The 43070-nt window shown below is 69.2% G+C and carries 36 protein-coding genes and 1 pseudogene; 23 read left to right on the top strand and 14 right to left on the bottom strand.

The window, feature by feature from the left end; all coding sequences use genetic code 11:
- The first annotated feature begins 1794 nt into the window (after window positions 1–1794).
- Complete coding sequence (locus ACFV6E_RS37685; protein WP_385467910.1) at window positions 1795–2340, top strand: hypothetical protein; 546 nt, start codon at window positions 1795–1797, stop codon at window positions 2338–2340.
- A 74-nt stretch (window positions 2341–2414) separates the two neighbouring features.
- Here ACFV6E_RS37685 and ACFV6E_RS37690 read toward each other — a convergent pair whose 3' ends face one another.
- Both ACFV6E_RS37690 and ACFV6E_RS37695 read right to left on the bottom strand, forming a co-directional pair.
- A complete protein-coding gene (locus tag ACFV6E_RS37690; protein ID WP_385467913.1) occupies window positions 2415–5201 on the bottom strand; it encodes a helix-turn-helix domain-containing protein in 2787 nt (928 codons plus the stop codon).
- A 549-nt stretch (window positions 5202–5750) separates the two neighbouring features.
- Window positions 5751–6371 (bottom strand): chitinase, encoded by a 621-nt coding sequence (locus ACFV6E_RS37695; RefSeq protein ID WP_385168820.1) that lies wholly within the window; start codon window positions 6369–6371, stop codon window positions 5751–5753.
- A gap of 882 nt (window positions 6372–7253) precedes the next feature.
- Between ACFV6E_RS37695 and ACFV6E_RS37700 the strand changes: the two genes are divergently transcribed.
- The 3 genes from ACFV6E_RS37700 (at window position 7254) to ACFV6E_RS37710 (ending at window position 9681) form a co-directional block, all read left to right on the top strand.
- Window positions 7254–7724 (top strand): hypothetical protein, encoded by a 471-nt coding sequence (locus tag ACFV6E_RS37700; RefSeq protein ID WP_385467915.1) that lies wholly within the window; start codon window positions 7254–7256, stop codon window positions 7722–7724.
- A 95-nt stretch (window positions 7725–7819) separates the two neighbouring features.
- Window positions 7820–8962 (top strand): sensor histidine kinase, encoded by a 1143-nt coding sequence (locus ACFV6E_RS37705; protein WP_385467918.1) that lies wholly within the window; start codon window positions 7820–7822, stop codon window positions 8960–8962.
- Window positions 8959–9681, top strand: coding sequence for a response regulator (locus ACFV6E_RS37710; protein WP_385168829.1), 723 nt, complete (start codon window positions 8959–8961; stop codon window positions 9679–9681). Before ACFV6E_RS37705 ends, ACFV6E_RS37710 begins: the two co-directional genes overlap by 4 nt.
- Before the next feature lie 38 nt (window positions 9682–9719).
- Here the strand turns inward: ACFV6E_RS37710 and ACFV6E_RS37715 are convergent.
- A pseudogene (locus ACFV6E_RS37715) lies at window positions 9720–10295 on the bottom strand (IS481 family transposase); the annotation flags it as partial.
- Between the two features lie 287 nt (window positions 10296–10582).
- Here ACFV6E_RS37715 and ACFV6E_RS37720 point away from each other — a divergent pair.
- Window positions 10583–10756: a hypothetical protein gene (locus ACFV6E_RS37720; RefSeq protein ID WP_385467920.1), complete on the top strand. Its 174-nt coding sequence runs from the start codon at window positions 10583–10585 to the stop codon at window positions 10754–10756.
- 223 nt (window positions 10757–10979) lie between these two features.
- Here the strand turns inward: ACFV6E_RS37720 and ACFV6E_RS37725 are convergent, their stop codons facing one another.
- The 3 genes from ACFV6E_RS37725 to ACFV6E_RS37735 form a co-directional block, all read right to left on the bottom strand.
- A complete protein-coding gene (locus tag ACFV6E_RS37725; RefSeq protein WP_385467923.1) occupies window positions 10980–12137 on the bottom strand; it encodes a sensor histidine kinase in 1158 nt (385 codons plus the stop codon).
- A gap of 26 nt (window positions 12138–12163) precedes the next feature.
- A complete protein-coding gene (locus ACFV6E_RS37730) occupies window positions 12164–12775 on the bottom strand; it encodes a hypothetical protein (protein WP_385467925.1) in 612 nt (203 codons plus the stop codon).
- A gap of 167 nt (window positions 12776–12942) precedes the next feature.
- The gene (locus tag ACFV6E_RS37735) at window positions 12943–13542 is read right to left on the bottom strand and encodes a hypothetical protein (protein WP_385467927.1); all 600 of its coding nucleotides are present in this window, start codon (window positions 13540–13542) and stop codon (window positions 12943–12945) included.
- Between the two features lie 726 nt (window positions 13543–14268).
- On the opposite strand from ACFV6E_RS37735, the gene ACFV6E_RS37740 reads away from it, so the two are divergent.
- Both ACFV6E_RS37740 and ACFV6E_RS37745 read left to right on the top strand, forming a co-directional pair.
- Window positions 14269–14625, top strand: coding sequence for a hypothetical protein (locus ACFV6E_RS37740; RefSeq protein WP_385467929.1), 357 nt, complete (start codon window positions 14269–14271; stop codon window positions 14623–14625).
- Window positions 14622–15347: an HAD family hydrolase gene (locus tag ACFV6E_RS37745; protein ID WP_385168845.1), complete on the top strand. Its 726-nt coding sequence runs from the start codon at window positions 14622–14624 to the stop codon at window positions 15345–15347. The genes ACFV6E_RS37740 and ACFV6E_RS37745 overlap by 4 nt, the downstream gene beginning before the upstream one ends.
- Before the next feature lie 51 nt (window positions 15348–15398).
- Here ACFV6E_RS37745 and ACFV6E_RS37750 read toward each other — a convergent pair whose 3' ends face one another.
- From ACFV6E_RS37750 to ACFV6E_RS37765, 4 genes are read right to left on the bottom strand one after another with little or no spacing between them, the layout of a single operon-like run.
- A complete protein-coding gene (locus tag ACFV6E_RS37750; RefSeq protein WP_385467932.1) occupies window positions 15399–17129 on the bottom strand; it encodes an FAD-binding protein in 1731 nt (576 codons plus the stop codon).
- Between the two features lie 33 nt (window positions 17130–17162).
- Window positions 17163–17831: a response regulator gene (locus ACFV6E_RS37755; protein WP_385168850.1), complete on the bottom strand. Its 669-nt coding sequence runs from the start codon at window positions 17829–17831 to the stop codon at window positions 17163–17165.
- Window positions 17831–20053, bottom strand: a complete 2223-nt coding sequence (locus ACFV6E_RS37760; protein ID WP_385467935.1) for a histidine kinase — start codon at window positions 20051–20053, stop codon at window positions 17831–17833. The genes ACFV6E_RS37755 and ACFV6E_RS37760 overlap by 1 nt, the downstream gene beginning before the upstream one ends.
- Window positions 20050–21582 carry a membrane dipeptidase gene (locus tag ACFV6E_RS37765; RefSeq protein ID WP_385467938.1) on the bottom strand — a complete coding sequence of 511 codons (1533 nt, stop codon included), beginning with the start codon at window positions 21580–21582 and terminating at the stop codon, window positions 20050–20052. The genes ACFV6E_RS37760 and ACFV6E_RS37765 overlap by 4 nt, the downstream gene beginning before the upstream one ends.
- Window positions 21583–21981: 399 nt before the next feature.
- On the opposite strand from ACFV6E_RS37765, the gene ACFV6E_RS37770 reads away from it, so the two are divergent.
- The 6 genes from ACFV6E_RS37770 to ACFV6E_RS37795 all read left to right on the top strand — a co-directional run bounded on the left by ACFV6E_RS37770 (window position 21982) and on the right by ACFV6E_RS37795 (window position 28211).
- Window positions 21982–22806, top strand: coding sequence for a sensor histidine kinase (locus ACFV6E_RS37770; protein ID WP_385168858.1), 825 nt, complete (start codon window positions 21982–21984; stop codon window positions 22804–22806).
- A 186-nt stretch (window positions 22807–22992) separates the two neighbouring features.
- Window positions 22993–23832 (top strand): esterase/lipase family protein, encoded by an 840-nt coding sequence (locus ACFV6E_RS37775; protein WP_385467941.1) that lies wholly within the window; start codon window positions 22993–22995, stop codon window positions 23830–23832.
- Between the two features lie 443 nt (window positions 23833–24275).
- Window positions 24276–25160 (top strand): ketoacyl-ACP synthase III family protein, encoded by an 885-nt coding sequence (locus ACFV6E_RS37780; protein ID WP_385467943.1) that lies wholly within the window; start codon window positions 24276–24278, stop codon window positions 25158–25160.
- A 75-nt stretch (window positions 25161–25235) separates the two neighbouring features.
- A complete protein-coding gene (locus tag ACFV6E_RS37785; RefSeq protein WP_385467945.1) occupies window positions 25236–26327 on the top strand; it encodes a ScbA/BarX family gamma-butyrolactone biosynthesis protein in 1092 nt (363 codons plus the stop codon).
- Between the two features lie 39 nt (window positions 26328–26366).
- Window positions 26367–27083 carry an HAD family hydrolase gene (locus ACFV6E_RS37790; RefSeq protein WP_385467948.1) on the top strand — a complete coding sequence of 239 codons (717 nt, stop codon included), beginning with the start codon at window positions 26367–26369 and terminating at the stop codon, window positions 27081–27083.
- Window positions 27084–27098: 15 nt separating this feature from the next.
- Window positions 27099–28211: a 3-oxoacyl-ACP synthase III family protein gene (locus ACFV6E_RS37795; protein WP_385168871.1), complete on the top strand. Its 1113-nt coding sequence runs from the start codon at window positions 27099–27101 to the stop codon at window positions 28209–28211.
- Window positions 28212–28277: 66 nt separating this feature from the next.
- Here ACFV6E_RS37795 and ACFV6E_RS37800 read toward each other — a convergent pair whose 3' ends face one another.
- Together ACFV6E_RS37800 and ACFV6E_RS37805 are read right to left on the bottom strand one after the other, a co-directional pair.
- The gene (locus ACFV6E_RS37800) at window positions 28278–29975 is read right to left on the bottom strand and encodes a heme peroxidase family protein (RefSeq protein WP_385467951.1); all 1698 of its coding nucleotides are present in this window, start codon (window positions 29973–29975) and stop codon (window positions 28278–28280) included.
- A 496-nt stretch (window positions 29976–30471) separates the two neighbouring features.
- On the bottom strand, window positions 30472–30684 hold the full coding sequence (locus ACFV6E_RS37805; protein ID WP_385168876.1) for a hypothetical protein: 213 nt from the start codon (window positions 30682–30684) through the stop codon (window positions 30472–30474).
- 591 nt (window positions 30685–31275) lie between these two features.
- On the opposite strand from ACFV6E_RS37805, the gene ACFV6E_RS37810 reads away from it, so the two are divergent.
- Genes ACFV6E_RS37810 through ACFV6E_RS37825 form a run of 4 tightly spaced genes read left to right on the top strand, consistent with a single transcriptional unit; the run spans window position 31276 to window position 34405 of the window.
- Entirely contained in the window at window positions 31276–32523 is a 1248-nt protein-coding gene (locus tag ACFV6E_RS37810; protein WP_385467953.1) for an alpha-hydroxy-acid oxidizing protein, read from the top strand.
- A gap of 9 nt (window positions 32524–32532) precedes the next feature.
- Window positions 32533–33204 (top strand): FadR/GntR family transcriptional regulator, encoded by a 672-nt coding sequence (locus ACFV6E_RS37815; RefSeq protein ID WP_385168882.1) that lies wholly within the window; start codon window positions 32533–32535, stop codon window positions 33202–33204.
- On the top strand, window positions 33204–33539 hold the full coding sequence (locus ACFV6E_RS37820) for an L-rhamnose mutarotase (protein ID WP_385467956.1): 336 nt from the start codon (window positions 33204–33206) through the stop codon (window positions 33537–33539). Before ACFV6E_RS37815 ends, ACFV6E_RS37820 begins: the two co-directional genes overlap by 1 nt.
- Window positions 33536–34405: an amidohydrolase family protein gene (locus ACFV6E_RS37825; protein WP_385467959.1), complete on the top strand. Its 870-nt coding sequence runs from the start codon at window positions 33536–33538 to the stop codon at window positions 34403–34405. Before ACFV6E_RS37820 ends, ACFV6E_RS37825 begins: the two co-directional genes overlap by 4 nt.
- Before the next feature lie 132 nt (window positions 34406–34537).
- Here the strand turns inward: ACFV6E_RS37825 and ACFV6E_RS37830 are convergent, their stop codons facing one another.
- Window positions 34538–35485: an aldo/keto reductase gene (locus ACFV6E_RS37830; RefSeq protein ID WP_385467961.1), complete on the bottom strand. Its 948-nt coding sequence runs from the start codon at window positions 35483–35485 to the stop codon at window positions 34538–34540.
- Complete coding sequence (locus tag ACFV6E_RS37835) at window positions 35482–36780, bottom strand: L-fuconate dehydratase (RefSeq protein ID WP_385467964.1); 1299 nt, start codon at window positions 36778–36780, stop codon at window positions 35482–35484. The genes ACFV6E_RS37830 and ACFV6E_RS37835 overlap by 4 nt, the downstream gene beginning before the upstream one ends.
- 113 nt (window positions 36781–36893) lie before the next feature.
- On the opposite strand from ACFV6E_RS37835, the gene ACFV6E_RS37840 reads away from it, so the two are divergent.
- The 6 genes from ACFV6E_RS37840 (at window position 36894) to ACFV6E_RS37865 (ending at window position 43040) form a co-directional block, all read left to right on the top strand.
- Complete coding sequence (locus tag ACFV6E_RS37840) at window positions 36894–37730, top strand: fumarylacetoacetate hydrolase family protein (RefSeq protein WP_385467968.1); 837 nt, start codon at window positions 36894–36896, stop codon at window positions 37728–37730.
- Window positions 37727–38467 carry an SDR family NAD(P)-dependent oxidoreductase gene (locus ACFV6E_RS37845; RefSeq protein ID WP_385171378.1) on the top strand — a complete coding sequence of 247 codons (741 nt, stop codon included), beginning with the start codon at window positions 37727–37729 and terminating at the stop codon, window positions 38465–38467. The genes ACFV6E_RS37840 and ACFV6E_RS37845 overlap by 4 nt, the downstream gene beginning before the upstream one ends.
- 161 nt (window positions 38468–38628) lie before the next feature.
- Window positions 38629–39849, top strand: coding sequence for an ABC transporter substrate-binding protein (locus ACFV6E_RS37850; protein ID WP_385171375.1), 1221 nt, complete (start codon window positions 38629–38631; stop codon window positions 39847–39849).
- Between the two features lie 6 nt (window positions 39850–39855).
- The gene (locus ACFV6E_RS37855) at window positions 39856–40794 is read left to right on the top strand and encodes a carbohydrate ABC transporter permease (protein WP_385171373.1); all 939 of its coding nucleotides are present in this window, start codon (window positions 39856–39858) and stop codon (window positions 40792–40794) included.
- On the top strand, window positions 40787–41641 hold the full coding sequence (locus ACFV6E_RS37860; RefSeq protein WP_385171370.1) for a carbohydrate ABC transporter permease: 855 nt from the start codon (window positions 40787–40789) through the stop codon (window positions 41639–41641). The genes ACFV6E_RS37855 and ACFV6E_RS37860 overlap by 8 nt, the downstream gene beginning before the upstream one ends.
- A gap of 55 nt (window positions 41642–41696) precedes the next feature.
- The gene (locus ACFV6E_RS37865) at window positions 41697–43040 is read left to right on the top strand and encodes an alpha-L-fucosidase (RefSeq protein ID WP_385171368.1); all 1344 of its coding nucleotides are present in this window, start codon (window positions 41697–41699) and stop codon (window positions 43038–43040) included.
- The last annotated feature ends 30 nt before the right edge of the window (window positions 43041–43070 follow it).

The following is a 43070-nucleotide window of genomic DNA, read 5'->3' on the forward strand; positions in this document are numbered from 1 at the left end:
CCGCTACGACAAACTCGCCGTCCGCTACGAGGCAACCGTGCTGGTCGCGGCCATCAACGAGTGGCTATGAGCGGCACATTGAAAACACTCCCTAGGTGACGCTCCGGCCCGGCAGGTGCGCACCGGCCTCGCCCGGAGACGGCGGACAGTGCTCCGATGTGTCATGGACGCCGCCGGGCCCGGCGCCTCAACACCGTCCTGTTGGACGCCGGACTGGTCCAGACCCTCGTGAGCGGGCGCGGGCAGTCAGGGAGGCGGGCCGACCGGCACGTGCGCCACGGCGCTCAACGGAGCCGCACGGTCCGTATGGCTGCACCACCCGGCAGGGCACCACCGCAGTGGGCCGACGGTCCGCCCCGCCGCAGGTGCCGCATCACGCGACGGCCTCCCTACCGCACTCGCTCACATATGCCCGGTACCACCGGAAGGCACGGCCGTCGGCAGGGTTTCGATCACGCCGCCGCCTGCGACCGGGGCACGATCATGAACCTGTCTCCGCGTGAGCTGTAGACGACCTGCACGTCCTCCCCCGCCGCATTGCGGCCCGCTGCCTCGGCGTCCAGCCTCGGCAACGACCGCGAGTCCCCCGCCGGCAGCCACCGTCGTCCGGTGCCCCACGTGGAAGCGGTACCGTTCGGCGGCTCTCCCCCGGCCGCGGCCCGGGACATCGTTGTGTCGCTCATGAAGTACCCCCGTGTGTTGCGATCGACGAACCCTGCGCCCGAGGCCCGGTGGGCCGTCGCCTCCTGCCGCAACCGGTGAGACGACCCCGGCTCCCCCGGCAGAGGGGTACGGACCGCCACCCCGGCTCTCAGGAGCAGGCGCTGCAGTCAAGTACAGCGTCCAGGACATTGATTGGCAGCCCCGGACCACACCACCGGTCAAGGACGGCGGCAGCGGCGGCAGGACACCCTCCCGGCTCCCGGCGATTTCGGATTGACCGGCAACCCCTTTCCGCCGTACCGACCAACAGTGCGCTGCCCGGGCCGGACGGATTACCGGGCCGTCTCGCGCTTCGTGGGAGCTGTGATGCTCCGCGGCCGCCCTCGTCCACCTCGCGGGGCCCCGGATGGCGGACCCTCGCTCTCGCCCGCGACCTGCACGCGCTGCCCCGTTTCAGCACCCACGTGCCCACTGCCGTGAGCCGCCATCACGGCGGGACGACCGCGACCCCGACGGCCCGGACAAGTCGAGGACGGAGGAGTCCACCGCCGTCGGCGGCCGCGGCACGAACCTGCCCGTCCTGCCGGCCCGGTCAGGTGGTGCCGTGGACGCCGTTCGGGTGCAGCGGGTGCAGCGGGTGCAGCGGGTGCAGCGGGTGCAGCGGGTGCAGCAGTGATGATCAGCACTGTTCGGTGTTCGGGTACCCGTGGCCACCTCATCGGCTACAGCCTCGGCGGCCTCGCCGTCCGCTACGCCGTCCAGCAGCTCGGCCGGCACATCCGACACCAGGACCGCCACCACCGCGGTGGCTGTTCCTCTACAGCGACTGCGACCCCTTCGTCCCGCCCGCCAGCGCCACCGCCGGTCACCTCGCCCACGCGGTCCGCGTCCCCGGACACACAGACACACGGACACCTCAGCCTGCTCACCTCTCCTCGAACAGCACGAGCCTCCACTATCCACCTGCAACACGCCGGAACCGCCGCAGCCGGCCGCGGCAACCGGTGTCTGCCCGACGCGGCCTGACACCGGGCGGGACCGCGTTGATCGGCAGCCCGAACGAAGCTGCCAATCAACGGCCCGACTGCTGGACTCGGTGTCGGCACAGCCTCCGCGAAGGAAGGTTCCGAGATGCCCGAAGCCCTATCGACCCGATTCGCTCACGACGACGCCGCCGGCGCAGACACGGCTGCCGGGCGCAGCTCGGAGGCGACTGACATGCTGCTGCGACAGTTGGTACTCGCCACGGGCCCCCTGCACGTGCTGGTATACGGTCCCGCGGGAATGTCCAGACTGATGCCCGTCGCCGTGGCCCTGCGCGACAGCGGCGGCCGGGTCGTCGCTTGTGAGCCGGACGCGAGGCGGGCGCCTGCCATCGCCGCCGCGATCGAGGAAGCGGGCTTGTCGAGGTACGCCGAGGTGTCACGGAAAGGCATTCGGCAGGTGCTGCGCGAATTGCCGTGGCCGATCGACCTTCTGGTGCTCGGCTGTCCCGGTGAGGAGCTTCTCCCGGTTCTCAGGGCGGCGGAACCCCGGTTGCCGCCCGCATCAGTGATCCTGATCTGCGGGGACCACGGCTTCGGGGAACAGCTGGCGGAAGCTTCGCCCCTGGTCGACAGCTACGTCTGGTCCTTGCCGCTCAGAGATGGATCGGTGCTGGCTGTCCGTAAGTTCTGACCGGTCTGCGCAGGGCGGCACTGCGGACAGCCAGACGGTCCAGCAGGCTCATGACTGCCCACGCGTACGCGTAGTCAGCCGGAGGCACACGCTCGGTGGTGCGGTTGGCCGGGCAGGTAGGTGCTGTACTGCTCGGACGTGAGGTCGCGGCGCACGGCACGGCAGATCGTACGTATGGCATCGCCCGGCTCGGTGGGCAGATCGGTGTCCCACAGCCGGACCGCCGTGTCGGTGCCGACCGCCAGAGAGCGACCGTCCGGACTGAACATCAGCGCATAGACGCTACCCCTGTCGGTCAGCACGGTGCGCGGTCGGCCGGTGGCTGTGTCCCACAGGAAGATCTGGCCGTCGTCGTTACTGACGGCCAGGATCCGGCCGTCCGGACTGAACGCCATGTAGGCCGAGTCGTCGGCGTCCAGGCGGGCCCGCGTCCTGCCCGTGGTCACGTCCCAGAGCTGTACATGGTCCGCGTCGTTGATACCCATGGCAGCCAGAACACGGCTGTTGTCCGGGCTGAATGCCAGATACAACCCGAACTTGGTGTCGTCGGCCAGCGTGACGGCCCGAGCCTTGGCAGTGGTCGTGTCCCACAGCCGGATGCCCTTGTCGCTGCCTGTGGCCAGGACGCGGCCGTCCGGGCTGAATGCCACTGACCAGATCTCGTTCTTGTCGGTCAATGTGGCCCGGAGGTCACCGGTGGCCGCGTCCCACAGCCGGGTCGGGGACTCGTAGCCGGCGATGGCCACGGTGCGACCGTCCGGACTGAATGCCACGTCCACCACCCCCTTGCCGGCATCGAGGGTGGTGCGGATGCTTCGAGTCGCCACATCCCACAACTGGAGACCGCTCCGCTCCTCGACAGCCAGAGTCCGCCCGTCCGGACTGAGTCTGATCCGGCCCGCGGCGCGGCTCTTCACCACGACGCGGGATTCACCGGACCGCTCGTGCCACAGCCGGACACCCTGGGAGTCGAGGGTGACCAGGGTGTTCGCGTCACGGCCGTACGCCACCTCGAAATAGCCGTCCCGATGTTTGGTCAGACGGTGCTGGTGACGCAGGGCAGCGGCGGCACGGAGACTCATCACGGCATCGGTGGTCGGGTAGGCCCGGTAGGCGTGCAGTGCCAGCAGGGAGCCCAGCTCCGCATCGGTACGCAGGAGAGCGGTGGCTTTGGCCGCGAGTTTCCGGGACAGGGCGGTCTGTTCCAGGAGCGTGCTCCTGCGGCCCTCTTCCTCGCTCCTGCGGTGCTGCTGCCAGGCGAGGAGGCCCGCGACGACCACGACGGCCAGCAGGGCGGAGAGAACGACGCCGAACCGGCGCTGGCGTCGGGCCATGCGCACGGCGATGCGCTGTTCGCGATGGCGGGCGGTGGTGCCGGCGGTCAGGAAGTCACGTTCCAGATCGGTGAGTTCGCACGGGCGGTCGGCCGGCGGGAAGGCGTCCTCGGCGGCGGTGAGCAGGGCGCCGCGGTACAGGGCGCCCGGGTCGCGGTGCAGGTCGTGCCAGGCGATGGCGGCATCGGTGAGCCGACGGTGGATGCGCAGCCGGTCGCGGTCGGTGTCCAGCCAGCCGTCCAGGCGCGGCCAGGCGGTGATGAGCGCCTCGTGAGCGAGGTCGACGACGCCGTCGTCGACGGTGATCAGGCGGGCACGGGTCAGACGCTCGAGGACCGCAGCGGTGTCGGCGGGAGCACCGAGGCCGAGTTGGGCGTGAGGGGTGGGGCACCGGGTGTCGGGAGTACCGTCGCCGGGGGTGATCAGTCGCAGCAAAATGGTGCGGGCGAGGCCGGTCTGGTCGGAGGTGAGGCCGGCATAACAGTCCTCGGCGGTGCGGGCGATGGAGCCGTGCAGCCCGCCGGTCGACTCGTAGGCCACTTCCGTCAGGGTGCGGCCCTGGCGGCGGCGCCAGGTCTCCAGCAGGGCGTGCGACAGCAGCGGCAGAGCGCCGGGCTGGCCCTCGGCCTCGGCGAGCAGCCGCGCGGTCAGGGACCGCTCCACCATCAGTCCGGCGGCCTGGGCCGGGCCGGTGATCGTCTGCCTCAGTTCGTCCCGGCTCATCGGTCCGACGAGCAGCAGCGTGCCGCGCAGCGCGGCGGCCAGCTCCGGGTGGTCGGCGCAGCGGCCCAGGAAGTCGGCGCGCACCGCGATGACCACACGCAGCCGGCTGTCCGGCTCCCGCGCAGCCAGCAAACGCCGCAGGAATTCCGTGCGTTCACTGACGTCGGTGCACAGGGTGAACAGTTCCTCGAACTGGTCCACGACGATCACGGTGTCCCCGGCCGTGTCCTCCCTCGCGCTCAGCGCCGTGGCGTGAATGTGGACCGGTCGCGGGCCCGGGGTGAGGATGCGCAGCGCGGCCGGCCGCAGCTCGAGTGTGTTCTCGTGCTGGAGGGCGGGCAGCAGCCCGGCCCGGAGCAGTGAGGTCTTGCCGCTGCCCGAGGGGCCGGACAGGGCGGTGAACCGGTGCTCGCGCACCAGTTCCAGCAGGGCTCCGGTGAGCTGGTCACGGCCGAAGAACACGGCCGCGTCACCGGTCTCGTAGCGAGCCAGACCCCGGTACGGCGCCTCGGTCGCGTCGTCCACCGGCGCGCTGACGGCGCCGGCGACGGCCGCGGCACGCCAGCGGTCCTCCCATCCGTCCGAAGCAGCGCCGCAGGCGGCGACATAGGCGAGCGCGACCGGCAGGGACGGCAGCCGTTCTCCGGCCGCCGCCTCGGACAGGGTGCTGGCCGAGTATCCGGCCTTCTGCGCCAGCGCCCGGTACGTCGGCTGCCCGGCCTCCCTGCGTGCTTCTCGCAACGCGACCGCGAACGCCTGCACCGGTCCGGCATCCGGGTCCAGCGGCTTCTCCCGACGCGCCATGCCCGCCTCCCCATGCAAGCGGCACGCCTCCGCCTGCCACGCTAGTCAGCAGTGCCCGGCATCGGCAAGACATGTGCGGCGGTGCGCTGAGAGGCGATCCGGCCAGGCTCGCCGCACCTCTGCGGCGGTCCCGTCCCGATCCCGTCGACGGGTGTGGCGCAAGGTCCCCAGGAGGCCACCTGCGGTGCGCTCCCCAGATCTTGTCGATGGCCGCGCGGATTCGGCAGTGTGGCCGATGAGAATGCGGCGGGTGCGGCCGGCAGCGGCCGCCTTTCCTCAGTCCGTCGGATCCGTCGCTCGTATCGCCGCCACAGCCGGTACCCGGCAGAGCCGATCCCCGGCTACGGCGACACCGAGTCCAACAGCTGAGCCGATGATGATTGGCAGCCTGGTCCGAGCCTCCTGTCAATAACGGCGGCGCTGGTGTGGCATCGAGTTGAGGCGCCGCGCGATCTCCGTTCGACCGCGGATACGACTGTTGCCGCCGGCGAGACCTACCTCTCCGATGTCCGGCCGGGCGGCCGTGCGGCACGGCCATGCGAGTACTGTTCAGCAGGTGAGATTGTCTCCCGGCGGCACGCCTAGAATGGCGACGATCCGCTTGTAGGCGCCGACCCGGTGCCGCACCCGGGCGGGAGCGTTTCCGCCGCACTCGCCGCTGTTGATGACGCGGATCGTCTCACCGAAGCCCCGCTGGCCGACCATGGCATCGTGCGGGGTCATGGCGCCACCGCCGGTCTGGGTGTTCCAGAACCACAAGGCGACCTTCCAGGCCACCGCCGCGTCCCGCGCGACCAGGGACGGGTTGCGCAGCAGGTCGATGCCCAAGGCATCGCCCGCCGCCTTGTAGTTGTAGTTCCAGCTCAGCTGCATCGGGCCTCGGCCGTAGTACTCCGCCCGGCCCGCGGGACAGCCGTAGGGCTCGTCACCCTTGCAGTAGTTCGGATAGTTGGCGCGGTCCTGCTCCACCACGTACACGAGCCCGCCTGTTTCATGGTCGACGTTGCCCAGGAAGGCCCCCGCTTCCTGTTTGCGTACGGTGTCGCTTCCCGTGGTCGAGAAGTCCGGGTAGGCACGGAGAGCGGTGACCAGGTCGCCATAAGCGTAGAAGGAGTTGCGCTCCGGGAACATTTCGTCGAACTGCGTCTCGGACACGACGAAAACGGCCATGTCTTCTCCTCGTGCGTGCAGTGCCCGGACCTCTTCGCGGCCTCTGTTCCGTCTTCGCGGATTGCGTCCACCGACCGGTCCGGCCCGCGCCTTCTGCGACAGGCGGCCGAGGCGAATCCGGCCACGGAGGGTGCGGCTTCTTCTCGATTGTTGCGCGACCACAACCGTCGTTCACTTACATGCTCCACAGCTCGAGTCCTCGATGTCAACAGAGCCGATGCGCAGCGGGTGGCGGCCAGGACGCTCGACCGGGAACCCGTGGCACACGACCGACCTGTGTCGTTACCCGCTCGAACATCGCGACGGGGGTCTGGAGACTTCCACTGAGCCGCAGCATGTGCTGTATCGGATGGGCCAGCCGTGCCTGGAGTATCACCAGCACCACGGCCGCCCCCGGCGAGGCCCGCGGCCCGGGCACTCCGCAGTGGCGGAGGATCAGCGGCGGGACGGAGGCGAACGAGGTGCCGATCATCGCGTACGCCGTGACGGGCCATCCGCTCGCGGTACGTCATTTCCTTGGTGCCCTCAGCGGTCCGGACGAAGCGCTCGCGCTGCCGGTCCGTGGGGCACAGTTCGGCCCAGCAGTACTCCGGACCACAAGAGGTTCTCCGCGATATGGCGCAGCACGGTGGTCAGCAGCCCCTGCCGCTCGTGTGCGAGGGCACGGCGACGGTGGGCGACGCGGTGAGGGCTCGCGTGACGCCATGTCACCTCGAACGTCGGCTGTTGCCACGTGAGGGCCGCAACAGCGGCGAGAGACCGTATGTTCAACGTCCGGACGTAGGAGGAGGCTTCGAATACGGCGCGAAGCGGATGACCCGTGTCACTGGTTGGGACAGACTTCTCGGAAGAAGATCCTGCCTCGGCAACCGTACGAAGGAGGTGACCATGACCTTCCCGAGTGACCCGTTGGTCTCCATCCGGCGATGCGACCGGCCCGACACCGTCGACGGCCCCCTGGGCTGGAGTGCCCTCGTCAATGAGAACGAGGTCCTGGTCCAAGGACCACTGGGACGGCTCAAGGGCGAAGAGATACCGATCGATGTGCTGCTGGTGGCCAAGAGCCCGACGATCGCGTGTGCCGGGGGCCGACCCGAAGACGTGGTCGCCCCGGTGTGTCCGACGCACGCTGCCATGTACTCCGACCAACCGGATACGTGGCAGGCCTTCGAGCAGGCCGGTGCTGTACCGGCCGGAATGCGGGAGTCACTCTCGCCTCAGGTGCTCGCTCCTCGCCCGTCGAAGGCGCCCGGGCCCGCGCTCCCACGTCCCACCGTGCACAACGACGTTCTCGTCAACGTCTCACGGGCCGACGGCTGGAATCGCAGGCACCGTCCCAGCCACCGTTGCTAGCGAAGCAGGCTCACATGCCTTTCCCGCGAGTGACCAGTGATGTACGTCGGCGGCGGAGCAGGCGTCTGGATCTCCTGCTCCCGCCCGTGCTGTGTGTGCTGGATCTGACGGCCTTCTGGCACCCCACACCTGGCGGTCCTGCCGACTGGGTTGTGGTCTGCTACGGAACAGCCGGGTTCGTTCCGCTCATCTGGCGCAGACGCTACCCCTTGCCTGTTGTCATGCTGACGGGAGCTCACGTCGCGTTGTCCGTGCGGCTGTTCGCCGCGGCATACCAGCCCACGCTCAATCTGTGGCTCGGTCTCGGCACGGCCGCCCTCTGCTGTTCTCGCCGTACCTCCATGTACGCACTCCTCGTCAGCTTCCTGGCCTTCACACCCTACGTTGCTCACCAGTTCGCCGGCCATGGCTACCGGAGCCTCCTGGCGACGATCATCGTGGGCGGCTCGATCCTGCTCGGGATCTACGGGGCAGGGCGGTGGGCTGCCTGGGTGCTACGGCAGCGGCGTACGGACGCCGAGCGAGCCGCTGCGGACGCCATTGCAACGGAGCGCCGGCTCATCACCCGCGATCTGCACGACATCGTGGCTCATGCGGTCAGTCTCATGCTGCTCCAGGCGGCCGGCGCGACTCGCATTCTGCGGACCGACCCCGAACGCGCCGAGGTGGCGCTCGGGCACGTCGAGGAACTGGGAGAGCAGGCCATCCTGGAACTGCGCCGGATGCTGGGCCTCCTGTCGGCCGAGGCCGACCGCTCTGCCACGCAGCGGCTGCCCGGCTGCCACGATCTCCACAGCTTGGTCGAGCGCACACGGACCGACACCTTCCAGGTGAGCCTCGACACCATGGGTGCTCCGGTGCCGCTGTACCCAGGCACGGACCTGTGCGCCTACCGCATCATCCAAGAAGCCCTCACGAACGCCACTCGCTACGCCGACCAGCACTTCCCGGTGCGGGTGATGCTCGCTTGGCACCCGGCGATACTGGAGGTCCGGGTGTCCAACCGCCTTTCCTCGGCCCGTGGCCCGTTGGCCTGCCGGCTCCCGACCGGCCGGGGCCTGATCGGCATGCGTGAGCGGGCGGCCGCCGTAGGGGGCTCCTGCCAGGCCGGACCGCAGCCGGACGGGACCTTCCGCGTGACGGCCTCCTTCCCCCTGCCACGCCCCGCCTCGCGGCCCTCCGAGCCCGCCGGCAGGGGACGGACCGTCCCATCATCGATCACGGAGCAGTCCCTATGACCGCCCAGAACCGGGTCCCCACACGTGTGCTGCTCGCCGACGACGAACCGCTCGTCCGGGCCGGGCTCGGGATGCTTCTCGAGGCGGAGGGCGACCTCACTGTCGTCGGTGAGTCCGCTGACGGCGAGCAGACCATCGAGGAGGCCCTGCGACTGCGCCCGGACGCCGTCGTGATGGATGTCCGGATGCCAGGGATGGACGGGGTGGAAGCCACGCGGAGGCTCGCCGACGACGGCTTCGCCGACAGGACCGGCTCCACCACCGCCGTACTCATCCTGACCACCTTCAACGATGATGACGCCGTGTATGCCGCGCTGCGCGCGGGCGCGTCCGGCTTCATGCTGAAGAGTGCCGCCCCCAAGGATCTCGCCGCGGCGGTGCGCGCCGTGGCGAGAGGCGATGCCTGGCTCGACCCTGCGGTGGCCCGCAAGCTGCTGACCGACTTCGCGGACCGCCCGGACACCGAGCTGCCGACCCCGGCGGAAATGGAGCGCCTGACTCCCCGCGAGAGGGAGGTGCTGGTACTGGTCGCCCATGGGCTGACCAACCACGACATAGCCGCGCTACTCGTCCTCAGCGTTGCCACGGTCAGAACCCATCTGGGCCGCATCCTCGTCAAACTCGGCCTGCGCGACCGGGCGCAGGCAGTCGCTGCCGCCTATCAGAGCGGTCTGCTCCGGCCCGGTGACCAGCCACCGGGCACGCGTGCCAGGGCGTGACGCGGTACGCGCGCTCTCCACGTCCCCACCGCGGCACTCGCCCTCTCTTCCGCGAGGTCTTCGGTGCAGGCCGGGCGGGAGTGGTCGTCCAGGGCGGTGCGGAGGCGGGCGAGGCCGGTGCCTGTGCGGTTCTTGCGGCCGACCGCGCGGCCCAGCACCCGGTGGCCGCCGCCGTCGAGGATGCGGCCGAGTTTCTTCACGTCGATGCGGAAGAATGCGCCGGGCCGGGCCCGTTCGTAGCGGCGGACGGGCCCGCCGACGATTCGGTCCAGCGTGGCCCAGGCGGGCAGGCCGTGCCGCTGGAGGATGCGGCGGGCCGTCGACGGTGCGACATCGCACCGGGCCGCCGGCCGGAAGGAGCCGATACGGTGCTCCAGCCGCAGGCGTACGACGCGGCCCCCGACCGCGGCGGCCGCCCGGTCGGGCTGGGGACGGCTGGACCGGTCGTACAGCCCGTCGGCCCACGCCTGCCGGTGCCGTCCGGCCCAGCGGACGGCGGCGGTGTGGCCGGCCTGGAAGCGTTCCGCGGCCCGGCGCGGAGGCCATCCGCCCTCGACGACGCACCGGGCCGGACGAAGCTGGGTGTTGTCCAGGGCGTCGCCGACGGTGCCGATCGAAGCATCGGTGCCGGCCCGGCACCAAGTGGCCACGCAGGTGGAGTCCGCCACCCATCGCCGGTTCGGACCCGACGCAGTGACTCGCGTCTGAGCAGGTCAGCAGCCCGCTCGCTGCCGCTGTGCCCTCACGGTGCAGCTGCCGCCGGACGTTCCGCAGGCAGTAGACACCGAAGTTGTCCGTGTGAACGCGGCTGATCTGCGTCTTCAGCTCCGCGTCGCGAGCCGACCGGGCTGCGGGCCCGGTACTCGGCGGCGTAAGAGGTGCTCGTTGCGACCTTCAGCCCGTGGCCGGTCAGGACCCGGCGGATCGGCTCGACCCCGAACACCTGCCGGTGTGCGCCGATGAACGCTGCGAGCGTTCCGACGGCCGGTCGGGCTCGGCCGTGAAGAAGACCGACGCCGCCTCCAAGATCTCGTTGGCCGCCGCGGCTCGGCGTTCTCCGCACGCAGCCGCTTGATCTCCGCAGCCCCTCGGACGTGACGCCGGGCCGCTGGCCGGCGTCGGGCTTGCGGCCCGGGCTCGCACCGTCCCCCGCCGCACCCGTCCCCGGCTTGGCCGCGACTGCCTTTCATCGCGGCCCACTCGGTCGGACAGTCCGGACGGATTCCCGCGGCCATGCGCACCGCGCGCTCACGAAACCCGGGCGGGCAGGGGGACGGACGTGAAACGACTGGATCCTCTCAGGACGAGCCTCCATCAGGCCCGTAGCGGTTCACAGAGACTCGCCCGTCGAAGCCTGACAAAGGGAAGCTGGCCCGGACCAGGAAGCTTCCGTCCGCCTGCAGCCCTGCCTGACAACTGCCCCCGACCGCCGCCGCCCGCTCGCGCATTCCAATCACACCTCGGCCGACCGAGAGCGGGTGCGCCCGGTGCCGCCGGGCGACCGAGACCCGGTTGCACACCTCGATATCCAGTTCCGTCCGGTGCCAGACCACCGTTACTTTCACCGGGAAACGCTCGTCGGCGTATCTGACGGCGTTGGTGAGCGCTTCCTGCACGATGCGGTAGGTGGAAAGATCCACTCCCGGGTCCAACGGCATCGGTGAGCCGGTGATGTCGAGTTCCACCTCGAAGATGTCCGTGCGCGTCCGCTCCACGAGAAGCTGAAGATCATTCAGTGTGGGAAGCCCCTGCCCGGTCCTGCAATCCGCGTCGGGCGAGAGGAGGCCAAGCATCCGGCGCAGTTCGACGACAGCCTGCTGGCCCAGTTCATCGACATGACCAAGAGCCGTCTCAGCGCGGTCGGGACATTTCCTCAGCACTCGCGCCGCACCGGCGGCCTGCAACAGCATCAAACTGACTGCATGCGCCACGATGTCGTGCAGGTCACGCGCGATACGAACGCGCTCCGCTTCCACAGCATCGGCAGCGGCCCCATGCCGTAATTTCACCTGCCAGGCAGCCCACCGCCCCACCAAAAAGAAAGCGAGAAGCAGCATGTACTGCGTTATCACGTACTCGACGTACTGACGCGGAGCATCACAGTTCCAACTGGGTATTCCCGCCGCGGTGAGCAAGTACACGGCCGTGAGCCCGTAAAGGGCGGCGCGACGGTCGCAGTAGAAACCAACGACACCCAGGGCGACCCACGGCGAAAGGGCGGGAGAGTACCCGTTGAACCAGTCCCGACTGAACCAGAGATTGCTGGGCGCGGCGTGCACCACGACGATGAGCAGCACCAGCAGCGGGAAGCGCCTGCGCCACAGAAGCGGCAGATACCCCCCTGCCGCATAGCAGGCGACCACCCACTGCGGGGCATCGGCGTTCGCCGGCTCCCAGTAGACCAGCATCTCGATCAGGTACAGCAGCGCCACAAAGGCGGGATCCGCGCGCTTCACCCATCCATGACAGTAGGCGTTCGCCATCACGGCCGTTTGCGCTTGGGCTTCCTGGGCGGCCTCCTCTGACAGGCGGGGAACGGGCGGCACGTCGATCCGGCAACTTCTGAGATATCCGGCGAGGTATTGTCACGAACCTGGTAGGTGCGCCGCACTTGACGCTCCGCAAGGAATGCGGGCGGCGTCGCCTCCGGCACGGAGCCGAGCACCCGCGCCGGCCGAGTCTCCCGTATACCGGCCGGTACGGCTCCGGCCTGTTCGAGGGCGTGCCAGACGTCGGGATTCTCGGCAAGCGGCGCCACCAGGTCACTTGCGCTGAACTCTTGCATGGTCGGCCGGTGACGGGAAGCACGCGTCAGATGAAGAAGGGCGGCCGCGCCCTTCGGATGTTCCGCGAAGCCAAGAACCGTGGCACTTGCAATCGTTATCCGCTCAACGGCTTCCGGCGCGTCGTCACGGCCGGCGACCGGAACAATCAGCACCTCCGTCGGAATGCCGTCGTCGTGCAACCAATCCAATGGGCCAGGGGCCAGGACCAGGGTATTTGAAGCCAGAACTCCCCAGGCCTCATGGGCCTCCACGGCATCGCGAATGTCGGATCGCTGGATGGAAACTACGGGATCACACATATCGGGCACGGCTGCTTCCTTCTCATCGTGTCGGAGTGTCGCTGTGATTCAGAGTGTGCCCCCATGGCGGGGCGGCTGCCATCCACACCACTGCGTAATTCCGAAGCCCGTATGCGGTGCGGAGATGACGCGGAACCGACGGTCCATGGATGAGTTCCGGACGGGCACTTTCGTCGTCATCGTTCGTTGCGGCGGCAGGTACACCGGGGCAGCGGACCCGGACGTGCCGAGAAGTGCGGAGCAGCGGACGGATGTCGGCCACTCACTGCGGTGACGTCACTGCGCCCGGGATCACGGTGCGACCGATCGGTGGCGCGATGGAAACCGCCGCCGATGACAATGGCCGCCGAAACGAGGATGAGGTTCTTGATGATGAATTGCCCTTCCAGGGTCGGTACGAGAAGCGACTTCCATGTGCGGCCGGGAAAAAGAAGCAGTGGCGTGAAGGTGCCGACCAGCTGTAGCAGCAGGGCGGCCAGGGCCATGCGCAAGAGCCGTCCGAAGAGCAGGCAGAGGCCGATCAGGGTCTCGAGGACGGCCAGCAGGACGCGAGCTGACTCCCCGGTCACGACACCATGGCTGAGGGCGGTGATGGTGTCGGTTGCCAGCCCGTCCATGGCGCTGAGGTGAGGGACGAACTTCGGCAGGCCGAACCAGAGGAACACCACGCCGAAACTGATCTGCAGTAGTCGCGGGCCCGATCGCGCAGCCAGCCCTGTGGCGGTGTCCAGGCAGGCCCTGCGGGCCTGGTGGGCGCGGTGAAAGGAGTAGGCCAAGACAGTGTCCGTTCTTCGCAGCGGCCCCGGGACACGCATGTACGGTGCGGGGCAGGACGGGAGGGTTCGGTGCGATGGCCGACTGGACTCGCAGCGAGCAATGGTGGGATCTGCGCCCACCCGTCGGCACGCCTCGTCCCCGTCCGTCGGACCGAGACGACTCACACCGTCTGCTTCGAGTCTCCTCAGATGGACACTGTCGTGCATCCTCCCCCAGCCGTCACCACCTCGTCGTCGTACCTGCGTAGGCAGCCGCGACTCTGCGCCACCGAGTGGACCGCGTAAAGGGTGTTGACGGGGCACGGAAGGCGTCCGGAACCCGACGGCCCATCGGCTCGTCATGGCTGCCGCCGGTCACGAGCACAGATGGCATGGCGTGTCTGCCGAAACGACTCCTCATGCCGCTGTACGTGCGAGGCCGGTCTGCGGCCGAGTGACGACGGACGGATGACGGCCGTAGCGGGACGACGCTGAAGGCCGGTGCCGCAACACTCGGAGCGTGATGCGGCGCGGTGTGTCCGGCCCGGAAGGACGGGAGGCGCACGGCCGGACTGTCGCGAAACGAAGTGAGAACAACCGGACTTGTGGAGGTGGTTCGCGGTGAGCAGCAAGAGCGGTAGGCGCTGGTCGCTCGGCTCGTACGAGGTTCCTTCCGGGCCCGATGGCGCGACCGGGGGACACGCAGCAGACAGCCGTCCCTCCCCCGGCGGGCTGGAGGGGTTCGTCGTGCCTTCGTCTCCTTCCTTCTCTCCCCCGGCTCCGTCCCTGCATCTGCGGGTGCTGGCCACCTGGGTGGCCGTCTATCCGACGATCACGATCGCTCTGGCCGTGCTGCGCACGCGCATCGGCTCGCTGCCGTTGGCAGCTCAGACTCTCGTACTCACCGCAGTCGTCGTGCCCATCGCGACGTACGGCATCATCCCGCTGCTCCTGCGGCTCGTCGCCGCGTTGTCCACCCGGTCAGTGCCGGGCGAGGGCCCGGTGCCCGGATCGCCGCACCACCGGCCCGGTCTCCGCCGGGGGCGACCAGTCGGTGACGACCGGACAGGCCGCACCGGATCCCGCGAAAGGCACCGTGGATGACCGAGCAGACCGAAGCGGCCTTCTTCGATGTCGACGGCACCCTGACCAGAGGAGCGACTCTCTTCCGGTTCCTCGAGTTCCTCCTCACCGCCGAGGGAGCACCCTCGTCCGTCTACCGCGCCGAGAGGCAGCGGCTGAAGGCCATGACCGCGATGGGCGTGCCCCGGGAGCGGACCAACCGCGCCTATTTCGAGAATTACGCGGGCCGCGGGGCGGCGTACGTGGCACGGCTGGCACAGGAGTGGTACCAGGCCGAGACCAGGCAGGGAGGTCTTTTCCACCCGGCCGTTCTCGAAGCCTGCCGGCGTCATTCCGCGGCCGGCCGGCTCACCGTCCTTGCGTCCGGTTCCTTCCCCGCCCTGCTCGCGCCGATCGCCGCCGGTCTGAAGGCCGACGCTGTGCTGTGCACCCGTCCGGAGATCCGCGGCGGACGCTACACCGGGGCAGTCGTCCGCCCCATGGTGGGCGAGGAGAAGGCACGAGCCGTACGTCGTCTCGCGGAAGACCGCGCGATCGCCCTGGAGCGGTCGTGGGCCTACGGGGATCACGCCTCCGATCTTCCTTTCCTGCAAGTCGTCGGCCATCCGGTCGTGGTCGGCACGGGCGAACCCCGGCTGCTCGCCCCTGCCCTGGCACGGCCCGGCTGGCGTCGGCTGCCCGGTGCCGCGGCCCCGTCCCCCGTACCGGCCGTGCCGTGGGCCGTACGCCGGCGCGCCGCCTGATGCGGAACACTGCCTCTTACGAGCCCACAGGTCCGGATATCGCCGTGACCATCACCGTGACGGTAGAAGGCCCCGTGTCCGGCAGAAGGGGCTGTCGAACGTCTCGTGCTGTGTTCCCATCACCAAGGCTGCTTCGGCCCTCCACTGCGGAAGCTGCGGGAACGCCCGCTGCACGGCAGTCCCGTCCAGGGTGTTGTGCTGTCCCCAGTGCACGGTGCCGCCTCGGCGGACAGCGGCGGTCTGGAGCGTGTCCAGGATGGTCTCGCTGCCGCGGATGCCCTTGAGGACGGCCACCTCGATCGAGCAGGTCGGGTCCCAGCGTTGCATGGCGAGCAACGCCGCGGACTTGCGTGTGAAGCGCAGGGAAATGTAGCAGGGCACCGTGACACCTTGGGCTGCCATGCGCTCGAACGCGGGGAAAAGGTCCTCGCAGACGAAGCGGACGTGCTCGCCCGCCGTGGCGTCGAACGCCACCTCCAGCGAGTCGCCGCGATAGCAGTCGGCACCGGTCCGGCCGAGGTCCATGATGTGGTACCCGACGTCCTGGATTCGCCGGCGCGGACGTGCCTGCCGAAGCACTTGAGCCGTCAGCCGGCGGACCAGCCACGGCTGGTGGGCGCGGTTGGCGGCATTGCACGCGGCCGCCACCAGTCCTCCGACCGTGACCTCGCCGGACACGGGGAGCAGCAGGGCCAGAACAGGCAGAGTCACGGCCTGAGCCCTGATGACGGGTTTCGCCCCGGGCGCCAGCGCTTTCGTGAGCAGAAGAGACGCGGCGTCCCCGGCGAGAAGGGCCAGCACCACCGGCCGCAGGGTGCGATGGCGGCAGATGAACGTGAACGGGGTCTTGCGCGGGGGCGGCAGTCGCGGGCCGTCCGGTCCGCTCCACCGTAGGGTGATGTAACAGACGTGGCGGCCGTCGTCGGCCGCGTAGGGTGACATGACGACCTCTACGAAGTGGGTCCGCTCTGCCGCTGCCGGGCGAGAACCCTTCGGCGGTGGCTGCGTGAAGATCGGGAAGGGGGCCCGCAGTTGGCCCTGACTCTGTTCCCAGGTCGACTGGACAATGATCTGGTCGAGCGAGAACTGCTCGACCACCCTGATGACCAGCGAGTAGATGATGCCCATCCGGCCGACCGCCACCAGCGCTGCGTTGAACAGGCTGGTGGACCTGTGCTGTTCCACAGCGGGCAGCACCTCGGCGAGCAGCTTCGGGTCTGTGATGCCGGGGTCGCGCTCGATCCACAGTTGGCGGCCACCGTTGGTCACCAGGTGGATGGCTTGTACGAAGTCCGCCATCGGCGGCAAGCCGTGATCACCACCGTGGGTTCCGGTCGACATGGCACCCGCCAGCGTCTGGCCGGCCGCCCCGCCCATGGTCGGCAGGGACCACCGCTGCCGGGGATCGGCGTCGAGGCGCTCATTGAGTGCACGGACAGTGATCCCTGCCTGGACGTGGTAGTAGGTGAAGCCCTGGCCGGTACCGGGCGGCCTCCGGGCGATCTCCTCTCGCGCCGACTCGGCGAGCGCGTGCGGAACGACGCTGGTCAGGGTGTCGGTGAGCGCGTCGGTCTCGACGAACCAGTCGGGGCCGGCCGCGACATCGGACAGGGCCCAGTGGCTGCCGCTGGCGCGCACCGTGCGCGGCGGCGTCTGCCGTTCCGCATCGGCAACGATGCCGATCAGGTCGTGCAGTGTCGTCGGGTAGTAGTGCCGTTCGGGCCTGTCGACCACTACGTTGCCGAGCCAGTTCGCCCATGGGCGTCGATCCCAACGCGTCATGGCTTCCTCCGTCTGCCTGCTGGTGGGCGGCTGTTACGGATCCGTCCCCTGCTGCCCCAGGCCGGCTTCCCTGGCCCGCACGATGGCGTCGGCGCGGTCGGTGGCGTGCAGTTTCGCGAAGATGTTGGAGATGTGGTTGCGCACCGTCTTGGGGCTGAGCACGAGCCGGCGGGCGATGTAGGCGTTGTTGCGGCCCTGGGCCATGAGGTCCAGCACCTCGCGTTCTCGATGTGTCAGGGCGGGGAACGCGGCGACCTGGTGCCCGGACGGCGAAGCCGTGAAGAATTGCGTGACCCATACCGCGACGGCGGGGCTGGTGATGAAGCCGCCGTCAGCCACGGTGTGTACGGCGCGCCGAAGCTCGACCGCGCCGGCTTCCTTGAGCAGGTAGCCGCGTGCCCCGGCACGCAGGGCGGCGAAGACGGACTCGCTGTCTTCCACCATGGTGAGTACGAGCACCGCGACGTGAGGGCGTTTCCGGACGATCGTGCGGGTGGCCTCCACTCCTCCGACGCCAGGCATCCGCAGGTCCATCATCACCACGTCGGGCTGCAGATCGACCGCTGCCCCGATCGCCTCCTCACCGTCACCGGCTTCGGCTACCACCTCGATGTTCCCCGCCAGTTCGAGAAGTGTCCGTACGCCCGTCCGCACCAGCGGATGGTCGTCGGCGATGATGACCTTGATCCGCTTCGCGTCCATCAATCGGTCACCGCCTCCCTGATCGGCAGATGTGCCTCGACGACGGTTCCGCCCTGCCGTCCGCGGTGGATACGCCAGGTGCCGCCCAGTTCCTCGGCCCGTTCGCGCATGGATATGAGACCGCCACCGGGTGTGACCCGGTGCGGAAGGCCCCGGCCGTCGTCGCGCACCACGACGGACAACGTCACGCCCCGGGTCAGCTCGATCCGGCACACGGATGCCCGGGCATGCCGTATGGCGTTGTTCACGGCTTCGACACCGATCCAGAACGCGGCGACCTCGACGGCGGCGGGCAGGCCGTCCAGGTCGCCCTGCTGCTCGACCATCACGCGCATCCGGCCCGGGACGTCCGGCTGTGTCAGTCGGTTCGTGCGTTCCCGCAGCGCACAGGCGAGCCCTAGCTGGTCCAGGGCCGGTGGTCTCAGGTTGTAGACGAGGCCCCGGATGTCGCCGACCAGGGAGCGAGTGAGGCTGATCTGCTCGTCCAGATGTCTGATGGCGGCGTCGGGATGGCGTTCGACGAGTTCTCGGGCCGCTTCCATGCGCATGACGCCGGCGGCCAGGTCCGGGCCCAGGCCGTCATGGAGCCGGTGGTGCAGTCGGCGTCGTTCCTCCTCTCGTGCCAGCACGATCTGCTCCCGCGACTGCTGCAGCTCGTTGGTCAGCAGCACGATGGATGCGGCGCCGCTGACCTGGTGGGCCAGCGTGTCCAGCAGCCGGCGGTCGGCCGGGCCGAAGGGTTCCCGGCCCGGGCCGACAGCCAGGATCAGCTGGCCCAGTACGCCGTCGGCCAGCGCCAGGGGCACGATGACCGACCGCCCGGTGTCCTCGCCACAACTGGCCCGGACCGAGAACCGGCTCTGGGCCCGGCGCAGTTCGATGGCGGCGAAGGGCAGACGGAGGGTGCGGGCGAGGGTCTCCGTGACGTGCTGCAGTGCGAGCCGCGGGTCCGCGGCAGCGTCGATCCGGCCCAGCCGGGACAGCACCTTGTAGGGGTTGTCCCGTTCGCCGTAGACCAGCCGGCCGACCCGTCGGCGCAGGAACGAGTGCAACGGCGGAGCGATGAGCCCGATCAGTCCGCCGGTCAGCACGGCTGTCAGCGCGGGCCGGGCGGTGAAGATCCGGCTCAGCATCCAGGCGCCGACCAGGTAGATGCCCACCACCGACGCGGTCAGGCTCCCGTACAGCAGTGAACGGCTGACGATGATTTCGATGTCGAAGAGCCGGTGGCGGAGGATCGCGAGGGCGAGTGCCAGCGTCGGCGGCAGGGACAGCAGTGGCAGCCAGGTCGCGGGCGGGACCGGCCATCCCATCGCCGCGGGGATCGTGAAGACCGTCAGGAAGATCAGGCCGCCCAGCAGGTGTGTGCGCAGCACCCAGCGCATCCGCAGCCGGGACTTGGCATCTTTGGTGGCGCGATAGCTGAGCAGCATCAAGACTGCCGTGGCCGCGGGCAGTACTGAGCTGGGCATGAACGAGACCTGGGCGCCGAGGCCGCGGATCTCCGCGGTGTCGTGGGCCGAGGACAGGGTGAACACGAGGTAGATGCCGTGCAGTAGCAGCGGCAGGCTGTAGACCGCGATGATCCGCCGTCGGGTGGCGGTCAGTCCGGCGCCGGGCACCACCAGGACGAAATGGGCCACCGCGCCCCACACGAAGGCCAGTGACAGCTCACCGGCGGCGTGCAGCAGCGTCGGACCGGAGGCAGCCAGCCGGAACGCCTGGTCACCGAGCAGCCAGGCGGAAGTCCCGCAGAAGGACAGGAACGCGGTCAGCATCAGCGCCTGCGCCCCGGGATCCGCGGCCTGTTTACGGAACACGAAGACGGCCAGTGCGACCAGGGCGGACAGCACCACGATCGACGGCCAGAGCCGAACCAGGAAATTCGTCACCGGGAACTGCCGGAGGCGGACGGTCACCTGTTTCCAGTCGCCGTCACGCAGCACCGTATAGGTGAGGGAGTCACCCGTGCGCAGGTCGCCGTCAAAGACGTAGGACCGCAGTGGCACCCCGTCGATCGCCGTCACCACATCCTTGGCGCGCAGACCGGCCGTGTCGTCCAGGACGAAGTCGACAGTCATCCGGTCGCTGTGGAACGACGTGTTCGACAACTGCACGATGGTGCCGTCCGACGGGCTGACCACGCGGTCTCGCACGATCAGGGCGGTGAGCAGAACGAGTCCTATGCTGATGACGGCGACCAGGCGGCTCGCGGCGGTCACGCTCGGCGCTCCGCCTTGTCCCACAACTCCACGTATCCGGCAGCGGACCGCATCAGCGGGGCCATTTCCGCGGCCGACAGGCCTGCCGCGTCCAGTGCGGCCAGGAAGTCGGGCAGCATGCCGACGTGGGCGACACCGTCATGGTTGATGTCGAACGTCACCTCACCGATGGTGCTCCGGTGCACCGGTCCGCCTCCGAGGGGGTTCGGGAAGGGATAGGCGAGCCCGCCGGGCGGCAGCCGGCCCGGGCGGGGCAGTCCGGCGAAGCCGTTGAAATCCGAGCCGAACGCGCTCCATTCCGTGCCGGCCCGGGCGAGGTTGTAGCGGTGAGCCCGCAGGAAGGTGAGGAGAGTGCCCTGGTCGGCCGCCGCCACATTCATGGTGGACTGGCGGACCAGCGGGGCGACGGCGCCGCCGGTCTTCCGTATCAGCTCGACCTCCGACGGTTGCAACTGGCGTTCGCTGCGCAGCTCGGGGCGGCTGAGTTCGAGGAACTCGGTATGGCTCGCCACCACCGGGTAGTGGGCCGCGGCGGCCATGTCCAGGACGTCGGCCCGGGTCCTGGCCGACATGTGGTCGACGTCGATGATCATTCCCCGGTCCATCAGTTCCTCGACCAACCGACGGCCGGCGGAGGTCAGCCCGCGCACATTGCAGTTGCCGCCCCGGTACCGGTACCCGGCGCCGGAACGGCTCTCGGTCCGCATCCGGTACACCGGCAGCGAGAGCAGCGGATTGGCCGCCGACAGCACCCTGTTGTTACGGGACCACTGCAGCGGCAAGGCGAACGCCGCGCCGCCGAAGGCGTTGTCGGAGAGGTGGAGCGGGATGATGTGACGCACACCCGCCTGGTAGTACTTCTCGACCGTCGCGGTGAGCTGGGCCGGGGACATCCGGCTGCCCGGACGGCCCCCGAACACGTTGTCGACTTCGACACCGAGCACGACCGCCAGGCGTCCCGAGGCGATCACCTCCCGCGCCTGGGCCGGTGACCGTACGATCCGGTACCAGCCCGTGCCGGGGCCGCCGCAGACGGTGTCGATGTGTGCCTCCATGTCGTGGGCGGCCCCGATCTGCAGATCGACCACGTCCATGTCGTCACACGTCGAGGTGCTCCTGCGGGACAGCCGACACAGCACCTCGTTGTGCACGGCTGTGACGACCGCCAGCCGCAGGCCACCGTCGACCGCCCTCTTCAACCACTGTTCGTGGACCGCCTGATGTGTGAAATCGTCCCAGGCGGGCCAGCCGCGGAAGCCCGGGTAGCCGCCGGTGTCGTGGCCCAGCAGGGCCGTCCATCGGGCTCCCGTGGCCATCACCCGGCCGACGTTGCCCACCAGGTCCGTGATGCCGTGCGGCCCGTGCATCTCCCGGCACGGGCGGAGTACTGCTGCCGGGTTTCCCGACGGCTGCCCCCAGAGAACCTTGCCGCCGAAGGCGAGGTTCGCGAACTGGTGCAGATGCAGATCGGCAAATCCTGAAGTCACGTCCTGGGCCGTCATCGCCGACACCCCCGGTCGTCCGGCCACCAACTCAATATGACAGCGTCCAACAGCCGCGGACGGGCTTTCAAGGGCGCCGGGAACATCCATGAAGGGGATAGGACCGCAGTCCCTGCAGAACGGGACAGCGGGTGTCGAACAATCTACGCACCACCGGGGACCCCGTGCTGGTCGCACTCCACTCGAAGTGACCGGCCGTGCCGACCCTCCGAGCCGGGGCTTGCGCTGCCTCTTCACAACGAGAGGCAGCGCACGTCCTTTCCGCTCGGGCCAGTTCAACGCGCGTAGCGCCACATCACGTCCGGCACGACCGACTCGCCCAGCGCATCGGCTTCGACACGGTCATCGTCGCACGGCGCCTGATCGCACCCTCCCCACCCCGCATGAGTAGACACGCCGCCCCCCGCACAGGTCGAAAGGTTCACCATGCGCAAGTCCGCACAGTCGTCCGGCCCGGCTCTTCCACGCCCCGGCTCCGGAGCTGCCGCGCGGCCACTCGGGCAGATGTGTGGGGCGCTGCGGAGGCGGCACGAGGATGTCGACCGGGCCATCGCCAATGCCGTGCAAGCGGACCGCACTCGCATCGCACGGGATCTGCACGACGTCGTGGGCCATGAGGTGAGTCTCATGCTCCTCCAGGCGGCCGGGGCGGCGCGCATCATGCGCACGGACCCCGACCGCGCCGAAACGGCACTCGCACGTGTCGAAGCACTCGGGCAGCAGGCCATCATCGAACTGCGCCGGATGCTCGGCCTGTTGTCACTGGGCGAAGAGTGCACCGCCATGCACCGGCTGTCCGACCCTCACAACCTCCATGCCCTTGTCGAGCGCACACGGACGGACACCTTCCAGGTCAGCCTCGTCTGCACCGGCGATCCGGCACCGCTGCCCCCGGAGGTGGACCTCTGTGCCTACCGCGTCGTGCAGGAGGCGCTCACGAACGCCATTCGCCATGCCGACCAGTGCCACCCGGTGCGGGTGACGGTCGCCTGGCACCCCGCCGAACTCGAGATCCAGGTGAGCAATCGCGTCTCCCAGGACGACGGCACATCGGTCCCCCGGCATTCCGCCGGCTGGGGTCTGATCGGAATGCGCGAGCGGGTGGCTGCCGTCGGTGGCTGCTGCCGGGCCGGACTGCAGGCCGACGGGCATTTCCGCGTCTCGGCCTCCTTTCCGCTGGCGAATCCGGCACCGCAGCCCACCGGACAGCGACAGCCGCCCACGACGCCGAGGACGACGTCACTGCCATGAGCGGGGCCTTTCGGCGGCCCCCGGTTTTCTCCGTCCTCGTTGCAGCGCACACCGGCCATTGCCGTACGTCCGCGCGAGGACAGCCGACTGACGTCAGTGGTGGGACGCCATGCGAATGCCTCACGGCCACACTCGAATTGCAAGCACCGAGTGAAGCGCGAGATACAACGTCAGGAGCCAACCGCGATGCTCAAGCTGGTGACAACGAGCCTGTCATCCGTATGTGCCGCCGCAGCCCTTCCTCTCAAGCTCGCGGCGGGCACGCTGACCGCGATAGGCCGAACCGTGTTCGAGAACGGGTCCGTGCACTCGCACCGGCCTTCGCGTGAGTCCGGTCTGAAACTGTGCGAGGGACACCGTCCGTACCGTACGGACGACACTCCGGTTCTTCTGATCCCTGGATACCTTTCTCCGCACGTTTCCTGGCACTCCCTGGTGCAGGAGCTGCATCTGAACGGCTTCAGCAATGTCGTGTGCCTGCGCTACAACCCTTTCCGGATGGACATCCCGGCCATCGCCTCGATCCTTGCCGCGGAGGCGCGCAGGGCCATGCTCCGCAGCGGCTCCCCCAGGGTCCACCTGGTCGGATACAGCCTCGGTGGGCTGGCAGTACGTTACGCGGTCCAGCGGCTGGGGATGACCGACGAAGTCCTCAGCGCCGTCACCGTCGCGACACCTCACAAAGGAAGCCCCCTGGCTCACCTGGGCGTAGGGCCCGCGGTCAGGCAATTACGGAGCAATTCACCCTTCCTTTCCGCGCTGCCGGACATCGACATGAGCCACAAGGTCCGGTGGTCGCTCATCGGCTCGCGGTCCGACCTCGTCGTTCCCCTCTCCAGTGCGACGGCGGGCCGGCACGTCAGCTCTTCGTCCCTCCCGGGCCCCGGCCACCTTCTCATCATGAACTCCCCGGAACTGGCCGACGCCGTCGTCAGGCGCCTGAAGGACGCCAGGTCCGAGGCCATCGGCGGCCAGGACGTTCGGCGGCGGCCGCTGACGGCGGAGGCCGGCCTCAAGGCGTCGTAGTCCGGGCCGAACGGCGAGCGAGGCCGTGACGACGGTTCCTCGCGGCACCGCAGAAGTGCAGCCGTTCTACCTCCCGGCGACGACGTACGGATGACGGCACCGGTGGGACGACACGACTTCCCGGCACCGCGAGACTCGTAACTCCCCGGCCGATGCGTCCTTCGGAGTCGGCGTCGCAGCTTTCGGCACGACGAGAACCGACGACCGACGGCACGTCGGCCGACGACCATGGAGGTATTCCGTTCATGACACGCGCAAAAGAACCGCAGGGCGGCATGACCGTCGCAAACGGTGCGTCGAGGCGGCGATTACTGATTACCGGCTCAGGCAGTTACCTGCCCGAGCACCGCATCGACATCTCCCGTGCCGTCTCACGTTGTCCGAACCCGGAGGCGCAGCGCATTCTCGCCGGCGACTACCGCAGTGTGTGCGTGGAAGCGGACATGTTTCCGCCGGACATGGCGCTGCTGGCCGCGGAGCGCGCTCTGGCTGCCGCGGCGACACCTGCCTCGGAACTCACCCTGCTGGTGTTCACCTCCGTCCACCGGCACGGCCACCGGCCGTACTGGTCCGTGACGTCATGGCTCCAGGACCGGCTCGGCTGCCGGCAGGCAACGCCCATGGCCGTCTCACAGGGATGCAACGGCCAGATGCTCATGCTTCAAGTGGCTGCCTCCCTGCTGCGCGGGCAAGGCGGTGGAACCGCACTGGTCGTGGCGGCGGACCGGTTCTCGGCCTCCGGTTTCGAGCGTTTCACCGCCGACTACGACATCCTCTTCGGGGACGGAGGCGCTGCGGCGGTACTGACCCTGGAAGGCGACGGTCACCGAACCCGGCAGCGCCCGTGCTGGCACGTGCTGGGTGCCCATACCGTCTCCGCCCCGGAGCTCGAAGCACTGCACCGCGACGCGTCCCCGTGCGCGGCGACACCGGAAACGACCGCCGACGATCACGACATCCGCGCCGTGAAGCGACGCTTCGTCACCGAGCACGGCAAGGACATCATCAGCAAGCGCACGCGGCAGGCCGTGGGCGAGATCCGCGAGGTCCTGCTCCCGTCCGGGTACGACCTGCGGTTGCGCCACATCGCCTACCCGCACCTCGGCCGCCGCCTCCTGGAGGAGAACTACTTCCCCGAACTGCCCCCGACCGCCGATCGAACTCTGCGGACCTTCGGTTCGGAGGTCGGGCATCTCGGCAGCGGCGATCAGATCGCGGGACTCGACCACATCGCACGCACCGGCGGCACAGTCCCGGGCGACCGGGTGCTGCTGCTCGGTGCCGGCGCCGGTTTCACCTGGACCGGAATGCTCCTCGAACGCATCTGATTCCGCCCGAAGGATGCGACACACCAGGCAACTTCCTCACACACGCACCTCTCACCGACACACGGAAGGTTCGACATGACCACCATTGGCATGGACCGCGCACCCGACTTCCCGCGTTCTCCGGCTGAACTGCGTCTGGACTACCGGCGTACCGTGGACCGGCTCCTGGTGCACAGGGAAGCACTCGGCGAGGTGTTCCTCACCGACATGCAGCCGCTCGACGACGGGCGGTACGCCGCCGGAGCTCAGCTGCCCCGTTCACACGCCCACTACGGCGATCACTTACTTCGTCCGGCCAGTCACGATCCCCTGCTGATCCTGGAGGCATGCCGTCAGGCCACGCTGGCCGGGGCACACCGGTTCTTCGCCGTGGCCACCGACAACAAATTCATCCTCACGCATCTGCGGCTTCGCCTGACGGACCATCGGATCACCGAGATCGGCGCCGGCCCGTGCCCCTTGGCCATGGAGGTGGAGGTGGTGCGCCGCAAGGAGCGCCATGGCCGCGTCACCGGCCTGGACTATGCCATCAGGCTCTCCGTGCGCGGTGGCGAGATCGGCACGGCCGAGATCGGTCTGCGTTTCAAGACGCCCGAGGGCTATCGGGCGCTGCGGCTGATCAACCGTGGCGGACGTGCCCTGGTCTCCTCCGACGCCTACAAAACGGCGATGCGCGGTACGCCGACTCCCCCGTACCTGGTGGGACGGGCGCTGCCGGAAAACGTCGTACTCGCCGATGCCGTCAGCCAGGACGGGAGGGCGAAGGCGCTGCTCCGGGTGCCGGCGGACCATCCGAGTCTGTTCGATCACCCGCAGGATCACCTGCCGGGAATGGCCATCACCGAAGGGGCGCGGCAGCTCGCCCTGTTCGCCGCGGTGGACCTGCGAGGCATGTCGGCCGCGAAGACCCTGCTCACCGAGCTCGATGTCACCTTCGTCCGCTTCGGTGAACTCGAGGAGGAAACGGTGCTGAGCGCGGAGCTCAGTGAACGCATACCCGCCGCCCCGGCGGAGGCGCACATCCATTACACGCAGGGCGGTCCGCTGGAGCCGGAGACGGCCGGGCCGGCCACTGGCGACGACCGGGTCCGAGCCCGGATCGAAGCTCACCAGGGAAAGGAGCTCCTCTGTGCCTACACCTTCGTGCTGACGCCGACCTCGTACTGATCCATCCCGCCGACCGACTTGAGACCGGGAGTGACCGACGTGGCGACTTCCGCCGCTTTCTCCGACGTGGACGAGACTCTGATCCGGGCCAAGAGCATGTTCCGGTTCCTCGCCTTCTACCTGCACCAACGAGGTGAGCCGCCGTCCACCTACGACCGGCTGGTCGCCGGCTTGCGCGCGGCCGCGGCGCGTGGCGTTCCCCGCGACCGGATCAATCGCACGTACTACACCTTCTACGCGGGCGAGGAAGCCGACCGGCTCGCGACGGCCGGCCGGGCCTGGTTCGCCGAGGAGTCGCAACAGCGCCACGGCATCTTCATTCCGGAGATCCGGCAGTCGCTCGCGGAGCACCGGGCGGGTGGCGAGCCGGTGATCCTCGTGTCGGGTTCGTTCTTCGCCTGCCTCGATCCGATCGCCGCGGCTTCCCGGGCGGAGTGGGTGCTGGGAACCCGCCCTCTGATCCGCCGGGGCGTTCTCACCGGCGAGGTGCTCGTGCCCATGGTCGGCCGCGCCAAAGGGCGGGCGGTCCGCGCCGCGGCGGCGGTCCGCGGCCTGGACCTGAGCGGGTGCACCGCCTACGGCGACCACATCAGCGATCTGGACATGCTCCGGGCAGTGGGACGCCCCGTCGTGGTGGGCGGGGACCCGCTGCTCGGCAACTACGCGATGCGCGCCGCCTGGCGCCGCATCAGCCCCGCCGCTGTCGGGCCGAACACCGACGCGGCGCCTCAGGTCCGCTCACCCCTGACCGGCTGAAGACAGGACTGGAAGATGACGACGAAATCCGTAGGCATCCTGAGTACCGGCTCCTACCTGCCCAGCACGGTGGTGAGCAATACGGAGATCGCCCGCGACGCAGGTGTCACACCCGAGTGGATCGCACGCAAGACCGGTATCGAAGAACGCAGGCGTGCGGCCGACCACCAGGCCGCTTCCGATCTCGCCGTGTCGGCGGCCCGTGAGGCGCTGGAACAGGCGGGCGTCCACCCTGGCGAACTGTCCTACATCGTTCTGGCGACTTCCACGCCCGACCATCCGCAGCCGGCCACGGCCAGTATCGTGCAGGGCCGCATCGGCGCCACGAAGGCAGCCGCTTTCGACGTCAACGCGGTCTGCAGCGGCTTCGTCTACGCGCTGACCGTGACGGAACGGATGCTCAGCTCCCAGCCCGGCCACGGTTTCGGACTGGTGATAGGAGTGGACGTCTACTCCCGCATCCTTGACTACTCCGACCCCAAGACGTGCATCCTGTTCGGGGACGGCGCCGGTGCGGTGGTATTGGGCCCCGTACCGCGGCATCAGGGAGTACTGGAGAGCAGCCTGGCCACGCATGGTGATCAGCATGCGCTGATCCGGGTGCCCGCGGGCGGCAGCCGCATCCCGCTCACGGCCGCGGCCCTCGAGGCCGGACAGCACTTCTTCCGGATGGACGGCCGACGCGTACGCGACTTCGTGCAGGAGAACCTGCCCGAACACCTGGCCCGCCTCACGAGCGGGACCGACGTGCCCCTCGCCGATGTCGATCATTTCGTCCCGCACCAGGCCAACGGTGTGATGCTGGCCGACGTGTGGCCGAAGCTGAGCCTGAGCAACGCGGCCATGCACCTGACGCTGGAGCGCTACGGCAACACGGGGGCGGCTTCCGTGCCCATCACGCTTGACGAAGTTCACCGGCAGGGTCTGCTGAGCGAGGACGAGGTCGTCCTGCTGTCCGGGTTCGGAGGTGGCATGAACGTCGGTTCGGTTCTGCTGCGCTGGGCGGCCACTGCCCATGCCCGGTACCGGAGTGCTGAGTGCCGGCTGCCGCGCCGGTCTGCCGTCGGCTCCTGTCCGTCGCGCGTCCACTTCCCCGCGCTTCGCCCGGCCGATCCCAATCGTCCGTGAACGCGTTTCGCCGGCGGGTGGCCGGCGAGGCGCCGCCCCCGCTGCAGCGGGGGCGGCTTCCGGCGTTCAGGAGGTCGAGGAGGCCGTGCCTGGCTGCTTGGGCAGCGGGCCGTCGCCGAGGGGGTTGAGCAGTTCCTCGCTGTCCTCAAAGGCGAACAGCATCAGGTCCGTCATGGTGAAGGCCCCCTTCTGGTAGGCAGGTAGGCTCGGCCGCCAGTGCGGGTCCTTCACTATGGAGTAGGTGCTGCCCTCCATGGCGCGGTGGAAGACCTCGGCGACGATGGTGCCGCCCACTCCGGTCAGGCGCCCCGCGCCCCGGGGAGCCGTCTCGGCCTCGCGCAGGATGTAGAACCACAGCGGGGTGTGCGCGACGAGTTCTTCCCGTTCCTCCGCCGTGAGCGTGTCGAGCCGGGCGCCGTCCTCGGCGCCCGTGATGATCTGGTCCTTGGACAGCGCCTTCATCCCCATCTCGTGGGCAAGCTGCGGACCGGTGGCCAGTCCGAGCATCGCGGCGCGGGTGAGGTTGCGGAAGGCCAGGTTCAGCTGCACACCGGACGGTACGTCGGGTTGGTCGATCGCGCCGACGGGCAGCTCGCGCAGGGCCTTGACCAGTCGGGTGTCGATTCGATGAGCGAGGTTGAACTGATCAGGCGGGACCAGCAGGTCCTTGCGGCCCGCTTCCTCTAAGTTGAACAGCCTCCGGAAGTCGGGGATCCACGAACTGGGCAGCCGGAGGTTGGAGCCCGAGTTCCGGTCGTTGATGTCACCGTCGAAGCTGAGGTTCCCCGACCGGCCGCTGAACCGGAACAGTTTCTCCAGAGTGGCAGGGCCCCCGGGAGCGTCCCTGGTGAAGACACGGTTCCATGAGTAGAAACCGCGAACCATGCTGTGTCCCAGCCGGTAGGCGGCGACCGAGAACTCGATCGGCATGGTCGGGCGGTCTCCCGGCCGCGTCGCGTGGCGCGGGTCGCCCCCTCGGAGTGGTTCGAAGAAGCGCCGTTGCCCGTTGAAGACCTGATCGACGATGCCCGGGTCGACGATGCGCGGGAGGAAGTCGGTGCGCAGCATCCACTGGTAGTGCTTGACCACGGTCTCGCGTGCGGAGTCGAACAGCATCGCCGTGGGAAGCCCGTGCTCGGCGAGCCTGCTGTGCACCCGGTTGTGGAAACGCATGAATGCCAGACTGATCTGGGCCACTGCGAGATTCTCGTCATTGCGGGTGTCGGGGATCAGCGGCATCCGCATGTCGCCCCGGCTTCCGATCGCGCTCTCTCCCGCGCGCGGCAGGTCGAAACCCCACTGGTCGGTGTTGACCGCCGGAATACCCGCGGGATCGCTGACGCCAAGTGTGCTTCCCATCTTGAAGCGGCCGCTGGAGTCGAAGTAATTCCGGAAGGTGGCACAGCCGGGACCGAACCCGTACAGGGAGTCGAGGTCCAGTGCCGGGGAATGGCCCTGCATCAACATCTCCAGGGAGACCGGTTCCCCGAACGCCAGCATGGAAGCGGAGGCGTCCATGGTCAGGTCATGGTCCACGAACTGCCCGAGGTAGGTGAACCCCGCCGGTATGCCGGGCTTGGAGTTGGGGTCGATCTCTTCCTTGGTCATCGCATCGGCCAGTTTGCGCCGCAGCCCCTCGCTGATCTGTACACCCTTCTCGCGGCTCAACCGGGAGAAGCGGAATGCCATCTGCTGTTCGGCCGCGCTGGGTATCCGAGAGGTGACCTGCTCGCCTTCGCGTTCGTGGATACACCCTTCGTTCACCACGAAGAAGGTTTCACGATTATGCCGTTGCACCATGCACTCCTCCCCTGCGCAACAACAAAGGAATGGGGATCATTATCGTACTGAGCGAAAGCAGAACCGTCACGACCGTTCGACCCTCACTTTCCTGCCAACGAATGCAACGCGCCTTTATGGATGACTCCTACGGCACTCCGCTTGACAGCCTTCCCCTGTACTCGGACCACTCGCCACCAGCCACTACGCTGCGCTCGATCGACAGCCTCCGGCAGCACCCGGACACCTGTATCCCTGTCCGCCCAGCGGTTCTGCGTAGGGCACACGGTTCCCGCGGCGAAAGTCACGAATCCTCGGGGGCTGCGGCGTAAAAACCAGAGTCGAGAATTCGACATTGAGTTGCGCGGCCGTGCTGTCGTTGAGGCGTGGAGTAGGACGACGCCCTCGGCAGCACATGGGCAGGGCCGTCTCATCGGCATCGAGTTTTCGCGCTCCGCACGGAGACTGACGTCGTCGGCAGTCACCACCTCCTCGCCCCGTCGCACGTGGAACCGCCGGGACAGATGCCGGTTGTCGAGGGCGGTCGACGCGCCGTCCCCCGGACCGCGGTGAGGGCCGCCTCGTACAGTGCGAGGTCGACGATCTCGCCGTCCACGAGCAGGAAGTCACCGATTGGCGCGCGCAGCAGCGTCCCGGTGGAGAGGTCCTCGACGACCGCGCGGACGTCTGCCATCGGGGGCCCGCCTTCTTCAGGAGCATGCCGTAGGCGTCAGTCCGGCGTCGAGGCGCTCGCTTACGGTCGCCGCCGGCGCGGTAGGAGGACGCACGTCGGCGCGGCGTCTGTCCTGTTCGGCCGGTGCCGTTTCCTCCAGCGCCAGGACCAGTTCACCGGAGACGGTGCCGGCCAGTGGCCGGACGTCACGGACCGCCCGGCACAGTTCCAGGAGTGCGGGCGTGAGCCGGAAGCGGTCGGCGGCGCGGACGACGACGGCCTACGGGGGCAGGCCGGTGGCGGTGAGGATCACCGCCACGTCGAGCACGTCCTCGAGGACCGTCCCGGCAGTCTTCGCCTTCCGGCCGAACTACATGCGAGATCGCCTCCTTCCGGGCGGACACCGGGTTGCGCCGCCCCGGCGACGATCATTGTGCGGAGGGATCACGCATACCACCGGAATGTCCGATGCCGCTTGTATGCGCATACGACCTTCCTGACCCTCCCGCACCGCACCGCACCGAGCAGGACATCGGATGTTTAGTATGATGGCTCGCCCCAGGGGACGGTCCGTCAGAGTTGCCGTCCCGTGCCCGGAGGGTGACCGCCTTGGTGCAGCGCCAGATACCCCGCCCCGCCGAGATCCTCGAACTCGCCAGGTTCAAAAAGCCCGAGCTGAACGGGCGCAAGCGTCGCCTCGACGCCGCCCTCACCATCCACGACCTGCGGGTCATCGCCAAGCGCCGCACCCCGCGTGCCGTCTTCGACTACACCGACGGCGCCGCCGAGGGCGAGCTGTCGCTGGCCCGGGCCCGCCAGGCGTTCCAGGACGTGGAGTTCCACCCGTCGATCCTGCGCAGCGTGCCCGGGGTGGACACCAGTACCACCGTGTTCGGCGGCCCCTCGGCGCTGCCGTTCGGGATCGCGCCGACCGGCTTCACCCGGCTCATGCAGACCGAGGGCGAGACCGCGGGCGCCGGCGCGGCAGGCGCCGCCGGTATCCCCTTCACGCTCTCCACCCTCGGCACCGCCTCCATCGAGACCGTCAAGGCCGCCAGCCCCACCGGGCGCAACTGGTTCCAGCTCTATGTCATGCGCGACCGCGAGATCTCCTACGGGCTCACGCGGCGCGCCGCCGAGGCCGGGTTCGACACGCTCTTCTTCACCGTCGACACCCCCGTGGCCGGCGCGCGGCTGCGCGACAAGCGCAACGGCTTCTCCATCCCGCCCCAGCTCACCCCGTCCACCGTGCTCGACACCCTGCCGCGGCCCTGGTGGTGGTGGGACTTCCTGACCACGCCCAAGCTGGAGTTCGCCTCGCTGACCTCCACCGGCGGCACCGTCGGCGAACTCCTTGACTCCGCGATGGACCCGACCATCGGCTTCGACGACCTCGCCGTCATCCGTGAGATGTGGCCCGGCAAGCTCGTCGTCAAGGGCGTCCAGACCGTCGAGGACGCCAGGAAGCTCGCCGGTCTGGGCGTGGACGGCATCGTGCTCTCCAACCACGGCGGACGGCAGCTCGACCGCGCGCCCGTCCCCTTCCACCTGCTGCCGCGGGTGGTCAGGGAGGTCGGCGCCGATCTGGAGGTCGCCGTCGACACCGGCATCATGCACGGCGCCGACATCGTCGCCGCCGTCGCCCTCGGCGCCCGCTTCACCCTCGTCGGACGCGCCTACCTGTACGGACTCATGGCCGGCGGGCGCGAGGGCGTCGACCGGGCCGTCGCCATCCTCACCGACCAGATCGTCCGGACGATGAAGCTGCTCCAGGTGTCCAGCCTGGAGGAACTCACCCCCCGGCACGTGACCCAGCTGACCCGGACCACCCGCGTCGAGACATCCGACCAATTGGTTTAGAGTGTGGTCATGGCCGTCACCGACGAGGCAATCCTCAAGATCAAAGAGATGATCGTGTCGGGCGAACTCTCGCCCGGATCCCGGCTCCCCCCGGAGAAGGAGCTGAGCGAGTCCCTCGGGCTCTCCCGCAACTCCCTGCGCGAGGCCGTGAAGGCGCTGGAGGTCATCCGCGTCCTGGACGTCCGCCGCGGCGACGGCACCTACGTCACCAGCCTCGAACCCCGGCTGCTCCTGGAGGCCATGTCGTTCGTGGTCGACCTCCACCAGGACGACTCGATCCTGGAGGTCCTCACCGTACGCCGGATGCTCGAACCCCAGGTCGCGGCCCTGGCCTGCCGCTCGATCACCGACGCACAGCTCGCCGAGATCGAGAAGCGGCTCACCGATGTCGGTGAGGACGCCGACGTCGAGGCGCTCGTCGCCCACGACATCGCCTTCCACCACCTCATCGCCGAGTCCACCGGCAACGCCTACCTGACCAGTCTCCTCGACTCCCTGTCGAGCCACACCGTCCGCGCCCGCGTCTGGCGCGGCATCACCGAGGGCGGCTCCGTCGCCCGCACCATCGACGAGCACCGCGCCATCCTGGAGGCCGTCCGCGGACGTAACGCGGAGCTCGCCCAGGCGCTGATGCTCGTCCATGTCTGCGGAGTTGAGCAGTGGCTCAGAAAGGCCCGCTGATGCGCGTAGCGCTGCATTCCGAGATCCGCGAGAACGCCGTCGACTCCTACCGGGAGCGGCATGTGCGGATCCCCCACGACCTGGTCGCCGCGTTCGGCCGGCTCGGCATCCACGAGTGGACGATCTGGCGCTCCGGGCGGCGGCTGTTCCACCTGGTCGACTGCGACGACTGGGACGCCGCCGCGGCCGGCCTGCGCGACGAGCCCGCCGACCAGGCGTGGCAGCGGGACATCGGTCGCTTCGTCGAACTGTTCCGGGACGCCGACGGCAACGAGGGCACCGCACCCCTCGAACTGATCTGGGACCTCGCGGCCCAACGGGACGGCCGACCGTGACCGGACGACCTGAGCACACAGCGCGCACCGAGCTGATCGACGCCCATGTCCACGTCTGGGACCCGCGCCGGGTGCGCTACGACTGGCTCGCGGGCACCGTGCTGGACCGGCCCCGGCTGCCGGGCGACATCGACGACGCCGACGGTGCGGTGGACCGGTGGGTCTTCGTCGAGGCCGACGCCGCTCCCGCCGACGCCCTTGCCGAGGCACGCTGGGTCGCCGGGCTCGACTGGCCGGGCCTCGCGGCGATGGTCGTCGCGGCCGACCTGGAGTCCCCCGACGTCGCCGAACACATGGCCCGCACCGCCGAGTTGCCCCTCGTACGAGGCATCCGGCACCTCCTCCAGGGCCTGACCCCCGAGCGGTTCGCGGCGCCCGCCCTGACCGCGGGGCTCGGTGAGGTAGCCCGCGCCGGACTCGTCTTCGACGCCTGTGTGCGCCGGACCCAGCTCGACGCCCTCGACCGCCTCCTCACCGACGCCTTCGACGGCACAGTGGTCCTCGACCACCTCGGCAAACCCTCGGTGGACGCCGGCCTCGACTCCGACGCCGGGCGGGCCTGGCTCGCGTCCCTGCGGCGCCTGGCCCGGCACGAACGGCTCGTGGTCAAGCTCTCCGGCCTGCCCGCCGAAACATCCGACGCGGACACCCTGCGCCGCAACGGCCCCGGCCTGCTGCGCGCCGCCCTCGACACGTTCGGCGCCGAACGCTGCATGCTCGCCGGCGACTGGCCCGTGAGCACCGGCACCGACGGCAGGACGACGACCCGCGCATGGTTCGATCTCGTACGGGACGTGGTCGGCGAGGCCGACTGGCCGCGGGTCGCCGCGGGGACCGCCCGCACGGTGTACGGGATCGGCGACTGAGCCCGGCCCGCTACGGCACATAGGGCGGGCCCGGTCACCGCGCCACGCCAGAAAGGGTGGGCCCAGTCACCGCGCCACGCCAGAAGGGGCGGGCCCGCTCACCGGGCCCGCCCCTTCGTCGTCCGGCACAGCTCAGGGAATCAGCCCCTCCCCCCGCAGCGCCTCCCACAGCTCTCCGGGGATGTCCGCCCCCATGTGCTCCAGATTGGCCCGCAGCGAGCTGGTCCGTGCCGTGCCGACCACCACCTGGTCCACCGCCGGGTGCAGCAGCGGGTACTGGATCGCCGCCGTCGGCAGCGCCACCTCGAAGCGGGCGCACACCTGGCGCAGCCGCTCGGTCCGCTCCACCAACTCCGCTGGTACCGCACCGTAGTTGTAGTGCGCCGCGGCGGGGTTGTCCGAGGCGAGCAGTCCCGAGTTGAACACCGCGACCGCGAGCACCCGCACCCCGCGCTTCGCGCACAGCGGCAACAGCGCCTCGGCGGCGGGCTGTTCGAGCAGCGTGTAGCGGCCGGCGATCATCACGACGTCGATGTCGCCCTCGCGGACCGCCCGTACGGCCGCCTCCACGCTGTTGACGCCGACGCCGATCTCCTCGACCATTCCGGCCTCCCGGAGCCGGGCCAGCCCGGGCAGGCCCAGGCGCAGTCCTTCGTCGAGGCCGTAGACGTCGGGGTCGTGCAGGAACAGGGTGTCGACGCGGTCCAGGCCGAGCCGTCCCAGGGACTCGTCCAGGCTGCGCCTGACCCCGGCGAGGCTGGGGTCCCAGTGCCGTACGTGGTCGTCGGGGACGACGAAGCCGTTGGCCTCGTCGGTGCCCGCCCGGCGTCCGGTATTGGGCACGATCAGCCGGCCGACCTTGGTCGACAGGCGGTAGGCATCGCGCGGCTTCTCCCGCAGGAACGCGCCGAGGCGGCGTTCGCTCAGTCCCAGTCCGTAGTGGGGCGCGGTGTCGTAGCTCCGGATGCCGCCGGCCCATGCCTCCTCAAGGACCGCGTGGGCGTCCGCGTCGGACACCTCGCGGTACAGGTTGCCGATGGATGCGGCCCCGAATCCCAGTCGTCGGCTCGTGGTGCTCATAGGGCGGCTCCCGTCGTGGGGTCGAAGCGGTGCGCGTCGATCGACGCGGCGCGCATCTCGGTTCCGGCCCCGGGCGCGGTCGGGGCGTGATACCGCCCGTCGCGGACGACCGTCGGGGTCACGAAGTGCTCGTGCAGATGGTCGACGTACTCGATCATGCGGCCCTCGGTGGTGCCCGACACCGCGACGAAGTCGAACATCGACAGGTGCTGCACCGCCTCGCACAGGCCCACCCCGCCGGCGTGCGGGCAGACGGGGACGCCGAACTTGGCGGCGAGCAGCAGATGGGCGATGTTCTCGTTGACCCCGCCGACCCGGGCCGCGTCGATCTGGAGCACCTGGAGCGCCTCCGCCTGGAGGAACTGCTTGAACATGACGCGGTTGTGGACGTGTTCTCCGGTGGCGACCGGGACCGGCGCGATCCCGCGGGCGATGGCGGCGTGCCCGAGGATGTCGTCGGGGCTGGTGGGTTCCTCGACCCAGGCCACCCCGTACGGCGCGAGGGCGCGTACCCATTCGATGGCGGCGGCGACGTCCCAGCGCTGGTTGGCGTCGATCGCGATGGGGAAGTCCTCGCCGCAGATCTCACGGGCGATCCGCAGACGTCGGATGTCGTCGTCGAGGTCGGCTCCGACCTTCAGTTTGATCTGGGGGAAGCCGGCGTCGACGGCCTCGCGGCACAGCCGCGCCAGCTTCTCGTCGGAGTAACCGAGCCAGCCGGGGCTGGTGGTGTACGCCGGGTAGCCCTCGGCGAGCAGGGTCAACTCCCGCTCGGCCCGGCCGGGTTCGGCGCGGCGCAGGATGTCGGCCGCCTCGTCCCGGGTCAGGGCGTCGGTGAGATAGCGGTAGTCGACCAGGTCCGCGAGCTCCTCCGGGGACATGCGTGCGAGGAGCTGCCACAGCGGCAGTCCGGCCCGTTTGGCCTTGAGGTCCCACAGCGCGTTGAGTACCGCGCCGACGGCCATGTGCATGATGCCCTTCTCGGGGCCGAGCCAGCGCAGCTGCGAGTCGTGCGCGAGGATCCGCCACGCCTCGCCCATGTCGGCGAGGAGCGGCTCGACCTCACGTCCCAGCAGATGCCCCTCCAGCATCTGGATGGCGGCCACCTGTACGTCGTTGCCGCGGCCGATGGTGAAGGCGAAGGCGTGCCCTTCGTGGCCGTCGCCGGCGTCGGTCCGGACGACGACGTAGGCCGCCGAGTAGTCGGGGTCCGCGTTCATGGCGTCCGAGCCGTCCAGCAACGCGGAGGTCTCGAAGCGGACGTCCGCCGTCGAGACGGATGTGATCGTGGTCATGGGTCCTCCCGGGACGCAGTCAAACATCGGATCAATCCAAAGGTCAAATGGTATGGTGCCGCTGGCCTGCCCCTAGGACGGGCCGAGAGTTCCGATGTTCCGGAAGGAATGGCATGAAGTTCGCACGGATCGGAGAGGTCGGCCGGGAGATACCGGTCGTCGTCGCCGAAGACCACTACCTCGATCTGTCGGGGATCACGGACGACATCGACGGGGCGTTCCTCGCGGGGCCGCTGGACCGGGTCGCCGACGCGGTCCGCGAAGGCTCGCTGCCACGTATCGAGTTGACCGGGCGGCGGATCGGCGCCCCGATCGCCCGCCCGTCCGCCGTCATCTGCATCGGGATGAACTACGCGGCCCACGCCGCCGAGTCCGGTGCGAAGCCGCCGGAGGACCTCGTGGTGTTCCTCAAGACTCCGAACACCGTGGCAGGCCCCGACGACGACGTGGCGATCCCGCCGGGCAGCACGAAGACCGACTGGGAGGTGGAGCTGGGTGTGGTGATCGGACGCCGGGCGAGCTACCTCGCCTCGCCCGAGGAGGCGCTGTCGCACGTCGCCGGGTACACGCTCGTCAACGACCTCTCCGAGCGCGAGTGGCAGATCGAGCGGTCCGGCGGGCAGTGGAGCAAGGGCAAGGCGTTCCCCGGTTTCTCACCGACCGGGCCCTGGCTGGTCACCGCCGACGAGATCGACCCGAGCGGGCTCCGGCTGCGGAGCTGGGTCAACGGCGAGCCCCGCCAGGACTCAAGCACCGCCGACATGATCTTCGACGTCGGCCAGATCGTCTGGCGGCTCAGCCAGTTCCTCGCCCTCGAACCCGGCGACCTGATCATGACCGGCACCCCCGAGGGTGTCGCACTGTCCGGCCGGTTCCCCTACTTGAGCGCCGGTGACGTCGTCGAGGTCGAGATCGACGGGCTCGGCCGGCAGCGGCAGGTGACCCGATGACCGCGTACGAGGGCATCAGGGCCCTGGTCACCGGCGGCGCCTCGGGCATCGGCGCCGCCGTCACCGCCCGCCTGCGCGAGGAGGGCGCCCGGGTAGCCGTACTGGATCTGAATCCGCCGCGGGACGACCCCGACGCGCACCGGGTGGACGTCGCGCGGGACGAGGAGGTGCGCGCGGCGGTGGCGCGGGTCGCCGAGGAGTTCGGCGGTCTCGACGTCGTCGTCAACAACGCCGGCATCGGCGCGCAGGGGACCGTCGCCGACAACTCCGACGAGGAGTGGCACCGCGTCCTCGACATCAACGTGCTCGGCGCGGTACGGGTCAGCCGGGCCGCGCTGCCGTGGCTGCGCGAGTCCTCCCACGCCGCGATCGTCAACATGTGCTCCATCGCCGCGAGCGCGGGCCTTCCGCAACGGGCGCTGTACGGGGCGAGCAAGGGCGCGCTGTACTCGCTCACCCTCCAGATGGCGGCCGACCACGTGCGCGAGGGCATCCGCGTCAATGCCGTGAGCCCCGGCACCGCCGCGACTCCCTGGGTCACCCGGCTCCTCGACACCGCGGACGACCCGGTCGCCGAGCGCGCCGCCCTCGACGCCCGTCAGCCGCACGGGCGCCTGGTGGAGGCCACCGAGGTAGCCGACGCCGTCGCATATCTCGCCAGCCCCCGGGCCGGCTCCACGACCGGGACGGTCATCGAGGTCGACGGAGGCATGTCCGGCCTCCGCGTCCGCACCTGAGGTTCAGAGAACTCCCGGGCATTCATCCGATGTCTTCGTAAGTTACAGACGCATATCGGCCAGATGTGATGTTGTTGACACGTGAAACATCGGATGATTTGCTTCGGGTGTCCGGCAGGAGTACCCCAGCCGCCGGGCCGAATGAAATCAAAGGTGATGACATGAGAGTACGGACTGCGGCCGTCGCCGCCGCGGCTGCGGGGGCGCTGCTCCTCACCGGCTGCGGCGGCGAGGCGCCCGGCAGCGGCGACACCCTCACCTGGTCGATGTGGATCAGCTCGTCCGAGGACCAGGCGGTCTGGGAAGGTGTCGGCGACGCCGGCACCGGGGCGTCCGGCAAGCAGGTGTCGCTCCAGGGCGCACCGTTCACCGACTACTGGACGAAGATCGCGACCCAGCTCGGATCGTCCAACTCACCCTGCATCGTGACGATGCAGAGCCTGCGGGTGAACCAGTACGCCGAGGCGCTGCTGCCCCTGGACGACCTGATCGAGTCGACCGGCTTTGAGTCCGACGCCTTCGACGACGGGGCGATGAAGGCCCTGGAGTCGGACGGCACGCAGTACGCCATCCCCTACGACACCGGCCCGCTGGTGCTCTTCTACAACAAGGACGCCTTCGAGGCCGCGGGCGTCGACGCCCCGGCCCCGGGGTGGACCGTCGAGGACTTCGAGGCCGCCGCCACCGCCCTGAAGAAGGACGGGCAGGTCGCGCTCGCCACCAGCGTCGAGGACATCTCCCTCGAAGGGCTGCTGTACTCCCGCAACGGCGGGCAGATGATCGACGGTTCGGGAGAGGTGGTGCTCGACAACGACACCACCGCCGAGGCTGTTCGATGGGTCGCGGGGCTGGTCAAGAACGGCGAGGCGACCAAGGCCGACGGCGCCGACGCCACCGCCGACGACAACGCCTTCATCAACGGCCGGGCGGCCATGGTGGTGGGCGGCGCCTGGAACTCGCTCGACTTCAAGTCGAAGTCGTCCTTCGAGGTCGGCCTGACCACCATGCCCTCACCGAAGGGCGCCCAGCGGACCTACACCGCGGGCAGCGGGTTCGCGATCTCCCGCGACTGCGCCGACCCGGAGGCCGCCTTCGAGGCGATCACCGCCATGACCTCCGTGGAGATCGAGACCTCGCTCGCGAAGGAGGGCCGCGCCTTCCCGGCGCGTACCGCCGTACAGGAGGTCTGGTACGACAACGCCGGCATCGACGGCGCGAAGCAAACCCTGGACAGTGCCCTCGACAGCGCCGTGCCGCTGCCGGGGAGCGCCGACGGCGACAAGCTGAACCAACTGCTCAGCCAGTACGGCCCGCAGATGGTGAACGGGCAGAAGCCGGCGGCGGATGTGCTGGGGGACATCTCCAGCCAGATCGGAAAGTAGCCGGCCATGGCAACCATCTCCGCACCCGAGGTGACATCCTCGACGGCGCCGAAGGACCACTCCGGTGGCCGCCGGCGCGACCGGTCCCAAGGGCTGTGGGGCGTCGGATTCGCCGCCCCGCACGCCCTCGGACTCGCCCTGTTCACCCTCCTGCCCATCGCCATCGCACTGGTCATGAGCCTGTACGACTGGCCCCTGATCGGCTCTCCGGAGTGGATCGGCCTCGGCAACTACGAACAGTTGCTCAAGGACCGCTCGTTCCACACGGCCGTGCTCAACACCTTCCTGTTCGTGGCGCTGTACGTGCCCCTCAACCTCGTCGTGTCGCTCGGCATGGCGGCCTGGCTGTCGCCGAAGATCCGGCACCGGCAGGTGTTCCGCGTCATCTTCTTCCTGCCGACCGTCACACCGATCGTCGCCAACGCGGTCGTGTGGCGCATGCTCTACCAGCCGGACGGTGTCATCGACGCGACCTCGCAGTCGTTCTTCGGTCTCTCGATGCCCGACTTCCTCGCCGACCCGCACTGGGCGATGGTCGCCATCGTCGTGATGAGCGTGTGGCAGGGCTTCGGCTACAACATGATCGTGTTCTCCTCGGCGCTGGACTCCGTGCCGGAGAGCCAGCTCGAAGCGGCCTCGCTGGACGGGGCGAACGCCTGGACGGTGTTCTGGCGGATCAAGCTCCCGCTCATCTCCCCGTCGCTGTTCTTCGCGACCACGATGACGCTCATCACCTCCTTCCAGGTCTTCATCCAGCCGTACATCATGACCCGCGGCGGTCCCGGCGACTCCACGGTCACGCTGGTGCAGTTCATCTACAACCAGGGCTTCACCTTCCAGAAGCTGGGCATGGCCTCCGCCGCGGCCTGGGTCCTGTTCGTCCTCATCCTCGGCGTCACCGCCGTGCAATTCCTCGGGCAGAAGAAGTGGGTGCACTATGAGTGAGGTCCTCTCCCGGGGACGCGGGGCCCGCACCTTCCGTACGGCGGTGGGCTACACGCTGCTCTGCCTGGTCGCGCTGGTCTTCCTCTCTCCCTTGATCTTCATGATCGGCACCTCGCTGAAGGCGCCGTCGGAAATCTTCACGACCCCGCCGTCCCTCCTCGGCGACACCCTCCAGTGGGGCAACTACAGCGAGGTCTTCTCCTACGCGCCGTTCGGCCGGTACCTCGTCAACGGCATGATCGTCGCCGTCTGCGGCACCCTCATCACTCTCGCGGTGTCGGCGCTGTCCGGATACGCCTTCTCCCGGCTGCGCTGGCGCGGACGGAGCGCCACCTTCGCGGTGTTCCTCGCCACGATGATGCTGCCGCAGGAGGTCATCATCGTGCCGGCCTTCGTGCTCATGCGGGAACTGGGCTGGATCAACACCTACCAGGCGCTCATCGTGCCCTGGGCGTTCACCGCCCTCGGCGCCTTCCTGCTGCGGCAGTTCTTCATGACCGTCCCGCAGGAACTGGAGGACGCCTCCCGCATCGACGGCCTCGGTCAACTGGGCACGTTCTTCCGCATCATGCTTCCGCTGGCCCGGCCGACCCTCGCCGTGCTCGCCGTCTTCACCTTCATCACGTACTGGAACTCGTTCCTGTGGCCGCTGGTCATCGTCAACGACGTCACCAGCCTGGGCACCATCCCCCTCGGCCTCCAGCAGTTCTTCGGCCAGCAGGGCACCCAGTGGCATCTGATCATGGCGGCGTCCGTCGTCTCCATGCTGCCGTCCACCGTCCTGCTCATCGCCCTCCAGCGCTATCTCGTACGCGGCATCGTGACCTCCGGTCTCGGCGGCCGCTGACCCACCCCGAGCGGTGCCCGACCCGGTGCCCGATCCGGAAAGGACCTTCCCGGCCATGGCCATGTTCAAGAACGAACCCCAGCGCCCGCCCCAGTACCGGCAGTTCGAGCGCGAGACGCCGGCCTGGTACCAGGACGCGAAGCTCGGCATCTTCGTGCACTGGGGCCCGTACTCCGTACCGGCGTGGGCCGAGCCCATCGGGGCGCTCGGCACCATCGAGGAGGAGGAGTGGTTCCGGCACAACCCGTACGCCGAGTGGTACTACAACACCATCCGCATCGACGGCAGCCCGGCCCAGCGCCACCACCAGGAGGTGCACGGCGGCGCCGACTACGACGACTTCCTCGACCTGTGGAAGGCCGAGGCGTTCGACGCCGACGCGGTCATGGACCTGGTCGCCGCGACCGGCGCCCGGTACTTCGTGCCCACCACCAAGCACCACGACGGAGTGGCGCTGTGGGACGCGCCCGGCACCGGTGACCGCAACACCGTGCGCCGCGGCCCCGAGCGCGACCTGATCGGCGAGTTCCAGGGCGCCGCCGAACGCCGCGGCATCCGCTTCGGCGTGTACTACTCCGGCGGCCTTGACTGGCACTTCACCCAGACCCCGCCCATCACCCGGCACATCTTCGACGCACTGCGCCCGGTGGACAAGGCGTACGCGGACTACGCGTTCGAGCACGTCGCCGACCTCATCGACAAGTACCGGCCGGAGCTTTTGTGGGGTGACATCGAGTACCCCGACGCGGGCAAGCCGGAGGGCGAGAAGAGCCTCGTCGAGCTCTTCCGCCGGTTCTACGCCGCCCGGCCCGAGGGCGTCGCCAACGACCGCTGGGGCGAGACCCACTGGGACTTCCGCACCAGCGAGTACGAGCAGGGCCGCGACGGTGAGGGTGACGGAGCCTGGGAGAACTGCCGGGGCGTCGGCTATTCCTTCGGACACAACACCCAGGAGGACGAGTCCAACTCGCTGAGCGGCGAGGGCGCGATCCGCCACTTCCTCGACGTCGTCTCGCGCGGCGGCAACCTCCTGCTCAACGTCGGCCTCACCGCCTCCGGCGAGGTCACTCCCCTCCAGCGCCGCACCCTGGAGACACTCGGGGCCTTCAACCGGGCGCACGGCGACGCCGTGTTCGCCTCGCGCCCCCTCGACCCGGCTCTCGCCCGCCCCTCGGACGAGCCCTGGGTCCGGTGGACCCGTACCGGCCGCACCGCCCACGCTTTCGTGGACGCACCGGCCGGCACCCGCGTCACCCTCGACGCCGACGGCACCGCGCTGGACCTGTCCGCCGCGACCACGGCCGGCGCCGCCACCGAGGTGGCCGACGGCACGCTCGTGGTGACGGTCGACGAGCACGAAGTCGCGGGACCGGTACGGGTGGACGTACCGCTGCGCTGACCCCGGACCGGCGCCGGGACGGTCCGCGAC

This window comes from Streptomyces sp. NPDC059785 (assembly GCF_042732375.1).
Lineage (GTDB): Bacteria > Actinomycetota > Actinomycetes > Streptomycetales > Streptomycetaceae > Streptomyces.

Coding starts and splice junctions, on each gene's coding strand:
- ACFV6E_RS37770 (WP_385168858.1), top strand. CDS start 21,982: ATGCGCAAGTCCGCACAGTCGTCCGGCCCGGCTCTTCCACGCCCCGGC.
- ACFV6E_RS37835 (WP_385467964.1), bottom strand. CDS start 36,780: ATGACCACGATCACATCCGTCTCGACGGCGGACGTCCGCTTCGAGACC.
- ACFV6E_RS37745 (WP_385168845.1), top strand. CDS start 14,622: ATGACCGAGCAGACCGAAGCGGCCTTCTTCGATGTCGACGGCACCCTG.
- ACFV6E_RS37850 (WP_385171375.1), top strand. CDS start 38,629: ATGAGAGTACGGACTGCGGCCGTCGCCGCCGCGGCTGCGGGGGCGCTG.
- ACFV6E_RS37775 (WP_385467941.1), top strand. CDS start 22,993: ATGCTCAAGCTGGTGACAACGAGCCTGTCATCCGTATGTGCCGCCGCA.
- ACFV6E_RS37830 (WP_385467961.1), bottom strand. CDS start 35,485: ATGAGCACCACGAGCCGACGACTGGGATTCGGGGCCGCATCCATCGGC.
- ACFV6E_RS37860 (WP_385171370.1), top strand. CDS start 40,787: ATGAGTGAGGTCCTCTCCCGGGGACGCGGGGCCCGCACCTTCCGTACG.
- ACFV6E_RS37690 (WP_385467913.1), bottom strand. CDS start 5,201: ATGGCGCGTCGGGAGAAGCCGCTGGACCCGGATGCCGGACCGGTGCAG.
- ACFV6E_RS37780 (WP_385467943.1), top strand. CDS start 24,276: ATGTTTCCGCCGGACATGGCGCTGCTGGCCGCGGAGCGCGCTCTGGCT.
- ACFV6E_RS37805 (WP_385168876.1), bottom strand. CDS start 30,684: ATGGCAGACGTCCGCGCGGTCGTCGAGGACCTCTCCACCGGGACGCTG.
- ACFV6E_RS37820 (WP_385467956.1), top strand. CDS start 33,204: ATGCGCGTAGCGCTGCATTCCGAGATCCGCGAGAACGCCGTCGACTCC.
- ACFV6E_RS37845 (WP_385171378.1), top strand. CDS start 37,727: ATGACCGCGTACGAGGGCATCAGGGCCCTGGTCACCGGCGGCGCCTCG.
- ACFV6E_RS37815 (WP_385168882.1), top strand. CDS start 32,533: ATGGCCGTCACCGACGAGGCAATCCTCAAGATCAAAGAGATGATCGTG.
- ACFV6E_RS37755 (WP_385168850.1), bottom strand. CDS start 17,831: ATGGACGCGAAGCGGATCAAGGTCATCATCGCCGACGACCATCCGCTG.
- ACFV6E_RS37855 (WP_385171373.1), top strand. CDS start 39,856: ATGGCAACCATCTCCGCACCCGAGGTGACATCCTCGACGGCGCCGAAG.
- ACFV6E_RS37840 (WP_385467968.1), top strand. CDS start 36,894: ATGAAGTTCGCACGGATCGGAGAGGTCGGCCGGGAGATACCGGTCGTC.
- ACFV6E_RS37710 (WP_385168829.1), top strand. CDS start 8,959: ATGACCGCCCAGAACCGGGTCCCCACACGTGTGCTGCTCGCCGACGAC.
- ACFV6E_RS37865 (WP_385171368.1), top strand. CDS start 41,697: ATGGCCATGTTCAAGAACGAACCCCAGCGCCCGCCCCAGTACCGGCAG.
- ACFV6E_RS37785 (WP_385467945.1), top strand. CDS start 25,236: ATGACCACCATTGGCATGGACCGCGCACCCGACTTCCCGCGTTCTCCG.
- ACFV6E_RS37685 (WP_385467910.1), top strand. CDS start 1,795: ATGCCCGAAGCCCTATCGACCCGATTCGCTCACGACGACGCCGCCGGC.
- ACFV6E_RS37750 (WP_385467932.1), bottom strand. CDS start 17,129: ATGACGCGTTGGGATCGACGCCCATGGGCGAACTGGCTCGGCAACGTA.
- ACFV6E_RS37695 (WP_385168820.1), bottom strand. CDS start 6,371: ATGGCCGTTTTCGTCGTGTCCGAGACGCAGTTCGACGAAATGTTCCCG.
- ACFV6E_RS37795 (WP_385168871.1), top strand. CDS start 27,099: ATGACGACGAAATCCGTAGGCATCCTGAGTACCGGCTCCTACCTGCCC.